Origin of the sequence: Hymenobacter metallilatus (assembly GCF_003944705.1) — a bacterium.
Lineage (GTDB): Bacteria > Bacteroidota > Bacteroidia > Cytophagales > Hymenobacteraceae > Hymenobacter > Hymenobacter metallilatus.
This window is the reverse complement of sequence record NZ_RWIS01000004.1, coordinates 172,356-230,026: the sequence shown is the minus strand read 5'-3', so window position 1 is coordinate 230,026 and position 57,671 is coordinate 172,356. Positions and strand designations below refer to the sequence as shown.

At 59.4% G+C, this 57,671-nt stretch carries 46 protein-coding genes (2 of these 46 cut by a window edge); 27 read left to right on the top strand and 19 right to left on the bottom strand.

The window, feature by feature from the left end:
* On the bottom strand, window positions 1-1,644 hold the 5' portion of the coding sequence (topA, locus tag EI290_RS08410; protein ID WP_125428642.1) for a type I DNA topoisomerase. The gene continues 846 nt to the left of window position 1, outside the view; the window shows 1,644 of its 2,490 coding nt (coding positions 1-1,644); its start codon is at window positions 1,642-1,644; the stop codon falls past the left edge of the window.
* A gap of 331 nt (window positions 1,645-1,975) precedes the next feature.
* On the opposite strand from topA, the gene EI290_RS08405 reads away from it, so the two are divergent.
* The 8 genes from EI290_RS08405 (at window position 1,976) to EI290_RS08370 (ending at window position 12,569) form a co-directional block, all read left to right on the top strand.
* Complete coding sequence (locus tag EI290_RS08405; RefSeq protein ID WP_125428640.1) at window positions 1,976-6,316, top strand: methyl-accepting chemotaxis protein; 4,341 nt, start codon at window positions 1,976-1,978, stop codon at window positions 6,314-6,316.
* A 72-nt stretch (window positions 6,317-6,388) separates the two neighbouring features.
* Window positions 6,389-6,916: a chemotaxis protein CheW gene (locus EI290_RS08400; RefSeq protein WP_125428638.1), complete on the top strand. Its 528-nt coding sequence runs from the start codon at window positions 6,389-6,391 to the stop codon at window positions 6,914-6,916.
* A 50-nt stretch (window positions 6,917-6,966) separates the two neighbouring features.
* Entirely contained in the window at window positions 6,967-7,350 is a 384-nt protein-coding gene (locus tag EI290_RS08395) for a response regulator (protein ID WP_125428636.1), read from the top strand.
* Window positions 7,351-7,434: 84 nt separating this feature from the next.
* Window positions 7,435-8,487: a chemotaxis protein CheB gene (locus EI290_RS08390; RefSeq protein ID WP_221766242.1), complete on the top strand. Its 1,053-nt coding sequence runs from the start codon at window positions 7,435-7,437 to the stop codon at window positions 8,485-8,487.
* Window positions 8,484-10,118, top strand: coding sequence for a chemotaxis protein CheA (locus EI290_RS08385; RefSeq protein WP_125428632.1), 1,635 nt, complete (start codon window positions 8,484-8,486; stop codon window positions 10,116-10,118). The genes EI290_RS08390 and EI290_RS08385 overlap by 4 nt, the downstream gene beginning before the upstream one ends.
* A 40-nt stretch (window positions 10,119-10,158) precedes the next feature.
* Window positions 10,159-10,818, top strand: a complete 660-nt coding sequence (locus EI290_RS08380) for a chemotaxis protein CheC (RefSeq protein ID WP_246008894.1) — start codon at window positions 10,159-10,161, stop codon at window positions 10,816-10,818.
* Window positions 10,819-10,972: 154 nt separating this feature from the next.
* Window positions 10,973-12,064: an agmatinase family protein gene (locus tag EI290_RS08375; protein WP_125428630.1), complete on the top strand. Its 1,092-nt coding sequence runs from the start codon at window positions 10,973-10,975 to the stop codon at window positions 12,062-12,064.
* Between the two features lie 169 nt (window positions 12,065-12,233).
* Entirely contained in the window at window positions 12,234-12,569 is a 336-nt protein-coding gene (locus EI290_RS08370) for a phage holin family protein (protein ID WP_125428629.1), read from the top strand.
* A 104-nt stretch (window positions 12,570-12,673) separates the two neighbouring features.
* Here the strand turns inward: EI290_RS08370 and EI290_RS08365 are convergent, their stop codons facing one another.
* A complete protein-coding gene (locus EI290_RS08365) occupies window positions 12,674-13,435 on the bottom strand; it encodes a DUF4349 domain-containing protein (RefSeq protein WP_125428627.1) in 762 nt (253 codons plus the stop codon).
* A gap of 156 nt (window positions 13,436-13,591) precedes the next feature.
* On the opposite strand from EI290_RS08365, the gene EI290_RS08360 reads away from it, so the two are divergent.
* Window positions 13,592-14,176 carry a GAF domain-containing protein gene (locus EI290_RS08360; RefSeq protein WP_125428625.1) on the top strand — a complete coding sequence of 195 codons (585 nt, stop codon included), beginning with the start codon at window positions 13,592-13,594 and terminating at the stop codon, window positions 14,174-14,176.
* On the opposite strand, the gene EI290_RS08355 is transcribed toward EI290_RS08360, so the two are convergent.
* The 6 genes from EI290_RS08355 to EI290_RS08330 form a co-directional block, all read right to left on the bottom strand.
* Window positions 14,129-15,031: a DUF4349 domain-containing protein gene (locus EI290_RS08355; RefSeq protein WP_125428623.1), complete on the bottom strand. Its 903-nt coding sequence runs from the start codon at window positions 15,029-15,031 to the stop codon at window positions 14,129-14,131. The genes EI290_RS08360 and EI290_RS08355 overlap by 48 nt on opposite strands.
* A 170-nt stretch (window positions 15,032-15,201) precedes the next feature.
* Entirely contained in the window at window positions 15,202-16,506 is a 1,305-nt protein-coding gene (gene murA, locus EI290_RS08350) for a UDP-N-acetylglucosamine 1-carboxyvinyltransferase (RefSeq protein WP_125428621.1), read from the bottom strand.
* Window positions 16,507-16,624: 118 nt separating this feature from the next.
* Window positions 16,625-17,341 carry a DUF4290 domain-containing protein gene (locus tag EI290_RS08345; protein WP_125428619.1) on the bottom strand — a complete coding sequence of 239 codons (717 nt, stop codon included), beginning with the start codon at window positions 17,339-17,341 and terminating at the stop codon, window positions 16,625-16,627.
* 117 nt (window positions 17,342-17,458) lie between these two features.
* Window positions 17,459-17,818 (bottom strand): hypothetical protein, encoded by a 360-nt coding sequence (locus tag EI290_RS08340; RefSeq protein ID WP_125428617.1) that lies wholly within the window; start codon window positions 17,816-17,818, stop codon window positions 17,459-17,461.
* Window positions 17,811-18,056, bottom strand: a complete 246-nt coding sequence (locus EI290_RS08335; RefSeq protein ID WP_125428615.1) for a hypothetical protein — start codon at window positions 18,054-18,056, stop codon at window positions 17,811-17,813. The genes EI290_RS08340 and EI290_RS08335 overlap by 8 nt, the downstream gene beginning before the upstream one ends.
* Before the next feature lie 27 nt (window positions 18,057-18,083).
* Window positions 18,084-20,348, bottom strand: coding sequence for an ATP-dependent helicase (locus EI290_RS08330; protein ID WP_125428613.1), 2,265 nt, complete (start codon window positions 20,346-20,348; stop codon window positions 18,084-18,086).
* A 282-nt stretch (window positions 20,349-20,630) separates the two neighbouring features.
* Between EI290_RS08330 and EI290_RS08325 the strand changes: the two genes are divergently transcribed.
* Window positions 20,631-21,785 (top strand): glycosyltransferase family 4 protein, encoded by a 1,155-nt coding sequence (locus EI290_RS08325; RefSeq protein ID WP_125428611.1) that lies wholly within the window; start codon window positions 20,631-20,633, stop codon window positions 21,783-21,785.
* Between the two features lie 120 nt (window positions 21,786-21,905).
* Window positions 21,906-22,484 (top strand): DUF3109 family protein, encoded by a 579-nt coding sequence (locus EI290_RS08320; protein WP_125428609.1) that lies wholly within the window; start codon window positions 21,906-21,908, stop codon window positions 22,482-22,484.
* 102 nt (window positions 22,485-22,586) lie between these two features.
* Here the strand turns inward: EI290_RS08320 and EI290_RS08315 are convergent, their stop codons facing one another.
* The 11 genes from EI290_RS08315 to EI290_RS08265 all read right to left on the bottom strand — a co-directional run bounded on the left by EI290_RS08315 (window position 22,587) and on the right by EI290_RS08265 (window position 33,767).
* On the bottom strand, window positions 22,587-24,392 hold the full coding sequence (locus tag EI290_RS08315) for an alpha-amylase (RefSeq protein ID WP_125428607.1): 1,806 nt from the start codon (window positions 24,390-24,392) through the stop codon (window positions 22,587-22,589).
* 309 nt (window positions 24,393-24,701) lie between these two features.
* Window positions 24,702-26,048, bottom strand: a complete 1,347-nt coding sequence (gene accC, locus EI290_RS08310; protein ID WP_125428605.1) for an acetyl-CoA carboxylase biotin carboxylase subunit — start codon at window positions 26,046-26,048, stop codon at window positions 24,702-24,704.
* A gap of 111 nt (window positions 26,049-26,159) precedes the next feature.
* Window positions 26,160-26,651 (bottom strand): acetyl-CoA carboxylase biotin carboxyl carrier protein, encoded by a 492-nt coding sequence (accB, locus tag EI290_RS08305; RefSeq protein WP_125428772.1) that lies wholly within the window; start codon window positions 26,649-26,651, stop codon window positions 26,160-26,162.
* A gap of 28 nt (window positions 26,652-26,679) precedes the next feature.
* Complete coding sequence (gene efp / locus EI290_RS08300) at window positions 26,680-27,243, bottom strand: elongation factor P (protein ID WP_125428603.1); 564 nt, start codon at window positions 27,241-27,243, stop codon at window positions 26,680-26,682.
* A 213-nt stretch (window positions 27,244-27,456) separates the two neighbouring features.
* Window positions 27,457-28,470, bottom strand: a complete 1,014-nt coding sequence (locus EI290_RS08295; RefSeq protein ID WP_125428601.1) for a beta-ketoacyl-ACP synthase III — start codon at window positions 28,468-28,470, stop codon at window positions 27,457-27,459.
* A 71-nt stretch (window positions 28,471-28,541) separates the two neighbouring features.
* The gene (gene plsX, locus EI290_RS08290) at window positions 28,542-29,483 is read right to left on the bottom strand and encodes a phosphate acyltransferase PlsX (RefSeq protein WP_125428599.1); all 942 of its coding nucleotides are present in this window, start codon (window positions 29,481-29,483) and stop codon (window positions 28,542-28,544) included.
* 141 nt (window positions 29,484-29,624) lie between these two features.
* Window positions 29,625-29,849 (bottom strand): 50S ribosomal protein L32, encoded by a 225-nt coding sequence (gene rpmF, locus EI290_RS08285; RefSeq protein ID WP_125428597.1) that lies wholly within the window; start codon window positions 29,847-29,849, stop codon window positions 29,625-29,627.
* Window positions 29,850-29,906: 57 nt separating this feature from the next.
* The gene (locus EI290_RS08280) at window positions 29,907-30,443 is read right to left on the bottom strand and encodes a YceD family protein (RefSeq protein ID WP_125428595.1); all 537 of its coding nucleotides are present in this window, start codon (window positions 30,441-30,443) and stop codon (window positions 29,907-29,909) included.
* A 74-nt stretch (window positions 30,444-30,517) separates the two neighbouring features.
* Window positions 30,518-30,886 (bottom strand): helix-turn-helix domain-containing protein, encoded by a 369-nt coding sequence (locus EI290_RS08275; RefSeq protein ID WP_125428593.1) that lies wholly within the window; start codon window positions 30,884-30,886, stop codon window positions 30,518-30,520.
* Window positions 30,887-31,107: 221 nt separating this feature from the next.
* Window positions 31,108-32,160: a 4-hydroxythreonine-4-phosphate dehydrogenase PdxA gene (pdxA, locus tag EI290_RS08270; RefSeq protein WP_125428590.1), complete on the bottom strand. Its 1,053-nt coding sequence runs from the start codon at window positions 32,158-32,160 to the stop codon at window positions 31,108-31,110.
* Window positions 32,161-32,318: 158 nt separating this feature from the next.
* Window positions 32,319-33,767, bottom strand: a complete 1,449-nt coding sequence (locus EI290_RS08265) for a leucyl aminopeptidase family protein (protein ID WP_125428588.1) — start codon at window positions 33,765-33,767, stop codon at window positions 32,319-32,321.
* Between the two features lie 246 nt (window positions 33,768-34,013).
* On the opposite strand from EI290_RS08265, the gene rsmA reads away from it, so the two are divergent.
* The 16 genes from rsmA to EI290_RS08185 form a co-directional block, all read left to right on the top strand.
* Window positions 34,014-34,808, top strand: coding sequence for a 16S rRNA (adenine(1518)-N(6)/adenine(1519)-N(6))-dimethyltransferase RsmA (gene rsmA, locus EI290_RS08260; RefSeq protein ID WP_125428586.1), 795 nt, complete (start codon window positions 34,014-34,016; stop codon window positions 34,806-34,808).
* Window positions 34,809-34,951: 143 nt separating this feature from the next.
* Entirely contained in the window at window positions 34,952-35,224 is a 273-nt protein-coding gene (locus EI290_RS08255) for a hypothetical protein (protein ID WP_125428584.1), read from the top strand.
* A 21-nt stretch (window positions 35,225-35,245) separates the two neighbouring features.
* Window positions 35,246-36,202, top strand: coding sequence for an NAD(P)-dependent oxidoreductase (locus EI290_RS08250; RefSeq protein WP_246008893.1), 957 nt, complete (start codon window positions 35,246-35,248; stop codon window positions 36,200-36,202).
* Between the two features lie 277 nt (window positions 36,203-36,479).
* Window positions 36,480-36,953, top strand: a complete 474-nt coding sequence (greA, locus tag EI290_RS08245) for a transcription elongation factor GreA (RefSeq protein WP_125428583.1) — start codon at window positions 36,480-36,482, stop codon at window positions 36,951-36,953.
* A gap of 155 nt (window positions 36,954-37,108) precedes the next feature.
* Window positions 37,109-38,011, top strand: coding sequence for a nuclease A inhibitor family protein (locus EI290_RS22930; RefSeq protein WP_125428581.1), 903 nt, complete (start codon window positions 37,109-37,111; stop codon window positions 38,009-38,011).
* 721 nt (window positions 38,012-38,732) lie between these two features.
* Entirely contained in the window at window positions 38,733-41,900 is a 3,168-nt protein-coding gene (locus EI290_RS08235; RefSeq protein WP_125428579.1) for a SusC/RagA family TonB-linked outer membrane protein, read from the top strand.
* A gap of 39 nt (window positions 41,901-41,939) precedes the next feature.
* Window positions 41,940-43,472, top strand: a complete 1,533-nt coding sequence (locus tag EI290_RS08230) for a RagB/SusD family nutrient uptake outer membrane protein (protein ID WP_125428577.1) — start codon at window positions 41,940-41,942, stop codon at window positions 43,470-43,472.
* A gap of 93 nt (window positions 43,473-43,565) precedes the next feature.
* Complete coding sequence (locus EI290_RS08225; protein WP_125428575.1) at window positions 43,566-44,639, top strand: glycoside hydrolase family 43 protein; 1,074 nt, start codon at window positions 43,566-43,568, stop codon at window positions 44,637-44,639.
* A gap of 46 nt (window positions 44,640-44,685) precedes the next feature.
* Window positions 44,686-46,398, top strand: a complete 1,713-nt coding sequence (locus tag EI290_RS08220) for a family 43 glycosylhydrolase (protein WP_125428573.1) — start codon at window positions 44,686-44,688, stop codon at window positions 46,396-46,398.
* A gap of 392 nt (window positions 46,399-46,790) precedes the next feature.
* Window positions 46,791-47,867 (top strand): aldose epimerase family protein, encoded by a 1,077-nt coding sequence (locus tag EI290_RS08215; protein ID WP_185816901.1) that lies wholly within the window; start codon window positions 46,791-46,793, stop codon window positions 47,865-47,867.
* 102 nt (window positions 47,868-47,969) lie between these two features.
* Entirely contained in the window at window positions 47,970-49,670 is a 1,701-nt protein-coding gene (locus EI290_RS08210; RefSeq protein WP_221766241.1) for a ribulokinase, read from the top strand.
* A complete protein-coding gene (locus EI290_RS08205; protein WP_125428567.1) occupies window positions 49,667-50,368 on the top strand; it encodes an L-ribulose-5-phosphate 4-epimerase in 702 nt (233 codons plus the stop codon). The genes EI290_RS08210 and EI290_RS08205 overlap by 4 nt, the downstream gene beginning before the upstream one ends.
* 139 nt (window positions 50,369-50,507) lie before the next feature.
* A complete protein-coding gene (gene araA, locus EI290_RS08200; RefSeq protein ID WP_125428565.1) occupies window positions 50,508-51,998 on the top strand; it encodes an L-arabinose isomerase in 1,491 nt (496 codons plus the stop codon).
* A gap of 310 nt (window positions 51,999-52,308) precedes the next feature.
* Window positions 52,309-54,009, top strand: a complete 1,701-nt coding sequence (locus EI290_RS08195; RefSeq protein WP_125428563.1) for a sodium:solute symporter family transporter — start codon at window positions 52,309-52,311, stop codon at window positions 54,007-54,009.
* Between the two features lie 179 nt (window positions 54,010-54,188).
* Complete coding sequence (locus EI290_RS08190; protein ID WP_125428561.1) at window positions 54,189-55,940, top strand: family 43 glycosylhydrolase; 1,752 nt, start codon at window positions 54,189-54,191, stop codon at window positions 55,938-55,940.
* Between the two features lie 88 nt (window positions 55,941-56,028).
* Window positions 56,029-57,671: the 5' portion of an NPCBM/NEW2 domain-containing protein gene (locus EI290_RS08185; protein ID WP_125428559.1), read on the top strand. The gene runs 211 nt beyond the window's last position; 1,643 of the gene's 1,854 nt are visible here — the first part of the coding sequence; its start codon is at window positions 56,029-56,031; its stop codon lies beyond the right edge, outside the window.

Genomic DNA, 57,671 nt, shown 5'->3' with positions numbered 1-57,671 from the left:
CGTGAACTGGTAGTCCACAATAACGGGGAAATGTTCCACCAAAAAGTCGTTGACCACCATGGCCGTGTCCGTCGGAAACAGCTTGGCTTTGTCGGCCCCGTAGGTTTCAGTCTTAATTTCGGTTTTCACCACGTCTCCATCCAGCGTCAGCACGTGGAATTTACGCTCCTTGCCCTCCCGGGTATCCTTCTCCACGTAGCCCCGCTTCTGAATGGTGCTGATGGTGGGCGCGTAGGTGGAAGGCCGCCCAATACCCATTTCCTCCAGCTTCTTTACCAGGGAGGCTTCCGTGTAGCGGGCAGCCGGCGAGGCGTACCGCTCGGTGGCCCGGAGCTGCTGCAGGGGCAGCTGCTGGCCTACGCTCAGCGGCGGCAGCCCCCGCGAAAACGACGATTCAGCGCTGTCGTCCTGCTCGTCCTCGTCCTTGCTTTCGGCGTAGGCTTTCAGAAAGCCCTCAAACGTAATAACCTCGCCGGTAGCCGTAAGCATAGTGCCGGGCTGGGTGCTGATGCCGATGGTAGCCACCGTGCGCTCAATCACCGCGTCGGCCATTTGTGAGGCCAGGGCCCGCTTCCGGATCAGGTCGTAGAGACGCTGCTCCTGCGAGTCCTCGCCGGCTTTTACCAGCGCAAAATCGGTGGGCCGAATGGCTTCGTGAGCTTCCTGGGCCGAGGCGGCTTTGGTTTTGAACTGACGGGTATGGGCATATTCGGCTCCGTATGCGGCCGTAATAGCGTGCCGGGCCGCTTCCAGGGCATCCTGTGAGAGGTTCACCGAGTCGGTCCGCATGTAGCTGATGCGGCCGGCTTCGTAGAGCTTCTGGGCCACGCTCATGGTCTGGGCTACCGAAAAGCCCAGCTTACGCGAGGCTTCCTGCTGCAAAGTAGAGGTGGTAAACGGCGGCGCGGGGCTGCGCTTACCGGGTTTTTTCTCCAGGTTTTCGATGCGGTAGCTGGCTCCCACGCACCGACTCAGGAAAGCCTCAGCTTCCTCGCGGGTTTTAAAGCGAGTAGGCAGCTCGGCTTCCAGCACCGCGCCCCGGCCCGCGTCGAAACGCGCTACCACGCGGTAGGCCGAAGAGGTTTTGAACTGACTGATTTCCCGTTCCCGCTCTACCACCAGCCGCACGGCCACACTTTGTACCCGTCCCGCCGAGAGGCCGGCCTTCACCTTCTTCCACAGCACCGGGCTCAGCTCGAAACCCACCAGGCGGTCGAGCACCCGGCGGGCCTGCTGGGCGTTTACCAGGTTCAGGTCAATTTCCCGGGGGTTATCAATGGCCGTGAGGATGGCGTTTTTGGTGATTTCACGGAACACAATCCGGCGCGTTTTGTCGCCGCCGCTCAGGTTCAGGGTTTCGGCCAGGTGCCAGCTGATGGCCTCTCCCTCCCGGTCATCGTCACTGGCCAGCCATACGGTTTCGGCTTCCTTGGCCAGCTTCTTCAACTGGCTGATAATATCCCGCTTGTCGGCCGAAACAACGTAGGTAGGCTTGAAGCCATTGGCAATATCAATGGCATTATTATCCTTGGGCAGGTCGCGCACGTGCCCGAACGACGACTTCACCACGAAGTCCTTACCGAGGTAACCTTCGATGGTTTTGGCTTTGGCCGGGGATTCGACGATGACTAGATTCTTGACCATAGGGGGTGGGAGTACACAAGGCGGTTTCGATAGGAAACGGGCACCGCAGTGTAAAAGTTGAATTTTGCCGCAAAGATGCTGGAATAATCCGGCCTTGTTGCGGCAGCCCATAAATATCGGTCCCTTACACCTTTAGTATATAGGACACGAAGCAACGCCAATCAGGGGCAAGCCGTTCAGTATCCGGGAGTTATTCAAGTTCTATAAGATTTTGCGCTTGATAGTAGCGGAATGGGCATATCTGCTACCTTTGTCTGTTCCGGAACCGTATTCCCAACGGCCCGTTTGAGCATCGCCTTCTTCTCGCAGGCCCCGCCACCTTTCCTTGTGTATGGCTTCAGCTAAGACGCCCAAAACCACCAGCCCGGCTTCCCCCGCGGCCCCTTCTGCTCCTGCTAGTGCTGTTGCAAAAAGCAACGCAACTGCTTCGGCTCCCTCCAATGGCAACCACACGCGCAAACGTGGGGAAGCCAACGGAAAATATGCTGCCCAGGACCCTGACTACATCAACGACCAGCTGAATCGGGTGCTGTATGCCCTCGACGCCTTTAAAAAAGGCGACGTGTCGGTGCGCCTGACCAAGCAGAACGATGACATCTTTGCCGAAATAGCCGAGGCCTACAACTCCATGGTGGAGATGATTGGCGGGGTAGGAGGCGAAGTGTCGCGCATCTCCAAAGTGGCCGGAGTAGAGGGTAACCTCAAAGCTCGGGCTTCCGGCGAAAATGCGGCGGGCTTCTGGCGCGACATGATCAATAATATCAACGGCCTGGTTGATAGCATTGCCGTGCCGGTGTTGGAAGTGGGCAAGGTGCTCAAGAACATCAGCAAAGGCAATCTGGACGAAACTTTCCAGATTCCGGTGTCAGGCGACTTTAAGGTGATGGCCGAAACCATCAACAAGACCATTGACAACCTCAACCTGTTCGCCGGCGAAGTAACCCGCGTGGCCCAGGAAGTAGGCACTGAGGGGAAACTCGGTGGTCAGGCTAGTGTGCCCAACGTCGGCGGTATCTGGAAGGACCTCACCGACAACGTAAACTATATGGCCTCGAACCTGACTTCTCAGGTACGGGACATTGCCAACGTGGCCACGGCCGTAGCCAAAGGCGACCTGACGCAGAAGATTACCGTGGACGTGAAGGGCGAGCTGCTGCAACTCAAGCAGAACCTGAACCAGATGGTGGACTCGCTCAACCTGTTCGCCGGCGAGGTAACCCGCGTGGCCCAGGAAGTGGGCACCGAGGGGAAACTGGGCGGCCAGGCTTCGGTACCCAATGTAGGTGGCGTGTGGAAGCAGTTGACGGATAACGTAAACACGATGGCCTCGAACCTGACCTTGCAGGTGCGGGACATTGCCAACGTGGCCACGGCCGTAGCCAAAGGCGACCTGACGCAGAAGATTACCGTGGACGTGAAGGGCGAGCTGCTGCAACTCAAGCAGAACCTGAACCAGATGGTGGACTCGCTCAACCTGTTCGCCGGCGAGGTAACCCGCGTGGCCCAGGAAGTAGGCACCGAAGGCCGCCTCGGCGGCCAGGCCGTCGTGCCGAACGTGGCCGGCGTGTGGAAAGAGCTGACCGACAACGTAAACTACATGGCCTCGAACCTGACTTTGCAGGTGCGGGACATTGCTAACGTAGCCACGGCCGTAGCTAAAGGCGACCTGAGCCAGAAGATTACCGTTGATGTAAAGGGCGAGCTGCTGCAACTTAAGCAGAACCTGAACCAGATGGTGGACTCGCTCAACCTGTTTGCCGGCGAAGTAACCCGCGTGGCCCTGGAAGTAGGTACCGACGGTAAGTTGGGCGGTCAGGCTTCGGTACCCAATGTGGCTGGTGTGTGGAAAGAGCTGACCGACAACGTAAATAACATGGCCTCGAACCTGACCTTGCAGGTACGAGACATTGCCAACGTGGCCACGGCCGTAGCCCGCGGCGACCTGAGCCAGAAAATGACGGTAGATGTGAAAGGAGAAATCCTGGAGCTGAAGAACATCCTCAACCAGATGGTGGACTCGCTCAACATCTTCGGCGACGAGGTAACCCGCGTGGCCCGCGAGGTAGGCACCGAAGGCCGCCTCGGCGGCCAAGCCTCCGTACCTCGCGTTGGTGGCACCTGGAAGGAGCTGACGGATAACGTAAACACGATGGCCTCGAACCTGACCTCTCAGGTACGGGACATTGCCAACGTGGCCACCGCCGTAGCCAAAGGCGACCTGACGCAGAAAATGACCGTGGATGTAAAAGGCGAGATTCTCGACCTGAAAAACATCCTCAACCAGATGGTGGACTCGCTCAATATCTTCGCCGGCGAAGTAACCCGCGTAGCCCGCGAGGTAGGTACCGAAGGTATTCTGGGTGGTCAGGCCAACGTGCCCAGCGTGTCGGGTACCTGGAAAGACCTCACGGATAACGTAAATACCATGGCCTCGAACCTGACCTCTCAGGTGCGGGACATTGCCAACGTAGCCACGGCCGTAGCCCGCGGCGACCTGAGCCAGAAGGTAACGGTAAATGTGCGCGGGGAGCTGTTGCAGCTCAAGGAAAACCTCAACCAGATGGTGGACTCGCTGAACACGTTCGGCGACGAAGTGACCCGCGTGGCCCGCGAAGTAGGCACCGAAGGCCGCCTCGGCGGCCAGGCCGTGGTACCCAACGTGCGCGGTACTTGGAAGGACCTCACCGACAACGTAAACTTCATGGCTGCCTCGCTCACCAGCCAGGTGCGCGACATTGCCAACGTAACCTCCGCCGTAGCCCGCGGCGACCTGAGCCAGAAAGTATCCGTTGATGTGAAAGGCGAGTTGCTCGACCTGAAGGACAACATCAACCAGATGGTGGACTCGCTGAACGTATTTGCCGGTGAGGTAACCCGCGTGGCCCTCGAAGTAGGTACCGAAGGTCGCCTCGGCGGCCAGGCCAACGTGCCCAATGTGAGCGGAGTGTGGAAGGACCTGACCGACAACGTAAACACCATGGCCGCCAACCTCACCACCCAGGTGCGGGGCCTGGTGAAGGTAGTAACCGCCGTGTCGCAGGGTGACTTGACCCAGAAGCTGACCCTGGAGGCCAAAGGCGAAGTAGCCGACCTGGCCGACACCATCAACCGCATGGTGGACGACCTGAACCGTCTGGCTTCGGAAGTAAGCCGCGTGGCCCGCGTAGCCGGGGGCGAAGGCAAACTGACGGAGCGTGCCACGGTAACCGACGTGTCGGGCTCCTGGAAAGAACTGGTGGATACGCTCAATGCTCTCATCGAAAGCATTGCCTCGCCGGTGCTGGAAGTGAGCCGCGTAGTACGGGCTATTTCGGAGGGCGACCTGCAGCAGCAGGTGGAAATCGAAACCACCGGCGACATCCGCGCCATGGCCGATGCCCTGAACCTGGCCGTGGATAACCTCAACGAATTACTGGGTGAAATCAACGAGTCCTCGCAGATTGTAGGGGAATCCTCGGAGGAAATGGTGGTGAAAGGGCAGGAGATGAGCCGGGTAACTGTTGACGTAGCACTGGCTATGCAACAGATGGCCGAAGGCGCCCAGAACCAGGCCCTCAAGACCGACCAGGCCTTTAAGCTGATTGAAGAAATCATGCAGGCCACTAAGGAAACTGCCGGTAAGGCCGATGTGGGCATTAAGGCGGCCATTCTGGGGGAACAAACCTCCCAGCTTGGTTTGAAAACGGTGGCCGAGGTGGTAAAAAACATGGAGGAAATCAGCAACGCCGCTGCCCAGACCTCCAAGACCATCGAAGTACTGAGTACCCGGTCCGGGGAAATCAGTAAGTCGCTGGGCGTAATCACCGACATTGCCGCCCAGACCAACCTGCTGGCCCTGAACGCCGCCATTGAGGCCGCCCGCGCCGGGGAAGCCGGCCGTGGTTTCGCCGTAGTAGCCGAAGAAATCCGCAAGCTGGCCGAAGGCTCCCGCAAATCGGCCGGCGAAATTGCCACGCTGGTAGAGGATGTAAAGAAGGATACCACTTCCGCCGCTTCCGCTATCAGCACCATGGAAGGCCGGGTACTGAAGGGTAAGAATGCTACTTTCGAGGCCAGCTCGGCCTTTAAGAACATTGCTACCTCCTCGGGCGAAACCCTGCGTACTTCCCGCGACATTCTTACGGCCACCGAGGTGCAGAAAACCTCCATTGGCGACGTAGTGAAATACGTGGAAGAGGTGGTAGCCATTGCCGAGCAAACCGCCTCGGGCACCCAGCAGGTAGCCAGCACCGCCAAGCAGCTCTCCACGAGTATGCAGGAACTGACTACCAGCAGCCAGAAGCTCACCGACATTGCCGACGACCTCCAGCTGGGCCTTTCGGCCTTCCAGCTGATGGAAGACCTGGAGCCCGAACCCGAGCCCGAGCCGGAGCCTATTCGGCGCCGGGCACTGGGCAACCGTACTACTGCCCGGCCAACGGCCGCAGCCGCTACGCCCGCCCGCCGTCGGCCGGCGGCGGCTCAAGCGCCGGAAGCGCCGGCTGCTCCAGCCAAAAAGCGGGTTTCCCGGCGCAGCCCGGAGGTAGCCCTGCCTACACCGGAAACTACTCCCTCCGAAGGAAAGGAGGCTCGTCCTACAGCAAAAGCCCGGCGTGCACCCAAAACCGCTCCCGAACCGGTGGTAGAAGCACCCGCTTCCGCAACTCGTACTGCCAAGCGGAAAGCCAAATAAGGTAGTTCATTCTTCGTCTTTCCGGTCCGTTAGCTATGCCTAACGGGCCGGAAGCATGTTATTTCCTCAGGAATGCCTGACTCTGAAAAAAGCGTCAAACAAGACCCTATCATCCAGCTGATTGTGTTCCGGCTGGGCGAGGAGGAATACGGGATTCGCATTGAGCAAGTGAAGGAGGTAACTATTACTCCGGAAATTGCCCGTATGCCCAAAACGCCGCCCTTCGTGAAAGGTATTGCCAACCTGCGCGGCGACATCATTGCGGTAATTGATCTGGAAGAGCGTTTTCGCCTGCGCTCAGCTGGCCAGGAAATGCCAGCTGTGTCCTACACCATGGCTATTGAAGCCAAGGAATACACCATCGGTATCATGGTGCGGGAAGTACCCCAGCCACTATCGATTCAGCAGTCCATTATCGAAAAAGCGCCGGAGTTTATCCAGGACATCAACATCCACGACAAATACATCGAGGGCATTGCCAAAATTGAGGACCGCATTATTGTGGTGCTCGATATGCTGAAGCTGCTGACCCCGTCCGAAATCATGCAGCTGCAGCCGAAAACGGAATCTTCCGGGTCCGGCAGCCGTACTACAGCATAAATAGCTGAACGATTCAGCCCTTTTTCCTCATTCCGCATTTTGCCCTTCTCATGAAAAACCGCATCCTCATCGTCGACGACTCTTTTTACATGCGCACGATGCTTAAGAACATGCTCACCGACGCTGGCTATGAGGTAGTAGGCGAGGCGGCCAACGGCCAGCAGGCCCTGGAAATGGCCACCGATACCAAGCCTGACCTGATTACCCTTGATGTAATTCTGCCCGACAATACGGGCCTGGATGTGCTCAAGGGTATCCGGCAGGAGCAACCCGACGTGAAGGTGGTTATGTGCTCGGCCGTTGGGCAGGAAGTTATTGTGAACGAGGCACTGGAAAGCGGTGCCACCGCGTATATCGTGAAGCCTTTCTCGGAAGAGAAAGTGCTGGAGATTGTGGGCAGCGCCCTGCAGGAATCTGACTCAGATCAAGCCTAACGATGTTGTGTAAGCATCTGTGCTAAGCTGATGCTACTTGTGTGTTTGCATTTCCCTGTGTCTTTTTCACCTACTCCTTTTTCCTTGCTACTCGGTCAGCTGCCTACCTTCGTGCGGGCAGCGCTAACCCGGTTATTATCTGCTACGTCCGGCCTGGAGGTAGTAGGTACGGCCGGGTCGGCTACGGAGCTGCCCGTACTGGCCCGGCGCCTGCGGCCAGGAATGGTAGTAGTAACCGAAGCAGAGCTTTTCGGCCTGGAGCAGCTGCAACGCCAGTTTCCGGTGCCCGTGCTGTTGTATTGTGCCAGTACTCCGTTGCCCGGTATGCTGCGGGAAGCTGCCCGTTTAGGCGTTTACGATTACTTTACCGCAGCTCCCGCAACGGCGCCCGAGCTAACCGAGTGGAACTTCCAGCTGCGGCGTAAGCTGCTAGCGGCTCAACCCCGCCCGGTGGCGGCTCCGGCTCTTGCCTCCAGCCGCTCCCGCCCGATTCCATTACCTCCGCGAGGCATTGTGCTGATTGGTGGCTCGACGGGTGGAGCACCGGCAGTAGAAGCCATTCTACGGGCCATTCCAGAAACGTTTCCCTGGGCCATTGTAGTGGCTGTTCATTTGCCGGCCCATTTTACCGATACTCTGGTGGAGCGCCTGCGGCGTACTACTGCCCTGCCGGTAGAAGCGGCTGCCAGTGGCAGCCGTTTAGCGGCAGGACGGGTGTTGGTGGCCCCCGGAGGCCATAACTTGGTAGTGCAGCCCATAACCAACAGCCCTTGGCTGGGCTGGCAAACAAATTTTGTGAGTGAGGCCAGCCTGGATGTGCCCAGTGTGGATATTCTGATGCAGTCGGCGGCACGGCTGGCGGGCCGCCAGGTGATTGGCGTGGTGCTTACTGGTCTGGGCCAGGATGGTACCGCCGGGGCCCGCGCAATTCGGGCCGCCGGGGGCACAGTTCTGGTGCAGGATGAAGCATCCTCCGCCGTATTTGGGATGCCCAAATCCGTTATTGAGGCTGGTCTGGCCTCGGAAATACACCCACTCATGGACATTGCGGCAGCCCTGGTAAAACAGGTGCAGCCGCGCCCGACAAGTCCCGGCCCTCGTCCTATCTCCCGCTTTCAAGCCGTAGCCGCACGATGAAGTCACGGGAGCAGGAGTACCGGGAAATTTTTATGGCCGAGGCGTTGGAGTACTACAACGCTATGAGTCGCCACATCAGTGAGCTGGAGCGTAACCCCACCGACGAGCCGTCCCTGAACGAGCTGTTCCGGCTGATGCACAACCTGAAGTCCAATTCCCGGGCTATGGGCTACAACTCCATTGGTGAGCTGGCTCATCACATGGAAACTATCTTCGGGCTGATTCGCAGCAAGGAAAAGACCTTTACGGGCTCGGTTGTGCCAGTGCTATTCACCGGCATTGATACAATTGGGGAAATGATCCGGGCCGTAGGGGCCAACGAGGACATGCCCACGGTAGAACGCCTCCTGGACAATCTGGACCGGTTGGTGCGCGGCGAGGAGCCCATCCTGGAGGAAGAAGAGGACGACACCGACGAGGATGCCAACCGCAAGCTGGAACTATCCGACCTAGTTTATATCCAGATCAAGAAGCTCGACCACCTGATGAACCTGGTGGGAGAATTGATTATTGACCGGGACCGGGTGCTTACTCTTAGTCAGGAAATTGGCAATCCAGCTCTTCTGATGGCTGCTACCCACCTGTCCCGCATTGCCGATGAGCTGCAGTACAGCGTAATGGATGCCCGCCTGGTAGGGGTTGGCTCGCTGTTCAGTAAGTTTCCGCGGGTGGTGCGCGACGTGGCCACGGCCGAAAAGAAGGATGTGGAACTGACCATGGTAGGCGAGGATATCCAGATTGACCGCAACATCCTCCAGATTATCACCGACTCGCTGCTGCATCTGGTACGCAATGCCATTGGCCACGGCCTCGAAACGCCCCAGGAGCGGGTGGCGGCCGGCAAACCGGCACAGGGCCACCTGACGCTTTCGGCCCAGACGGAACGGGACGATGTGCTGATTCAGGTGCAGGATGATGGCCGGGGAATTGACGTGGAGAGCGTGCGGCGCAAGGCGGTGGAGCGGGGGCTGGTAGCAGCCAACGTAGCCGCCACGCTGGACGCCGACGCGGTACGGGCATTTCTGTTTGAGCCGGGCTTTTCCATGGCCAAGGAAGTAACCGAAATTTCGGGCCGCGGCGTGGGGCTGGACGTGGTGAAGCTGGCCATCGACTCGCTGGGTGGGCAGCTGCGCGTGGAGTCGGTGCTGGGCCAGGGCACCACCTTCACGCTGGTGCTACCCACGTCCATTGCCGTAAAGGGGGCCCTGCTGTTCCAGCTGGATCAGCGCAATTATGCCATTCCGCTCATGCACACTGATTCGGTGGTGTCGTTGCAGCCGGAAAATTTCAACGTGGTAGGCGGGGTGCTGCTCACCCGGCTCCAGGACGAAAACGTACCGGTGGTGTCGTTGCGCCGCCTTTTGCACAACGGCGACGGGCCGCTGCCGCCTGCGGTGAAAGCCGAAGTGGAAGGCCGTCAGGACATCATCATTGTGAAATACAACAACCGCCGGCTCGGCCTCATCGTCGACCGGTTTTTACGCCAGCAGGATATCGTGGTCAAACCCATGAGCAAACCGCTGGATACCATTGATCTGTTTGGCGGCGTTACGCTGTTGGGAAGCGGGCAGGTATGCCTGGTGCTCGATGTGCCCGCGTTAACTCGACTGTTTTTAGCCAAACGACCATAATTCTCGTAATTGCAGACCTTAGGCAACCGGCTCCGGCCGAATGCCTCTTCAACTGACTCCTATGGATTTGCACATGACGGAACTGGAGCGGGATATTATCCGCGAAATCCTGAATATCGGGCTGGCTCGGGCCGCCGATTCATTCGCGGTTATCGCCCAGGAAAAGGTGCTGCTGGAAGTGCCCAATCTGGATATCGTCTCGGGTAAAAGTGTACTGGAAAAGGTAGGTGACCTGCAAACGGGACACGTTGTTATTCAGTCCGATATCCGGGGTGATTTCAATGGCACTACCCTGATGTTCTTTTCCGGGCAGCACGTACAGCGCCTCTCTCGGGTCTGCCTGCGCATGAGCACGTCCGACTCCATCCACATTGATGAAATGCAGGAGTCGTTGCTGCTAGAAATCAGCAACATTATCACCGGGGCCTTGGTCACGCAGCTGGCCAACATTCTGAAGGCCCACATTTACGGGGCCCCGCCGGCTCACCCCCGCGGCGACATGGCTGCTGCCCTGCGGAGCCTGCTCGTGGACCGGCCCATGGTGCAGCCCCTCATATTTTCGGTAGTTACCCAGTTCTCCGATAAGGAAAATTCGGTGGAGTTGCCGCTGATGATTTTCTTCGACCGGGACACCTTTGAAAAGATTCTTGATATAATTCGTACCTACGACTTTATGGGCGGGCAACAGGCCGGCTCGTAAATTTGGGGTGCTGGCCGTATTGGGCCCGCCTCCGCGCCGTGGCCCCCGATGCCGGAAACGTAGCCCTGCGGTGGGCGGCGTAACCTGGGCACGGGGGCCGCTGCCGTTTTTTACACCTCATCTTTGCTTTCACTTACCCCCTCACCTCATTTCTATGGCTGATTCCTCATCTGCTCTGGAACGTAAATTAGCCAGCTTCGACCCCAACGCCCTGGGCGACACGGCTGGCGGTATTTTTGGTCTGCCCTTCACCCCGGAAGAAGCCCGGGTAGTGGTAGTACCCGTGCCCTGGGAAGTAACCGTATCCTACCGCGGCGGCACGGCCGAGGGCCCGGAGGCCATGCGCCAGGCCTCTTTGCAGGTTGACCTCTACGACCCTGACCTGCCCGACGCCTGGCGTATGGGCCTGGCCATGGAAGCGCAGGAGGAGAAAATTGCGGAGGAAAGCCGCACGCTACGTCCCCTGGCCGAAGAGTACATTGGCTGGCTGGAAGACGGAGAGCCGGAAGAAACCCACGACTCCTTCGTGGAAGTGCCCACCCGCATTGGGCAGCGTGGGCAGGCTCTGCTGGAATGGCTGAAAGCCAAAACCGGCGCCCTGCTCGATGCCGGCAAAGCAGTGATGGTGCTGGGCGGCGACCATAGCACTCCGTTGGGCTACCTGCATGCGCTGGCCGAGCGCCACGAGGAATACGGCATTCTGCAGATTGACGCCCACTGCGACCTGCGGCCGGCCTACGAGGGCTTTGAGTTTTCGCACGCCTCCATCATGTACAATGCCCTCAAGCTACCCCAGGTGAAAAAGCTGGTGCAGGTGGGCATCCGGGACTACTGCCAGCAGGAGGCCGAGTACGTCGACCAGAGCAATGGCCGGGTGGTGATGTTCACCGACCGGTTTTTGCAGGCCGAAATGCTGGGCGGCAAGTCGTGGAAGAAGGAGTGCAAGAAGATTGTGGCCCAGCTGCCCGCCAAAGTCTACCTGAGCTTCGATATTGACGGCCTTGACCCCAAGCTCTGCCCTGGTACCGGCACGCCCGTGCCCGGCGGCCTGGAGTTCGAGCAGGCCCTGTACCTGATTCGTATGGTGGTGCGCTCGGGCCGCACCATCATCGGCTGCGACCTGAACGAGGTGGCCCCCGGCGACACTGAGTGGAACGCCATTGTGGGTGCCCGCCTGCTCTACCACATGGCCAACTGGATGGGCGTGTCGCAGGGCTTGCTTAAGGCCCGGGCCGTAGAGAAATAAGTGATGCGAGCTGAGAGATAAGTTAAAAGAAATAAAATGTGCGGAGAGCCCAACGCATCTCTCTTAACTTATCTCTCAGCTCGCATCACTCATAACTCATCCGGAGGTAGTACGTACTGTATGCAGCTCCCCGAATACTGTACTTCTCTAACCCTTTTCTACTCTCCTCATGGGCTTTATTCTTAAATTTCTGCTCTCGGCCATTATCACGTATGTGCTGGCCAAGTTTCTGCCCGGCTCTCACATTGGGGGCTTCACCGACGCCGTAATTCTGGTTATTGTGCTGGCTATTCTGAATGCGGTGGTCAAGCCCATTCTGAAGATTGTTGGCTTCCCAATTACCGTGCTTACTCTGGGCCTGTTCCTGTTTGTCATCAATGCCCTGATTGTGATGCTGGCCAGCTACCTGCTGTCGGGCTTTGAAGTTGATGGTTTCTTCTCGGCCCTGGTGTTTAGTATAGTACTGTCGTTGGTAACTTCGGTGGTCGATATGATTGTGGATTAGCTCCTTGCTTCACCTAACAAAAGCGCCCCGTTTGCCTGGCAGACGGGGCGCTTTCGTTGGGCGCAACCTGGTGGCGGTGCGGCCGACTTCGGGCGCTGGATTACCTACGCAGCAGTGCCGGAAGCTCTGTTGATTTGCCGCCACCGGTACAGGCCCCAGGCTCCCAGTGCCACTACCAGGGGCCAGAGGTAGGCCAGGCCCACCAGCACCAAGCCCACCAGCCGCCAACCAAACCACAGCCCCGCCCGTACCTGCGGCGAAATAGCCTGGGCCGGCGAGGTATCGGTGAGCGGACGAGGCTGGTAGTACGTCAGGTGCAAAGTGGCCAGGGTGGCCTGCTCGGTCAGGAGCTGGACTTCGGCCGTGGCGGCCCGGCTGGCGGTGGTATCGGGGCGGCGGGCGGCTGCCTGATGCTGAGCCAACTCGGTGGCTATGTCGCGGGAGGTAAGCTCCTTGCGGTGTACAATGCCGAGGCGGGCCAGGTCGGCCGTGAGGACCAAAAACCGAGCCGAGGGCACCCGGATGGTAAGCACCTGCTGGTGCCGCTCGGTGTCGGTAGTTTCGTTGGCCGTAGTCAGGTAAGCGCCGCGCTGGGTAAGCACTGTATCGAGGCGGGCCGAAGCGGCCGTGAAGTCCGGTACTTCCAGCTCCATGCTGCCCTGGTAAATAACCGGATGCCCGGCGGCCCGCCACAGGCGGGCCAGCGGTACCTCTGGGGCGGCCGGTTCTGCTGGAGTGGGCGCGGCCGGAGCGGTAGTTTCGAAAGCAGCCGGCTCACTCGCCACAGCTTCTTTGTAGTCAGCCGACTGGGCACACCCAGCCAGCATCAGCCCCAGCAGCGGGAGCAGACGCGCATTGTTTTTCATCAGGCAGGAAGTAAAAGGAGGGAAGATGAAAAGCTGCGCAGCTTCGGCTGGTTTATACTGCTTACCCCTCAGACGTAACCCACAGGCCTACCAACCGGACTGGTTCAGCTACGTACATCCAACCAGTTTCGCTCGGGCTTGTACCAACTGCTCTCTATGACTGCTTCCCTATTGTCCACTGTGCAGGCCGCCCTGGCCCAGGCTACTTCCGATGAAGCGGGTATTGCCGAGGTGCTGCGGCTGGTGGGCGAGTACCTGCGTGCCGACCGATGCTTCCTGTACGTGCGCGACCCGGCCCTGGGGCGGGGCCGCATTGCATTCAGCTGGCGCCGGACGGCGGCCGTCTCGGACCCGCGCCACGACTGGCAGGATGACACCACCGACCTGCCCCGGCAGGACCCGCTCTTCCGGGCGGCCCTGGCAGCCCGGCCCTCGGTGTACGTGCAGGACGTGGAAACCGCGCCGCCTACCGTGCTCAACCGGGCCTTCGAGCACGAGACTTTTGGCCACCGCGCGCTTATTCACGCGCACATCACCCACAACGGCCAGCTCTGGGGCATTCTGCAGCCCTGCGTGTTCGGGCATCCCCGCACCTGGACGCCCACTGAGCAAGCGGCCGTGGAAAGCGTGCTGCCGGAGTTGGTACCCATTATACGGCGCTACATGCGGGCCGGAGCCGGGCAGGCCGCCGCCTCAGGCCGCGCGCCGGGCCCGGCGACGTTGCCACCACCAGCGCAATAGTCCAACCCCACCAGCTAGCCCCAGTAGCAGTGGCCAGATGGTTATCAGCCCCAGCAACAAATCAATCAGCAGCTGCCAGCCGTTGTAAAACGACTCCACCAAGCGGCTCCCGAACGACAGCACCGGCCGGTCGGGGGTAGGTAGGGTGAGGGGCTGGTAATATTCCAGGGTGACGGTAGAAAAGCCCACTTCATCGTTCAGGGCCAGCAGGCGGCTTTCGGTAGCCTCGATATTCTCCCGGATTTCTCCCATGTTTTCCTCGATTTCGAGGATGTCGGACACTTTCGTGGCCTTGCCCAGCAAAGCCAGGTAGCGCTGCTCAAGGGCGCGCTTGGAGCGCAGCCGCGCCGATATGTCGGCGTGCTGGGCTGTTACATCGTCGGTAGTCAGCTCCTGCTGCTCCACGGTGCCTAAGCGGCCCAGCCCCCGCAGCAACGCCTGAAACCGGCCCGGCGTCACCCGGATTTTCATGCGGTGCTGCCACACTGCATCTTCCCGGTTTTCGGCTACCTCCTGCACGTAGGCGCCCAGGGCCCGCGTGAGACTGTCCATGCGCGCGTTGGTGCGGGGCAGGTCGGCCACCTTCATCTTCACCTCGGCGTGGTACACCAGCTTACGGCTGGCTGGGGGCTGAGCGGTGGCTGGGTCGGCAGTGCCAGCTGACGCATCACCCGGGCCGGGGGCTTGTAGAGGGGGCGGTGGGGCCATGAGTGCCTTATCAGATATTTCTTCTGCTGCCGACTCAGTTGCCTCTGTTTCAGAAATCAGCAGCCGGCTTTCCTTGGCTTCCTGCTGCCGGTTGCAGGAAAGCAATCCGGTCAGCAAGAAAAGGCCGACAAATGGCAGGGTACGCATGCGTCGAGAAAGTAAAAAGTGACCCAATTCACCCCGCCCAGCCACACGACAACTCAACGATGCGCCTATTCAGGAAAGTATACCATCCGGGGCAGCGGCCCGAATAAACGAAAACAGCCCGGCCGTCGGGTACGACAGCCGGGCTGTTTAGCTGGCAGAAATGGCGCTAATTACAGCCGCCGGATCTGCGCGCCCAGGGCCGTGAGGCGCTTGTCGATGTTCTGGTAACCCCGGTCAATCTGCTCTACGTTTTCAATCACGCTGCGGCCGTCGGCCGAGAGGGCGGCAATGAGCAGGGCCACCCCGGCCCGGATGTCGGGCGAGGTCATGGTGATGCCGCGCAGGCGGGTGCGCTGGTCGAGGCCGATAACGGTAGCGCGGTGTGGGTCGCAGAGTATCACCTGAGCGCCCATATCGATGAGCTTATCCACGAAAAACAGCCGCGACTCAAACATCTTCTGGTGAATGAGCACCGTGCCCTTGGCCTGAGTAGCCACCACCAGCACAATACTCAGCAGATCAGGTGTGAAGCCGGGCCAGGTATGGTCGGAGATGGTGAGGATGGAGCCGTCGAGGTAGGTGGCAATTTCGTAGTGCTCCTGAGCCGGAATGTGAATATCGTCGCCCCGGAACTCCAGCTGAATGCCCAGCTTGCGGAAGGTATCAGGGATGATGCCCAACTCCGGAATCTGGCAGTCCTTGATGGTGATTTCCGAGCCCGTCATGGCTGCCAGCCCGATGAAGGAGCCGATTTCAATCATGTCCGGGAGCATCCGGTGCTCGGTGCCGCCCAGGCGCTCCACGCCTTCAATGGTGAGCAGGTTGGAGCCAATGCCGTTGATACGGGCGCCCATGCGCACCAGCATCTTGCACAGCTGCTGCAAATATGGCTCGCAGGCGGCATTATAAATGGTGGTGGTGCCCTTGGCAAATACGGCGGCCATCACAATGTTAGCAGTGCCCGTCACCGAGGCTTCATCCAGCATCATGTAAGTGCCGGTAAGGCCATTATCGGCCTTGATGCGGTAGAAGTCGGTGCCTTCCAGCGTGAGCTTGCCGCCCAGCTTCTCCAGGCCCAGGAAGTGCGTATCCATGGGCCGGCGGCCAATTTTGTCGCCGCCCGGCTTTGGCAGCTGGCAGCGGCCAAACCGGCCCAGCATGGGCCCCAGAATCATGACGGAGCCTCGCAGAGCGCCAGCCTGGGCAATAAACTCGGGCGTATCCAGGTAGTCGAGGTGTACGGCATCGGCCTGGAACCGGTACGTATCGGACGAGAGTTTGCCCACCTTCACGCCCATGTCGCGCAGCAGCTCAATGAGCTTGTTCACATCCCGGATGTCGGGGATATTGGAAATCGTGACGGGCTCATCGGTGGCCAGCACGGCGCACAGAATCTGGAGAGCTTCGTTTTTAGCGCCCTGAGGCACGATTTCACCTTTCAGCGGCTTGCCGCCAATTACTTCAAAAGAGGCCATTCTAGTGTTGAGAGGTGAGACGGTGAGACATGAGAAGTGAGACTATGTTCAAAGGCAAAAAATGCCAGAACGTAGTCTCATTTCTCATATCTCACCGTCTCAGGTCTAAATAAAAAACTTACTGCGGCGGTTGCTGGGGTTCCTGGCGGTTTTTTTTGCCCCCCCGGCGCTGCTTGTCGCGGCGGTTGTTGTTGCCGCCCCGGCGGTCGGAGCGGCCCTCTCGCTCCTGCCGGGGCTGGGGTACAATAAACGGCGCGGGGCGGCCACCAGTGGCTGCCTGAGTCGAAAACTCAAACAGATTCTGAGCATCTACCTGAGCCGGATCCAGGGTCAGCTGCCCACCGGAAAGCTCCTTCAGATGCTTGAGAATGGTGACGTCCTTGGCGTTTTCCTTGTTGTGGGAGCGGTACAGGAACTTCATGGTGCGGCCAATAACCACGGTAGCCTGCTCCCGCTCGGTGGGGTCGGTCAGGGTCAGGGCCTGCTCCACCAGCTGCTCCACGGCCCGGCCGTAGGCCCGAAACTTGGGGCCTTTGCTGGGGTAGGCCACGCGGGCCGGGGCTTTCAGGTGGGCCTGGGCCACCAGCGGGAACGGCGCATCCACGTCCAGTTCGCCATCGGCCATTTCGTAGAGGTGGTTCCACACTTTCTGCTGGCCGTCGGGCTGGTCGCGCAGGCTGGGCTGAATGCGGAAAATCATCTGTACAATCTGCTGGGCGCGGCGGGTGCGCTCGGCGCGGTCTTCCACCTCGCGTAGCTGTTGCACCAGCTGGAAAGTGCTCTGGCCGTATTCGCGCTGGAGCAGTTCGTGTTTATGAAGAGAGGGTAAGGTCATGTGGGGATTAGTAATCTGAGAGGGGAGACAAGAGGGGTGAGACCCAGCCCGCAGTGGGTAAACAAAGGCCTCTTCTACTCTACATCAATTCTCTATGAAGAAAAAGAGCCGGCCGTTCTAACCAGCATGGTTGATTTCGGCCAGCAAAGCCCGCAGGCGGGTATCAGAAATAGTATCCTGTTCCGACTTATCGTAAATCGAGGCTAAATATACGGTAGTTGCGCCAGTAGCCTCCTGCCGCAGCTGCACGACCACGTAGGTAATTATGCGCATTCCGCCGCTTTTGCCGCCGCCCTTGCTGCGTACCGTCAGCCGGATTTTGTAACAGCCCCGGCCCAGTGGCGTGCCGAGTTGGGGATTTTCCCGGAGCTGTTCACCTAATGCCCGAAGTTCATGGGCTAGGGAAGCAAATTTTTTGCGTAGCGTCTTGGCCTCCCGCTGGAAGGTTGGACCGGGAATAAGTACTACCTCACTCATGCAGGGTAGCTTCCTCCTGGTCCAACTCGTCCAGAAATTGCTCGAACGTCATCTTCGGCGTGCGGCCGGCTTCCATATCGGCAATGTCGCGGAAGGCTTCGGTGAGGCGGGCACGCATGGCCGCCTCCTGCCGCACCGTTTCCAGTTCCTTTTGCAGCGCCTGCCACTGCGCGTACGGAATCTGGACGGCTTTGCGCCGGCCTTTGTCATCCGTGAGGTAGGTGATGGAAATGGTCATCAGCTCAAAAGTAACGCGGGGCCGGCATCAGCCCAGCACCCGCAATTTCGCAAAACTTAGCAACAAAGTCTTTTCGCCCACTTCCTCAAACTGGATAATGGCCTTGGTGGAGCCCTGCACGGTTTCGAGCTTGCTCACAATGCCAAACCCAAACTTGGGGTGCTCCACCCGCTGGCCCTCCTGCAGGTTGCTGGTGTCGGAGGGTTTAAAGTCGGCGGGAGCTACGTATTTGGTGGCCACAGTTTTACGCGGGGCCGGGGGAACCAGGTTGCTGCGGCGCTCAAATACGTGCCCAAACGGCGACTCGCCCGGACCGGCGCGGTCGGGCCCGGGGCCGGCGGAGTATTTGAAATCCACGAACTGCGGGTCAATTTCATCCAGAAAGCGGCTTTTCTCGCAGCTGCGCAGATTACCCCACTGGTAGCGGGAGGTAGCGTAACTCAGGGTCAGCTTCTTCTCGGCGCGGGTAATAGCCACGTAAAACAGCCGGCGCTCCTCCTCCAGGTCGGCCCGGGAGGTAATCATCATCTGGCTCGGAAACAGGTTTTCTTCCAGGCCCACAATGTACACGTTGCGGAACTCCAGGCCCTTGGCCGAGTGAATGGTCATCAGGGTCACCTGCTCGCCGTCCTGCTGCCCGTCTTTGGTGTCAGCGTCCGTTACCAGGGCAATGTCTTGCAAAAAGGCCCCGAGGCTTTTCTCGTCCCGCTCCGGGTCCTCCACGAAGGCCTTGATGCCGTTGAGCAGTTCCTGAATGTTCTCGTAGCGCGAAAGGCCCTCGATGCTCTTGTCGGCATACAGCTCTTCAATCATGCCCGAGTTCTTGGCAATGAACTTGGCCGCCTCAAAGGCATCCTCTTTGGCTGCCACGGCGGTGTAGGCCTTGATTTTCTCGGCGAAGTCGACAATCGGGTTGGCCGTGCGGGTGGGCAGAAACTTATCGGCGTTGCTCACTACCTCCCAGATGGTGTGGTTGGTTTCCTCGGCCGAAGACAGCAGCTTGCCCAGCGTCGTGTCGCCGATGCCGCGCTTGGGGTAGTTAATCACGCGGCGCAGGGCCTGCTCGTCGTTGGGGTTGACGGTGAGGCGCAGGTAAGCCACCAAATCCTTAATTTCCTTGCGCTGGTAGAAGCTCAGCCCGCCTACAATCTTGTACTTGATGTTGAGCTTGCGCAGTGCCTCCTCCATAGCCCGGCTCTGGGCATTGGTGCGGTACAGAATGGCAAAATCATCGTAGGACAAGTGCTGGTTCATCTTGTCCTCGTAGATGCTGTTGGCCACCAGCTTGCCCTCCTCGTTGTCGGAAGCGGCCTTGAACACCTCAATCAGCGGGCCTTCCTCGTTGTCGGAGAAAACGTCCTTGCGCAGCTGGGCCTGGTTGTTTTTGATGACGGAGTTGGCCGCCTTCACAATGGTTTTGGTGGAGCGGTAGTTCTGCTCCAGCTTAAACACCTGCAACTCGGGGTAGTCCTTCTCGAAGTTGAGGATGTTCTGAATATCCGCCCCCCGGAAGGCATAGATACTTTGGGCATCGTCGCCCACCACGCAGATGTTGCGGTCCTTGGCGGCCAGCTTGCGGGCAATCAGGTACTGGGAGTAGTTGGTGTCCTGATACTCGTCCACCATCACGTAGCGGAACACGTGCTGGTACTTGTTCAGCACATCGGGGTGGTCCTTGAACAGTACGTTGGTCTGGTAGAGCAAATCGTCGAAGTCCATGGCCCCGGCCTTGAAGCAGCGGTTGGCGTACTGCTGGTAAATCACGCCCAGCTTGGGCCGCAGCGCCGCCTCATCGTCCTGCCGGATTACGGGGTCATTGAGATACTGCTGCACCGAAATCAGCTTATTCTTGGCCGCCGAAATCCGCCCCAGCACCATATTGGGCTTGTAGAGCTTATCATCCAGCTCCAATTCCTTCAAAATCTGCCCGATGAGGGTTTTGGAATCCTGGGTATCATAGATGGTGAAGGAGCGAGGGAAGCCGATTTTGTCCGCCTCGGAGCGCAGGATACGGGCGAAAATGCTGTGGAACGTGCCCATCCACAGGTTTTTGGCGTTCGGGCCGACTACCTTCTCAATGCGGGCGCGCATTTCGCGGGCGGCCTTGTTGGTGAAGGTGAGGGCCAGAATGTGGTGCGGGTCCACGCCTTTTTCCAGCAGGTGGGCAATGCGGTAAGTGAGCACCCGGGTTTTGCCCGAGCCCGCACCGGCTATAATCATGCAGGGGCCTTCCGTGTGGAGCACGGCTGCCGCCTGCGAGGGGTTCAACAGCGAATGATAATCGAGTCCCATAGGGTCAGTCAGAATCGGAAACTAAGCTTTTTGGCTTGTTAGCAAAGGTAGGGCTTTCGGGTGGGGGATGGAAATGCAGAAGGGTTGCAGAGGCGCGCCACTTTGCATCTCCTGCCTGAACAGCATCGTTAGCAGGTACCGTTCAACGCGGAGACGCGAAGTGGCGCGCCTTCGCGACTGTCTGCCAACTCAGAAACAATTGTGTTTGCCTGTTGAGGCGGCCTCAGCGGGCGAAGCCTACTGGTTTCAGGCTGTAAGGAGGCCCGCCCGTATCTTCGCTCTATGAACCCCGCTACGCTGCCCGCTGCCCCGTTTCCGCTGTCCATTCTTTGCCTCTCGGATAGCTGGGGCGGGTTGGAGCTGAACACGGCCCGGTTTGCGGGCTGGATGCGGGAGCGGGGCTGGCCGGTGCAGCTGGTAGTGCGGCCCAATTCTCCGCTGGCCCGGCGGGCCCAGGAAATGAGTCTGTCGGTAGTACTCTTCGAGAACCGCTGGAAAGCCCTGGACGTGCCCGCCGCTCGCCGCTTAGCGCGGGTGTGGGCGCAGTTTGGCACCCGCGCCGTGCTCATCACCCGCAACGCTGATTTGGGCGTGGCCGTGCTGGCCAAACGGTTGTTCAGCCCCGGTATGGCGCTGGTGTATCAGCAGCATATGCAGCTGGGCCTGGCTAAGCGGGGGGTGGTGCATACGCTGCGCTACAATGCCCTTGCGGCTTGGCTCTCGCCTTTGCCCGGCCTGGCCCGGCAGGTGCTGGAAAAAACCCGGCTGGCCCCCGAAAAGCTGCACGTCGTGCCCTTGGGCGTGGACCTGGCCAAGTTCACGGATGCGCGGCTGACCACCGCCGAAGCCCGCCGCCGCCTGCAGCTGGAGCTGCCCGCCGGAGCCGTGCTGCTGGGCCTCATCGGGCGGTTTGATGACGGTAAGGGCCAGGATTTCGTGGTAGAGGCCCTGGCTCGGCTGCGGCCCCGGTTCCCGCAGCTGCACCTGCTGCTGGTGGGCGAGCCTACCCGCAACGAAGGCACCGCCTACTACGACGCCCTGCAGGGCCGCATCCGGGAGCTGGGCCTGACCAACGCGGTGCACCTGCGCGGCTTCACCCCGGAGCCCGAAGTAGCCTACCGCGCCCTGGATATTTCCGTCACGGCCTCCGTCAACGAGACTTACGGCATGGTCACCATTGAGGCCCTGGCGGCGGGCCGGCCGGTGGTGGGGGCGGCGGCCGGGGGCACCCGGGAATTGCTGGCCGACAACCGAACCGGCCTGCTGTTTGGGCTGCGTGATGTTGATTCGTTTGCCGCCTGCATCGAGCGGCTGCTCACTGAGCCGGGCCTGGCCGAGCGGTTAGGCGCGGCAGGTCAGGCCGAGGCGCTGGCTACGTATTCGCACACCCGCCAGTGCGAGCTAACGGAGCAGGTGCTGCGGGCGGTGGCGGGGTAATTCGGTATCTTTGTGGATAAATTCTACGCAGTGTTTCGCAGTAGCAGGCGCAGTGGTTGGCAGTGAACGGCCACCGCGAACCACTGCGCCTGCCACTGCGAAACACTGCGCGCAAATCCCATGATTCAGATCCAGCATACTATCATTTCCGACGACGTTCGGGATAATTTCTTTGTTTGTAACCTCGAAGCCTGCAAGGGCGCCTGCTGCGTGGAGGGCGACCTGGGCGCGCCGTTGGAAGAGGAGGAACTGCACATCCTGCAGAACGAATATGAGGCCATCAAGCCCTTCCTCACCGAAGCCGGCCGCCAGGCTATAGCCCAGCAGGGCCTCTACATCAAAGACTGGGAAGGCGACTACAGCACCACCACCATCAACGACCGGGAGTGCGCCTACGCCCTCTACGACGAGAAAGGCATCCTGAAATGCGGTATTGAAGATGCTTGGCGCGCTGGGGCCACATCGTTTAAAAAGCCCATCAGCTGCCACCTGTACCCCATCCGGGTAACCAAGTACGACGGCTTCGAGGCCCTGAACTACGACCGGTGGAGCATTTGCTCACCCGCCTGTTCCTTCGGGGCTAACCTGGGTGTGCGGGTGTACCAGTTCCTGAAAGACCCTCTCATCCGCAAATACGGCGAAGCGTGGTACCAAGAGCTGGTGACGGAAATTGAGCAGGGCGGGGAGGAAGCAAAGTAGCCTAGTATCGACGGCTCACTGCCAGTACATCCTTCACAAAGAAGGGCCGACCAACTGGCCGGCCCCTTTTCGGGATTCACTCACATGTGAAAGTGTTGGCGGTTAGTTCTGCCAGGTTTCGGTGCGCGTCTGGCTGGCGCCGCTGGGCGTAAAGGTGCGGTTGGCGCCGCCCTCGTAGAGCACGTTGCCGGCCGCATCCTTGCGGATATACTTGTACTGCACGCTGGTGCCGCTGGTCAGGTTGATAGTGCCTTTCCACACGGGGAAAGAAGCGCCGCTGAGCTTGATAGCATTGGCCGTATTCCAGGCCCCCAGCTGCGCGGTGCTGCCCAGCACGTACACATCCTGCCCCGATACCGTGCCGCTGTACGTCACATTGAACGATACGGCCGTGGTGCCGCCGGTGGGGGGAGGAGTAGTAGTAGTGCCGCCGGGTACCCATACGGCGTAGCTGCGGCTGTTTACCGGAAATACGCCGGTACCATTGGCGTCGGTGGTTACCGTACCGCTGGTATTACCGGTTTTGTCGGTGAGCGTGGCGCTCCTGAAGGGCGTGGTGATGGTTTTCGAGCGGCTCGAGCCCCCGTCATTCAGCAGCAGCAGCAGGCCTTTATGGGTGGCGTCGCCGGCACGGGAGTAGGCATATACATCGGCGTCGTTTACGCTGGTATACTCGGCGGCAGCCCCGTAGGCATTGGCCTGGCGAATGCCGGTCAGGGTTTTGATCTGGTTGCCCAGGCCGTAGTTGTAGTAGTCTTTGTAAAACACGCAGGGGTAGCCGTTGGCGCGGGTCAGAATGTAGGCGTAAGCCAGCATTTTGAGGTTGGTAACCGGCGAGTACAGCGCGCCGGGGTGGTCGGTGTCGTGGTTATCCACGAAGCTTACCGACAATGTGGGATTCGACTCAGTGAAGCCCGCAAACTGCAGGCCGCGCATATCCCAGGCTCCGTTGCCGTTGCTCATGTCCTGGAACGTGTAGTGCAGCGGCACGTCGAACAGACTGGTGCGGCCCCCGGTAGCGGCGGCATAGTTCTTCAGGTCCTGCAGGTTGCGGAACCAGGCCTCGCTCACGGCAAAGCGGCCGTTGGTTTTCACCGCGTCCAGCCACTGGTTTACGTAGGGCGTATAAATGTGCTTGGTGGCATCGAGGCGGTAGCCGTCGAGGCTCATTTTGGCCGTAATCCAGTTGCCCCAGTTGATGGTCTCGGTTTGGTTGGCCGCGTTGTTGTTGTACTGGATTTCTGAGCCCAGCAGGTTATCGTAGGCGTCGTTGTTGGCATAGGGCTGAAAGTCCCAGCTCTTCCACTGGTACCAACCGTTGTTGGGAGCCTGCTGCGTACCGGTGAAGTTGTTGAAGCCCCACTTGTAGGCGCTGTAAGTGGTGCCTCGACCAGGGAAGTTAAACTTGGTATATACCAGGTTGCCGTTCACATTCTCCTGTGCGTCGGCCCAGGCCATGTGGTTCATCACAATGTCCTCATACACTTGCAGGCCCTGGCCCTTGAAGGCGGTAATAGCCGACTGCAACTGTCCAACGGTGCCGTAGCGGGTGGCTACGGTACCCTTCTGGTTGAATTCGCCCAGGTCGTAGCGGTCATACACGCCGTAACCCACGTCGCTCTGGCTACCACCTTTATAGGCCGGGGGGAGCCAGAGGGCCGTAATACCAGCCGCCTTCAACTCGGCGGCCCGGGAGCCCAGCACCTGCCACCAGGTGCCCTGGGCATTACTGATTGGTACGTCCCAGTAAAAGGCCTGCATCATCACGCCATTGGTCACCACGGCCTGTTGGGTGCTGGTTTGGGCAGCGGGTGTGGCCGGCCCTGTCAGTTCTTCTTTGGAGCAGGACGACAATACGCTACCTGCCGCCAGCAGCCCTGCCAGGGCGGCCGTCAGTTTGTTGATCATAGACTTGTGGGTGTTTTGGTGGGTAAGAAAGAACGGTGCAAGTATAGGGGTTACACACCCGGATTATGCAATATGAGGCATTGATTTAGTGAGTGCTCACTAACCTGTTTTTGCCCTTAATTATGAATGTTAATGATGCTGTCTTATCCAAAGTTGTCCAATTCAAGTAAAGCAGATTCTTTGTAATGTTCTATTTGCAATTTATAATGCCTGGTTGATGCAGCAGCACTAACAAGATTTTGGCCTAACAGCAACGGCCCGGCTCCTTCGAAGGAACCGGGCCGCGTATAACGGACTAACCTGTGTAGCCTACAGACTCGAGAAATCGAAGGATGTTTCCAGGAACTTAGTCGTGAAATTGCCGGATTTGAAATCTGGGTTATCCATCAGCTTCAGATGGAAGGGGATGGTTGTTTTCACGCCTTCTACCACAAACTCACTCAGTGCCCGCTTCATCTTTACGATGCACTCTTCCCGGGTTTGGGCCACGGTGATGAGTTTGGCAATCATGGAGTCGTAATTGGGCGGAATCTGGTAGCCGGCATACACGTGCGTATCTACGCGCACCCCGTGGCCGCCCGGAATGTGCAGCACCGTAATTTTGCCCGGCGACGGACGGAAATCCTTCGAAGGGTCTTCGGCATTGATGCGGCACTCCATGGCGTGCATCTTGGGCGAGTAGTTGTTGCCGGTAATGGGAATGCCAGCTGCTACCTTGATCTGCTCCTTGATCAGGTCGTAATTGATAACTTCCTCTGTTACGGGATGCTCCACCTGAATGCGGGTATTCATCTCCATAAAGTAGAAGTTCCGGTCCTTATCTACCAGAAACTCAATGGTGCCCACTCCCTCGTAACCAATGGCCGCCGCGCCGGCAATGGCTGCCTGCCCCATTCGCTCCCGTAAGTCGTCGGTCATGAAGGGGGAGGGAGCTTCCTCCACCAGCTTCTGGTGGCGGCGCTGAATGCTGCAGTCCCGCTCCGAGAGGTGGCACACGTGCCCGTACTGGTCGCCGCACACCTGAATCTCGATGTGGCGGGGCTCTACCACAAACTTCTCCAGGTACATACCGTCGTTGCCGAATGCCGCCTTCGACTCCGTACGGGCATCATTCCAGGCTTTCTCAAACTCGTCCTCGGCATTGATGATGCGCATACCGCGCCCACCGCCGCCGGCCGTAGCTTTCAGAATAACGGGGTACTTGATTTTGGCAGCAATTTTCTTGCCCTGCTCCACCGAGTCCAGTAGGCCCACGGACCCCGGAATACAGGGTACGCCGGCTTCAATCATGGTAGCCTTGGCCGAGGCCTTGTCGCCCATGCGGTTAATCATATCGGGCGAGGCTCCGATAAATTTGATGCCGTTTTCCTGGCACACCCGCGAAAATTCGGCGTTTTCGCTCAGGAAGCCGTACCCCGGGTGGATGGCATCGGCATTGGTGATTTCGGCGGCGGCAATCAGCGTCGGAATGCTCAGGTAGCTCTGCGAGGAAGCCGCCGGACCAATGCACACGGCCTCATCGGCAAAGCGCACGTGCAGGCTTTCCTTGTCGGCCGTCGAGTATACGGCTACCGTTTTAATGCCCATTTCCTTGCAGGTCCGAATCACGCGCAACGCAATTTCGCCCCGGTTGGCAATCAGTATTTTTTTGAACACAGTTTCTTGAATTATGAGTTATGAGTTATGAGTTATGAAATGAGAAATCAGGATGGTTGTAAACCAGCGGCGAATTCATCATTCATCATTCATCATTCATAATTCCAAAAATTACATTGGCTCAATCAGGAACAGCGGCTGGTCATACTCCACGGGGGAGGCGTTTTCCACCATTGCTTTCACCACGCGGCCTGAGTGTTCGGCCTCGATTTCGTTGAACAGCTTCATCGCCTCAATAATGCAGATGACCTGACCTTTCTCTACTAAGTCGCCTACCTGCACGAAGGCCGGCGAATCGGGGCTGTTGCTGCGGTAGAAGGTGCCAATCATGGGCGACTTCAGGGCTACGTGGCTGGCGCTGGCGGCTTCGGCGGCGGGGGCAGCAGGAGCCACGGCCGGGGCCGGGGCGGCGGGAGCAGTAGCGGGAGCCGGGGCAGCGGCGGGAGCAGGAGCGGCGGCCGGCATAGCAACCCCGGAGGTTACCACTTTGGTGTTGGGCTCGCGCTGTACCGAAATCTTAAACTCTTCGGTTTCGATGTTGACTTTGTTCAGACCCGACTTGGCAATGAAGTCGATCAGGTCCTGGAGCTCTTTGGCTTTCATGGCAACTAGGGAGGGCTTGGTGGGCTGCTTATTTGACTCTTTCGACATAGGAGTAGTCGCTCGTCTTGATGCGGATTTTGGTGTCGGTATCAATGAACAGCGGCACCTGAATCCGGGCCCCCGTTTCCACAATGGCTGGCTTGAGGGTGTTGGTTGCCGTGTCGCCCTTGAGGCCGGGCTCGGTATAGGTTACTACCAGCTCTACCGTAGTAGGAAGTTCGGCCGTAAGGGGCTGTTCGGTTTCGGCATGGAACAGAATGGTCACCACCTGGCCCTCCTTCATGATATCAGCAAACGGTACCATGGCCTCAGGCAGGACTACCTGCTCGAACGACTCGTTATCCATGAACGTATACCCGTAGTCGTCTTTGTACAGGTACTGGTGGGGGCGCTGCTCCACGCGGGCCGTTTCCACTTTCACCCCGGCGTTGAAAGTGTTGTCGATAACGCGGCCGGTCTTGATGTTGCGCAGCTTGGTACGTACAAAAGCCGGGCCTTTGCCGGGCTTCACGTGTTGGAATTCGGTGATGACGTGCAACTCGCCGTTGTAGTTCAGAACGAGCCCGTTGCGGAAATCTGCAGTGGTGGCCATGGAAAAGAATTAAAAATTAGGAATTAAAAATCAAGAAGCGTAAAACCATGAACTGGCCAGGAAACAGCCTACGTAGGGGCGGATGACGAGCCAATTCTTAATTTTTAATTCTCAATTTTTAATTAAAAAAAAACGTGCCATCCCGAGAAACTGGCGGGGCGGCACGTCGGGAGTGCAAGTATAGGAGGTTTTCCGTATTCGCGCCGCTGGGGGTTAGGCTGTACGCGGGTCGGGAGTAGGGTCGTAGGCCCATTTCAGGTACAGGGAGCCCCAGGTGAAGCCCCCGCCGAAGGCGGCAATAATCAGGTTGTCGCCCTTGTGCAGTTGCTGCTCATAGTCGGCAAGGCAAAGCGGAATGGTGCCGTTGGTGGTATTGCCGTACTTATGAATATTCAGCATTACCTTCTCCGGACCAATACCCACGCGGTTGGCTGTAGCGTCGATAATGCGCTTGTTTGCCTGATGCGGCACTAGCCAATCAATGGTATCAGCGTTGAGGCCGTTGCGCTCCGCTACCTGAGCGGCCACGTCGGCCATGTTTTTTACGGCAAACTTGAACACGGCTGAGCCTTCCTGATACACGTAATGCTCCCGGTTAGCTACGGTTTCGGAGGAAGGCGGCCGGCGCGAGCCACCGGCCTTCTGGTGCAGGTACTGCTCCCCGTTGCCATCAGAGTGCAACTCCTGGTCGAGCAGGCCCAGACCTTCAGTATTCGGTTCGAGCAGCACAGCCCCGGCCCCATCCCCAAAAATAATGCAGGTAGAGCGGTCCGTGTAATCGATAATGCTCGACATCTTATCGGCTCCTACCACCACTACTTTTCTGTAGGTGCCGGTGGCAATGAACTGGGAGCCGGTTGCCAGCGCATACATAAAGCCCGAGCAGGCCGCCTGCATATCGAAGCTGAAGGCTTTGGTAGCACCCACAGCCGCCGAAATGATATTGGCCGTAGCCGGAAATACCAAGTCGGGAGTCGTCGTGGCGCAAATCAGGAGGTCAATATCTTCGGCTTTGTTACCGGTTTTGGCCAGCAGCTGCTCCACGGCCTTAATGCCCATTACGGAGGTACCCTGATTTTCGCCTTTTAGGATATGACGCTCCTGAATTCCGGTTCGGCTCAGTATCCACTCGTTGGTGGTATCCACCAGGGTTTCGAGCTCTTGGTTGGTAAGCACGTAATCGGGCACATAGGAGCCGACTCCGGTAATGGCAGCGGTAATCTTCATCAGCAAAATGAGGGAACAGCAGATGCGGTAAAGGAAAAGTCCGGCGCGGCGGCCGGACTTACAGTCGCTCTTTAGGACTTAAACGTGTTTTTTATCTGGTCGGCAATGCCTGAGCTGGCCATCTGGTAGCCCTGCAGCAGCATGTTGCAAATGGCAGTAGGCGTACTTACGCCGTGGCCAATGATGGCATTGTCGTTGATGCCCAGGATAGGGGAGCCCCCCACTGCTTCGTAGTTGAACTTGTCGAGGAAGGGGTCATGGATGTTTTTCTCGGCAATAACATCGTACACCGATTCCGCCATTTTCAGCACCACGTTGCCCGTAAACCCGTCGCACACAATTACGTCGGCCTTGTCGTTAAACAAGTCACGGCCTTCGATATTGCCAATGAAATGAATATGGGGGTTCACTTTCAGCAGCTGATGCGCAGCCTGGGTAATAGCCGTGCCTTTGCCTTCCTCCTCACCCAGGTTCATGAGGCCTACTTTGGGCTTCTCAATGCCCAGCACGTACTGGGCATACAAGGAGCCAAGCTCGCCGAATTGCTCCAGCATTTCGGGCTTACACTCGGCGTTGGCTCCTACATCCAGCATAATCCCCATACCCCCGTGCACTTTGGGGACAAAGTTGGCAATGGCCGGGCGCAGCACACCGGGTACGGCCTTCACACTAAACATAGCCCCCACCAGCATAGCACCCGTGTTACCGGCTGAGCAGAACGCTTCCACCTCCCCGGTTGCCAGTAGCTTATATCCAATGGCAATACTGGAATCCTGCTTTTGCTGGTAGGCTTTGGCCGGATGCTCCCCCATCTCAATAATCTGGGAGGCAGGTACGAGAGAAAGGTCGGCGGCAGCCGCCCCATGCTGTTGTAGCAACGGGCGTACGGCATCTTCCTGGCCGATAAGCACTATCTGGGCCTTGCCGGCCAGCGCTTGGGCGGCCAGAACGGCCCCATCGACGGCGGCCTGAGGAGCAAAGTCGCCCCCCATTGCGTCCAGGGCTATCTTCATGAATGGAGAATCAAAGAGGTCCGGGAGAGAAACCTCGGGCCGCACCGCACCGCCCGGCCTAGCCCTGACCAAGTCAGCGGGCTACACCCGGGCGGTGGTAATGGCTGCGGAGCCGCGAGGCAATAAGCAGCTAACGTGCGACTATTCTTCGTCGTTGTCGGGAGCAGCCGGGGCGGCTACGGGAGCATAATCTTTGATGGCAACTTTACCATTCAGGTACAGGTCACCGTCTACCACGTAGGCTTTGTGACGCAGGTGAAGCTCACCCGTGGTGGAGCACACCGATACTGCTTTAGGAGTCAGTTTGTAGTGGCTACGACGCTTATCACGGGTAGCGGAGGAGGTCCGGCGCTTAGGATGTGCCATTTCAGAGAAAAATTAAAAATGAAAAAGTAAACAGAGAAGAATTACGCGGGCCAGGGCCTAATTCAGGTTTTTGAGCGCATTCCAGCGCGGGTCAATGGTATCGTCATCGTCCGAGTCATCGTCGCCCTCCTGGCGGGTGGTGAAGATGAGCTTGGCGTCGGCGTCGGGGTTTTCGTCGGGCTCATTCTGGAAGCGGGGGTGCAGCTTCTTCATGGGCAGAGCCAGCCCAATGTAATCGAACAGGTGCTGGGCGAGGGGCAGGGTTTGCGTATCCGGGGTAATCTGCAGCACGTTGTCATCCAGCTCCTGGTTATGGTCGCCGAACCGGACCAACAGCTGTTCCTGCGCCTCAATTTCCTGGTCATACTCATCCAGGCTCCGGTCGCAGATCTGGCGCACGGTGCCGTGCAGGTCGAAATCCACCGTAATGAGCCGGTCGGTTTTGGTAAGGGTTACTTCGGCGTGCACGCGGCCATCCGGAATCAGCTCCTGGTCGAACTGCTCGAAGAAGGAGCGGTCCAGGTCGAACGCAAAATGGTGCGTTTTATCGGCCAGCCGGGCAATGTTGATGTCGTATTGCGAGTCCTTCTTCACGGGTATTCAGTTGCAAGGGGGCAAAAGTAGGAAGTTTCCCCCGGTTGGTAAATGCAGCAGCGGATGGTAGTGCCTCAGGCGTTCTTCAGAATAAAGTCGGAAGGAATGCCCAGCCGCTCGTACAGGCGCTTGGCCAAATCAAGCGTTACACGCCGCTTCCCGCTCAGAATCTGCGAGAGGCGGCCGGCCGGTACTTCCAGCAACTCGGCCAGCTCTTTCTGTTTCAACCGCATCTGCTGGCGCTTCAACTCAATCATTTCAGCCAGCGAGGTCGGCAGATTGGGAATCGGCAGCAGGCCCAGCTTACTCTCGTAGGCATCCAGGGCCGTAATCAGCTCCCGGAACTCAGTCTCAAGCGTGCTGTTACCTTCCACACCCGCCGCCACCAGCGCATCCAAGCGGCGCAGGGCAGTACGGTAATCAGATGGAGTGGTGAGCGTCATGAAACAGATGAAAAAGCAAAACGGAACCGTAATGGCTCCGTTGATTACGGCTGCAAACTTACAACTGAATTTTAATTCAGCAAAGTAAATTTCATTTTTGGAAAGAAAGTTATCGAAATGTATACAGGAGCAACGGGTGCCCCAAGCTGTGCTTCGGTCCGTGCCGGAGAGTAATGGCCCTCCTACGCGAGCCGAAGCACAGCTCCAGGATACCCATTCTGCTACTCGTGGCGGCTGCTGCGCGGAGCTGGCCCCGGAACCAAGGGCTTGATTTCCGCTTCTGACTTGCGGTAGCGCACCAGTTCACAGGCCATGTACAAGGCTTCGCGGAACGACGTTTCATCTGCCTGGAATTTGCCGGCCAAGCCATAGGCTGTGCCGTGGTCGGGGGAGGTGCGGATGACGGGCAGGCCGGCCGTAAAATTTACACCCCGCTCAAAGGCTAGCGTTTTAAACGGAATCAGGCCCTGGTCGTGGTAAAGCGACAGAGTAGCATCAAACTGCTTGAACTGGCGGGTGCCAAAATAGCCGTCGGCCGGGAAGGGGCCGTAGGCCAGGTGGCCTTCTGCCTGCAGCTGCTGCAATACAGGGGTTACTACGCTTGCTTCCTCGGTGCCGAGCAGGCCGTTTTCGCCGGCGTGCGGGTTAAGCCCCAGTACGGCCACGCGGGGCTTGGCAATGCCAAAGTCGTTTTTGAGCGAGTGTAGCAGGATGCGGAGCTTAGTGGCCAGCAACTCCTTGGTCAGGCGGGTGGGTACGTCCTTCAGCGGAATATGGCCCGTTACGGTGGCCACACGCAGGTCGTCGGCGGCTAGCAGCATCAGGCTTTCCCTGGCCTCGAAAAAGCTGGTCAGAAACTCCGTGTGGCCGGGGAAGCGGAAGTCATCGGCCTGGGTATTCTCCTTGCTGATCGGGGCGGTTACCAGGGCATCGAGCAGACCGGCTTTCAGGTCGCGGGCGGCGGCCAGCAGACTCAGGCGGGCCGCCGCGCCGCTGGCCTGGCTGGGCTGGCCAGGAGTGAGGTGGTAATCCTCCTCCCAGCAGGTAACGGCGTTATGCTTGCCGGGGGCAATATCGGCCGCTTCCCGCACCTGCCGGAAAGTTAGGGGCTCCTGGTCGGGGTTCTGGGGAAAATCGTCGAAGAGGACGGCCGCCGTACCGTATACTACTGGCGTGCAAAACTTGAGCAGGCGCTTATCCAGGAAGGTTTTATAGATGATTTCCGGGCCAATACCGGCCAGGTCGCCGACGGAAATACCAATACGTGGGAGCATTCTGGGAGGTAATGTGGTGATGAAGTAAGAAGGAGGTGATGAAGGGTGTGACAGGTCATCATTTCGAGCGAAGTCGAGGAATCTTGCGTGCTGATGTCAGAGTTACCATTGCAACGTCAGCACGCGAGATTCCTCGCTCCGCTCGGAAGGACGTGCATTTACTTCAAACCCTTCAGAAATGCATAAGTGGAGCGGATGGCCGTGCCGGTGCCGCCCTTGCCGCGGTAGGAGTCGGGGGCGGTGAGGAAGGCAGGGCCGGCAATATCGAAGTGCACCCAGGGGTAGCCCTCGGTGAAGCGCTCCAGAAACTTGCCAGCCGAAATGGCGCCGGCTTCGGCTTTGCCCAGGTTGCTGATGTCGGCAATGGGGCTCTTGATGTGGTCGGCGTACTCATCCCAGAGCGGAAATTCCACTAGCCGCTCGTGGGTGGCGTCACCCGCTTTCTTGAGGGCCAGCATGGTGTCTTCATCGGCGGTGCCCATGTATACGGTACCCTCCGTGCCGATGGCCCGCACGGCCGAGCCCGTGAGCGTGGCGTAATCGAGTACCAATTGGGGTTCGTATTTTTTGGCAAACGCCAAGGCATCGGCCAGAATCAGGCGGCCTTCGGCGTCGGTGTTCATTACTTCCACCGTAAGGCCGCTGTACATGGTAATCACGTCGCCGGGGGCCAGGGCGGGGCCGCCGGGGCGGTTGTCGGTGGCGGGCACCAGTCCGATGACGTGCAGGGGCACCTTGTTGCTGGCCAGGGCCGTGAGCACACCCACTACCACGGCCGCACCGGCCATGTCGCACTTCATCAAATCCATGCTGTTGGGCGTGGGCTTGAGGCTGAGCCCGCCGGTATCGTACACTACACCCTTGCCCACCAGCACAATAGGCTTGGCGTTGGTAGCCCCATCGGGCTTGTACTCCATAATGGTGAAGGTGGGCGGCTCGGGGCTGCCCTGGTTTACGGCCAGCAAACCGCCCATGCGCAGGGCTTCAATACGCACCAGGTCCAGCACTTCTACGTGAAAGCCGGCCTGCTCTCCGGCCTGCTCGAACTGTTGGGCCAACTGGGTGGCGTTGAGATGGGAGTAGGGCATGTTTACCAGGTCGCGGGCCAGGTACACGCCCTGCAGTACGCCATCCAGCTCCTGCACCTGCTCCGCCGTCAGTCCGGGGCCCACCAGCGTCAGCTGCTGGAGCGTGGCGAGCTTCTTCGATTTCTCGTCGGTTTTGTAGCCCTCGAACTGGTAGGCGGTAAGAGCCAGGCCCTCGGCGAGCGGCAGGGCGCCGGTATGCGTCAGGTCGCAGATATAGAGCTCGACAATTTTATCGGCCTTCAGATGAGCGTGCAACTGGTGGCCCGCTTTGCGCAGTGCTTCCGCCGACAGCGCGGGCGTTTTCTTCTCCTCCGCTACTATATAATACAGGTGGTGGGTGTACTGATTGATGCTAATCAGTTTATCGTCAGCTGCCAGGCGGGTGGCTACGTGGCGACGGGCCGCTTCGGGCAGGTCGGCGGCGGCATTGACGGGTAGCTCCTGCGTGCCGGCCGGCAGAATAAAAACGGCGTCGGCAATGGCAGGGAAATCGGTGGCGTAGGAGAGGGCTAGGGGCATGGCGAAAGGCAGATGAGGAATAAGGCACCAGCCTGCTTTGGCTCCAAACAGGATGAAACAGCAGCCACTGGCGTATCTTTAGGCCGTGAAGGTAATAGGTAGTGAGTAGTTGGTAGCAGGTCGTTGGAGGAAAGGTAACTCCACTGTAGTTCAGGCACTGGATACGTCCTTGTGAACTTCCCGCTTCCTGCTGCCATTTTGTCCCGACTATCCTACCACTCACTACCCACTACCTACTTCCACCTCATGGATTCCGTCAAAGCCAAAAAGCACCTCGGGCAGCACTTCCTCAACGACCCCAATATTGCCCGCAACATTGTGGAGGCCCTGCGCCTGCCCGACGGAGTGAAGGAGGTGCTGGAAATCGGGCCGGGCATGGGCGTGCTGACCCAGACGCTGTTGCAACACCCCGAGTACCGCACCTCGGTGGTGGAAATTGACCGGGAATCGGTGGAGTACCTGGGTCGGCACTACCCGGCGCTGGAAGGCCGCATCTACTCCCAGGATTTCCTGAAAATGGACCTGGGCAAGCTCTACGACGGCCAACCCCTGACCATCATCGGCAACTTCCCCTACAACATCAGCTCCCAGATTTACTTTCAGGTGCTGGCCCACCGCCAGCAGGTGCGCGAGTGTGTGGGGATGATTCAGAAGGAAGTAGCCGACCGCCTGGCCGAAGGTCCCGGCTCCAAAACCTACGGCATCCTGAGCGTGCTGCTCCAGGCATTCTACCATATCGAGTACCTGTTTACGGTGCCCCCGCACGTATTCAGCCCCCCGCCCAAGGTGCAGTCGGCGGTTATCCGCCTCACCCGCAACGCTACGGAGCAGCTGGCCTGTGATGAAAAGCTATTCTTCAAAGTGGTGAAGCAAGCCTTTTCTACCCGCCGCAAAACCCTGCGCAACGCCCTCAAGCCGCTCGGTATGCCGCCCGAAGCCACCACTGACCCCATCTTCGACAAGCGCGCCGAGCAGCTCAGCGTGGCCGATTTTGTGGGCCTCACGCAGCATGTAGAGCATCAATTAAATATGAAAAGGTAAAAATGGGACCGTTCGGTCGAGTTGTTGCAGTTGGACTTGTAGTGCTGTGTATAGGTTTGCTTGGCGGTTGCCGGTGGCTAGTGAGTTTGCTCCCCGATGAAGACCGGATAACGCATGTAGCTGATAACTACTACACGGCCGCAATGGACAATACCGGCACAGCACTGCACTGGTATCCGGAGGATGGGGGCTATGGTACGGAGCCTTTATTGTGGGCTGTGTATGACACGCAACTCTGTGGTAGTCAGCTTGTGGTGCGGGCCGGTACAGGTCTTTATGTGGTGTACCCCGTGCAGGTGCAATCCTTGGAAGAAGCGCGGCTGAAGCAGCAAGGACCTTTCGAACGAAAAGAATTGATGGACACGTTACTGCGCCTCACCGGCGACACTGCGCTTCATCAGGTCGGACCCTTTTAATTTTTAATTCTCAATTTTTAATTGAAAACCTCCCTCTGCCTCGTCATCGACGAAATGCACCCCAGCCTCCCGGAGTACCTGGAGCCTTTGGGCGTGACGCTGCACTACCGCCCCGATCTGAAGGCGGCCGAAGTGCCCGCTGCCCTGGCCGCGCACCCCTACGATGGCCTGGTGGTGCGCTCCAAGCTGCGCGTGACGCGGGAGCTGCTGGCCCACGGCCCGCACCTGCGCTACGTGTGCCGGGCCGGAGCCGGGGTCGACAACATTGACGAAGCGGCTCTGGCCAAAGCCGGCGTAACGCTGCTCAACGCCCCCGAGGGCAACCGGGACGCGGTGGGCGAGTACGCCGTGGGGTTGCTGCTGGCCCTGTTTCGCAACATTGCCCGTGCCGACCAGGAGGTACGCAACGGCCAGTGGCGGCGCGAGGCCAACCGGGGCGAAGAAATCGGGGGCAAGATAATCGGGCTGCTGGGCTACGGGCACATGGGCCGGGCGTTTGCCCGGCGCCTCCAGGCCTTCGGCTGCACTGTGCTGGCCCATGACCATGACCCTGCAATAGAGCCTGATTACCACGCCACATTGGTGTCGTTGGCGGAGCTGCAGGAGCGGGCCGAGGTACTGAGCCTGCACATTCCGTATTCGGCGGCCAACCACCACTTCGTAAATGAGAACTTTCTGGCCGGCTTCCGCAACCCCCTGTGGCTGCTGAATACCGCCCGGGGCGAAGTGCTGGACCACGCCGCCGTGGTGCAGCGCCTGCAAACCGGCCAGTTGCGCGGCGCGGCGCTGGATGTGCTGGAAAACGAAAAGCTCGGCACCCTCACGCCCGAACAGCAAAACCGGTTTGAGCACCTGCGCACGGCTCCCAACGTGGTGCTCTCGCCGCATATCGGTGGCTGGAGTTTCCAGAGCTATGAGCGCATTAATAAGGTGCTGGCCGAAAAGCTAGGGGTGTTTTTGGGTGGGGTTAGAAGGTAAGCTCTGTCATCCTGAGCATTCCGCGCATCAAGCGGCGACGAAGGACCTTATTATGTTAGCACTATAATCGTACACAGCGACTTGTTCATGCGTTATAAGGTCCTTCGTCGCCGCTTGATGCGCGGAATGCTCAGGATGACAAGCTTCCTCACCATTCCCCGCCTCGCTTCCACACCCATTTCCCCAACGTTTCGTATATTTGCCTAAACCTGTTCCGGGGAGAACGGCCAGCCGCGCTGGCCGTTCTCCTTGTTTTTTGAGCTTACATCACCCCACCATGGCTACCGTCAACTATTATACTCCCGAAGGTCTTCAGAAGCTGAAAGATGAGCTCCAGGACCTCAAAATCCGCGGCCGGGCTAAAGCCGCCGACGACCTGCGTGAAGCCCGTGATAAAGGCGACCTGAGCGAAAACGCCGAGTACGACGCGGCGAAGGAAGCACAGGGCCTGCTGGAGCTGAAAATTGCCAAGCTGGAAGAAGTAGTCGGTAACGCCCGCCTGCTCGATGAGACCAACCTGGACCTGACCAAGGTACTCATTATGAGCAAGGTAAAACTGAAAAACCTGAAGAATAACATGGTGCTCGACTACACGCTGGTAGCCGAGGAAGAGGCCAACCTGGCCGCCGGCAAAATCTCCGTGAAGTCGCCCATCGGTAAAGGTCTGCTGGGAAAATCGGCCGGCGACACCGCCGAAATTACCGTACCTGCCGGCAAGCTGCAGTTCCAGATCCTGGAAATCAGCCGCTAGTCGGCAGCCCAGGCTAAACGGCATAAGAGGTAAGACCTTAGCGGGTCTTGCCTCTTTTTATTTAGTGGCCGTACTATCTTGCCGTCCTGCCCAACGGCCAACCCAACTGACCGGGGCGACAGAACATAGTTTCGTGTTTCACTTCTCACTGTCTCATGTCCAACACCTCTATTTTCTCCCGCATTGTAGCCGGCGAGCTACCGGCCTACAAAGTTGCCGAAGACGAGCATCACCTGGCTTTCCTGGATATTACGCCGTTAGTGGAGGGCCATACGCTGGTAATTCCGAAACGGGAGGTGGACTACATTTTTGATTTGCCCCCGGCGGAGCTGGCGGCCTTACACCTGTTTGCTCAGCGTGTAGCCCGGGGCGTAAAAGCGGCGGTACCGTGCAAGCGGGTAGGAGTGGCTGTAATTGGACTGGAAGTGCCCCACGCCCACATTCATCTGATTCCGATGAACAACGTATCGGATATGAACTTTGCCAATCCTAAAATTAAGGTAGACGAGCGGCGCATGAATGAGCTGGCCGCTGCCATTGGAGCCCAGGTACCGGCTCTGGTATCTGGTACGCCGGCGCTGCCGCCTGACCCGCGCGACACTAAAGGCGGACGCGAAACTGTGGAGGAAACCGAGCCGCAGGCCAAAGCCGGCCAACCTACCCCCGACGACCCAACGCTGGCTACTCTGCGCGACCTGACTACCGGCTTGGTGTACATGAGTGAAGGCGACGCTCCGCTGCAGCCGGTAAGCTTTCCGGCTCCCAAAAGCGGCCTCACCGATGCGGCTCTAGCCAAACTGGCTGGCCTGCCCGCCGATACAAAAGTGGAAAAACAGGAACTGACCTACTTCCTACGTAACCATACCGCCGATAATGGTGTGCTAGGCAACCCGGAATTGGCTAACCGCTTTAAAGCCCTGCAAATGTACATGAAGCAGGAGCTGAACAGCACCCAGGTGTACCGGTTCGGCCACGGCCCGCAGGTGCCCGTATTGGTACTCGGCGAAGCCGAAGGTGGAAAGTTACTGGGCTTTAAAACCGTGCTGACAGAAACCTAGGACGCTGCTTTTGGCCAGCATTACGCCATACAGCCCTGAACTTCTTGCCTCTTGTATCAGGGGAAGAAGCTCAGGGCTGTTGCATTGGTCCAGGTAGGAGTGTGTAGTAGCAACGGACTGGGGTATGACAGCCGGCAGCAGCGAACTGGTTCGATTGGCAGGCCGCTGGCTTGTTGCTAATTCGGTAGTGTCCTCTTGGTGTGGCTTCACCTATATTACTATCCTTTTAGCAACTGACATAATCGATTGTGTAAAATCATTTCAACAAAAAGTAAGTGCCTGCTCACTGTTTGTTGGGCTTAAATAATAAGCATGGTGCATAGGGGTGGTATGTTTATATAGTGTATTTGTAAACGTTTGATAAATAGGGAATTAAATGGCAATGGGGCTGGTGGTTACATATAGCCTATGCTTACTGGAGGGTGAAATAATGAAGTTATAATGCATCCATTGGCTAGGTGAAAAGAGGTAGTAGTTGGGTGGCTGCTAGTCTATTTTTAAGGTAAATTAAGGTGAGTGATTTGTTACTATCTGCAATTTTAGTAAACTTACTCGCCCTAAAGTCAACTGGCTTTGCTGTTTCCCCGGGTGAGCAGACCCTTCAGAAGCTCCTTGCATAGCAAAGCCTTTTAATTCATTTCAATGCACAAACGATTGTGTTCTGATTCTAACACAATCGTTTGTGCAAAAGACTTTTCATTACTTCCCACATCCCACTCCCATGAAAAAGCCCGTACCCCGACTGCGCCGGCTGACCCTCCCGGCTTTGTTGTGCAGTTTGCCCCTGCATGCCACCGTAGCCATGAGCTACCCCCTGGCGGCCACCCCACCGTTTGCTACCCTTACCCAGGCCGATGTAACCATTAGTGGGCGGGTGCTCGATGAGAAGGGGGGGGGCTTGCCCGGGGTGAACGTAATTGTGAAAGGAACTACCACCGGCGTGCAAACTGATGCCGATGGGCGGTTCACCTTGACAGCTCCCGACAATGCCGTTCTGCTGCTTTCGTTTGTGGGCTACACCACTCAGGAAATAGCCGTTGCCGGGCGCACCAATCTGAGTATTTCCCTAGTCCCCGACAACCGGGCCCTATCAGAAGTGGTAGTGGTGGGGTATCTGGCCCAGGACCGCCAGAATGTAACCAGCTCCGTGAGCAGCCTGGATGTAAAGGAGGCCGTGAAAGCGCCGGTTGCCACTGCTACGCAGGCCTTGCAGGGCCGGCTGGCCGGGGTACAGGTGCAAGGCTCAGGTGGCCCCGGCGACGCACCGGTGGTGAATATTCGGGGCATTGGTACGCTGGGAGCCGCCGGCAGCTCGCCGCTGTACGTAATTGACGGCCTCTGGACCTTCAACATCCGGGACCTGAACCCCAACGATATCCAGAGCTTGACGGTGCTCAAGGACGCCTCATCGACGGCTATTTACGGCTCCAGTGGCGCCAATGGCGTGGTGTTGATTACCACCAAGAAAGGCCAGGCCGGCAAACCCTCTATCAGCTTCAACGGCTACCGGGGCGTGGACCAGCTTTACAAACGCTACAACCTGACCAACGCCAGTGAATGGGCCGACCGGGCAGTAGTTGCTTACCAGAACGCCGGCCTCGACCCCCTCAACAACGGCCAGAATAGCCTGGCCGGGGCCGTGAAAGGGCCGGGCGGCGCGTTCAACCCCAACATCGATACCGACTGGCAGAAGGAGTTCTTTCAGACCGGTACGCTGGAAGATTACAACCTGTCCTTCTCGGGAGGCTCTACCGGGGAGAAAAGCGCCAGTAACTTCCTGATTTCGGGTGAATATTTCCACCAGGAAGGTATTGCCAAAGGCCCCGATTTCAAGCGCTACAGCCTGCGCCTTAACTCCGGCCTGACCCGTGGCCGCGTGAAGTTTCAGGAGAATGCCCAGTTCACGCACCTGGACGTGGTGCTGCTCAACGGCGGCTCCTTTATTGATGTGCTGACGATGCTGCCCAGCATTCCGGTGTACGATGCGGCCAACGAAGGCGGATTCGGGACCGGTTCACCGGTGCTCAACACGTTTGCCACCAACCCCATTGGGGCGCAGCAGCTGCTGCGCCGCACCCAGGCCGACAACCGCCTGGCCGGCAACGTGAGTGCCGATGTGTCGATTTTTGACTTCCTCACCTACCGCATCAACGCGGCCCTCGACGGGCACATGTACAGCAACGCCGATGCCCAAAAAGTGGGTATTCTGCGGCAGAACACGCGCATCAATACCTCCTCGCTGAATGAGTTTCTGGGCTGGGACGTGTTTATGCTGGCCGAAAACACGCTGAACTTTAACAAGGCTTTCGGCGAACATCATGTGAACGTGCTGGGCGGCTACTCGCAGCAGCACTATAAGCAGCACAATGTGCAGGCCGGTACGCAGGGCTTTACCAGCTCGCCCCAGTACTACTTCGAGCTGAGCGCCGGCCCCACAAAGGGGGTAATTCAGGGCACTTCCACGGAAAACTCCAAACGTTCGTTTTTCACCCAGGCCACCTACGACTTCAACAACCGCTACCTGCTGTCGGCCAGCTTCCGGCGCGACGGCTCCTCCCGGTTTGCCCCCCAGAACCGCTGGGGCAACTTCGGGGCGGGCTCCCTGGGCTGGCGCGTGAGCGAAGAGGACTTCTTTAAAGAAGCCTTACCGCAGGTAAACAACCTGAAGCTGCGCGTGAGCTACGGCAGCAACGGCAACGATGCGCTGGCCGGCAGTTACGGGGGTAACTACCTCACTACGCCCATCATTGGTCAGAATGTGAACTACGTGATTGGCACCGACCAGCGCATCGTGAACGGCTCAACGCAGCTGGCCCTGAGCAGCCCCGACCTGCAATGGGAGGAGCGCTACACCAAGGATGCCGGCCTGGACCTGGGCCTGCTGAAAAACCGCCTCACGCTGTCGGCCGACTATTACATTTCTGAAACCCGCAAAGTGCTGGCGCCGGTGCAGGTGCCCACCTACCTGGGCCACTTCGGCGACGTGCTCTACCAGAATGCCGGTACCGTGGAAAACCGGGGCCTGGAGCTGGCCCTGGGCTACCACGATACCAAAAGCGAGTTCACCTACGGCGCCGACTTCACACTGACCACCATCAAAAACAAGATAACGCAGGTACCCGTGAAAGGGCAGGCGTTTGAGGGGGGCGAAGGCGTGACGCGCTCCGAGCTGGGCACCGGCCTGGGCGAGTTCTACCTGATTCCGTTCGATGGAATTTTCCAGTCGAAGGAAGAAGTGAACAACTACAAGAATGCGGCTGGTACCATCATCCAGCCCTACGCCTCGGCCGGCGACGTGCGCTACAAGGACTCGAACGGCGACGGGATAATTGACAACAAGGACCGGGTGTACGTGGGCAGCGCCATTCCGAAGCTGCAGATGGGCCTGAACCTGAACGCCGCCTACAAGGGCTTCGACCTGTCCATTTTCTGGCAGGCCGTAACCGGCAACAAGATTTACAACACGGCCCGCGTGGCCCTGGAAAGCTACAACGGCCCCAACAACTACAACGCCGACGTAACGCCCTGGTCCACGAGCAACCCCTCTACCACCACGCCGCGCCTGTTGCAGGGCGGGGGGCTGGGTGATTTGGCCGTGGCAGCTGCTTCCAACGCCCGTTTCAACTCCACGCGCTGGCTGGAAGACGGGGACTATCTGCGCCTGAAGAACATCCAGATTGGCTACACCATTCCGCAGGGCGTAACCAGCCGGGTGCAGGGCCTGGGCGGCGTACGGGTGTACGTGACGGCCCGCAACCTGGTGACGTTCACCAACTACACGGGCTTTGACCCGGAAATCACCGGTACGGGCTTTTATAGCCGCGGCGTGGACAACAGTGCTTACCCGAACGTGCGCAGCATTACGGGCGGCCTGCAGGTCAACTTCTAACCGCTCCGGGCTGCTGTTCACTCTCAATTCTGACTTCCCATGAAACTGCCTAAACTTCCCGCATTTCTATTGGCCGGCAGCCTGCTGCTGGCGACCAGCTGCGAAAAAGACCTGCTGGATAAAACCAACCCCAATGCACCCTCCACGGCCCAGTTCTGGAAAACCCAGGACGACGCCGTAAAGTCAGTATACGCCTGCTACTCGGGGCTGCAGCAGTTTGCCTGCTACTACCGCAGCTGGCACTTTATGGCCCACCGCTCCGACGAATCCTACAGCCAGAGCCCGTTTGTGGAGCTGGCCAACTTCACGCGCTTCGTGACGCCGGATAACAACTTCTTCATTTCGTCCTTTGCCTGGAACGACTACTACCGCACCATTTTCCGCACGAATCAGGTAACTACCCGCGTACCAGCCATTCAAATGGACGAGCCCCTGAAGCGCCGCCTCATTGCCGAGGCGAAGTTTGTGCGGGCCCTGTCGTACTTTGATCTGGTGTACTTCTTCGGCAATGTTCCGCTGATTATAGAAGAACCTGTGGTAACCACCCGCGTGGGGCAGGCCACACCCGCCCAGGTAGAGGCCCAGATAATCAACGACCTACAGGCGGCCATTGCCGATCTGCCACTCTCCTACGGGGATGCCGACAAGGGCCGGGCGACCAAAGGCTCGGCGCAGGCCCTGCTGGCTAAGGTGTACATGCAGCAGCGCAAATGGGCCGAGGCCTCGGCTCTGTTCGCCCAGATCATCAGCTCGGGACAGTACGCGCTGGTACCCAATTACCTGGACAACTTTACCGATGTAAACGAAAACAACCGGGAATCGGTGTTTGAGGTGCAGTTTACGGGCTCGGTGCTGGAGGTAGGGCAGGGGCAGGACAACGCCTCGTCCTCGGAAAGCCACGACCGGCCCAACTTCTTCGGCCCTCCCGGCGCCACCTTCGCCGACGTGCAGCCCCGCCGCTGGCTGCTGGATGCCTACACCGACTCAACCCTGAACTTTGCGCCGGGCAGTACCAAGCGCCACCTGATTGACCCCCGCCGCGACATCTGCATCATTCACTCGGGCAACCCGGACCGCTTCTATGGCAAAACCTTCGGGCAATGGGGTTGGAACCCCACCCAGCAGTACTGGCGCAAGTACCTCAACGACCGGACCCGAACCGACGAGAATTTTACTTCCGGCATCAATCACCGCGTAATCCGCTACGCCGATGTGCTGCTGATGCAGGCCGAAGCCCTGACTGAGCTGGGCCAGATGAGCACGGCGCTGCCCCTGATCAACCAGGTGCGCACCCGTCCTTCCGTTAACCTGGCACCCCTGACCGGCACCTATACCCAGACCCAACTGCGGCAGATGATCCGGATGGAGCGGGCCCGGGAGCTGGCCGGTGAAGGCACCCGCTGGTTTGATATTCTGCGCTGGGGCCTGATGGACGACCAGGCCGGCATCAACGAGCTCAGAACCCGCGACACGGACTTTACCAACTTCCGGTTGGGCGTATCGAAGCTGCTGCCCATTCCGCAGCGCGACATTGATATTGACCCCAACATCCGTCAGAATCCTGGTTATTAATCTGAACTGGCCGTCGTTTCAGGCTTTGGCCCGAAACGACGGCTTGTTTTTTACTCGTCCTGCCGCATGTCAGTGAATTTTATCCCGGGGGCTATGAAGTGGATACAACCGGCTACCGGGCGCGCGGTGGTACTCATGCTGTGGCTGGGGTTGCTGAGCTGCAAGAAATCAGCTTCCGGCTCCGACCCCGCACCCCCGGTAGGGCCGCCCGCCGGCACTACGTTTACCAACCCCCTGCTCCCTTCCGGCCCCGACCCTTGGGTGTACCAGAAGGATGGCGTGTACTACTATATGCACACCACCAATACCAACCTGCGCATCTGGAAAACCAATCGTATGTCGGAGTTGGGGCAAACCTCCAGCGTGCTGGCCTGGACGCCCCCGCCCAGTGGTCCGGCCTCGGGCAACCTGTGGGCCCCGGAGCTGTATTTTTTGGATGGCAAGTGGTACATCTACTACTCGGCCGGGCCGGAGGGTACCAATCTGGGCCAGCAGCGCACCTGGGTGCTGGAAAACCCGGCCGCCGACCCCACCACCGGTACCTGGACCGACAAAGGCCGCCTGTTCAGCCCCTCAGCCGATTTCTGGGCCATTGACGGGACGGTGCTGGAGCAGAACAACCGGCGCTATTTCATCTGGTCGGGGCATAATGGCATTGATGGGGTGCAGCGCCTGTACATTTCCGCCATGAGCAACCCCTGGACGCTGGTTGGACCCCGGGTGGAGCTTTCCCACCCCGAGTATAACTGGGAAACCGTGGGCCCGCCCTACGTGAACGAGGGACCGGAAATTCTTAAGCGCGGCACCAAAACCTTTCTGGTATACTCGGCCAGCTTCTGCGGCACCGACCAGTATGCCCTGGGTATGCTCACGGCCAGCAGCACCGCCGACCCCATGCTGCCCGCCTCCTGGACTAAATCGACCACGCCGGTTTTCGCGCAGAGCCCCGCCAACCGGGCCTACGCTACCGGCCACAACTCGTTTTTCCGCTCCAAAGACGGGCAGGAAGACTGGATTCTCTACCACGCCAACTCCAACCCCAATGAAGGCTGCGTGGAAAAGCGCAACCCGCGTATGCAGCGCTTCAGCTGGAACCCCGATGGTACCCCCAACTTTGGGGTGCCGGCCGCCATCAACACCCCGCTGCCCAAACCCGGCGGCGAGTAAACAGCCTTGCTGTTAACACTTTCCTACATCAGCCATTCTTACTCGTATGCTACTACGTTTCCGCACTGCGTTGGCCCCGGGCTTCAGGGGTTGCCGCTTGGTTGCACTCACGGCTTTTCTGCTCCTGGGCGGACTGCTGCCCCGGGCCTATGCCCTGCAGGGCCTGATAGGGGTGCATGACCCTTCCACTATTGTGAAGGAGGGCAATAAGTACTGGATTTTTGCCACCGGGCAGGGCATCTATAGCCTGTACTCCACCGACCTGGTAAACTGGACGCCGGGCCCCCGGGCGGTGTTCGTGAATAATGCCTATCCGAGCTGGATTAACACCAAGGTGGCCGGTTTTCAGGGTAACTTCTGGGCCCCGGAGTGCATCTACATGAACGGCAAGTATTACCTCTACTACTCCTGCTCCACGTTTGGCTCCAAGGTGTCGGCCATTGGGCTGGCTACCAACGTTACGCTGGACCCAGCCAGTCCTAACTACCGCTGGGTAGATGAGGGCGAAGTACTATCGTCGACGGCCAGCAGCCAGGCCAACGCCATCGACCCGGCCGTGTTCAAGGACGCCAACGGCGACGTATGGTTCTCATACGGTTCTTTTTTCGGGGGCCTGCGGATAGTGCAGCTCAATCCTACCACCGGTAAGCTGCTTAATGGGGCCGGTACGCAGCAATACGCCGTAGCCAATGGGAACGTAGAAGCTGCCTACCTGAGTAAGCGGGGGAGTTTCTACTACCTGTTTGTGAACCGGGGCAGCTGCTGCCAGGGCGTGAATAGTACCTACCAGGTGCAGGTGGGCCGCTCAGCTTCGCCCACGGGCCCTTTTCTTGACCAGAATGGGGTAGACCTGAACCAGAACGGCGGCACGGTGCTGCTAAGCTCCAGCGGCCGGTACATCGGCCCCGGGCACACCGGTATTTACGAGGAAAGCGGCATCAGCTATTTTTCCCATCATTTTTATGACGGGGAAGACAACGGCGCCCCCAAGCTCAGTATTGCCCGGCTTAGCTGGACGGCCGCCGGCTGGCCCACGGTAAGCCGCGACTGGGTGGCCTCGGGCCGCTACGAAATCAGGAACCAGAATAGCAATCTGATCTGGGATGCCTGGGGCTGCACCGGGGTGGCGGGCCAGCAGATTGCCCAGGGCACTCCGGCCGGCCTCGACTGCCAGCGCTGGGACCTAACGGCCCTGGGCAACGGCGAGTACAAGATTACAAATGCCCTGGGCGGGCTAGCTGCCGATGTGGCCGGTTGTTCCCCCGATGCCGGGGCCAAGCTGCAGCTGTTTGCCTACAACGGGCTGCCTTGCCAACGCTTCCGGCTGGAGCGCGCCAACGATGGTACGCTGGTAATGGCCTCCGCCAATGGCAACCGGGTAGTAGAAGTGCCATTTGCCTCTACTACGGCCGGGCAGCAGCTCGGCCTCTGGGACTACAACGGCTGTGCCTGCCAGCGCTGGACGCTGACGGCCGTGGGCACCACTACCGCTACGGCCTCCGGTAAGCAACTGCAAGGCATCAGTGTGTATCCGGTGCCGGCTTCGGGCGAGGGATTCAGCATCGACCTGGGCGGTCTGGCCAGGGCGGAAGCCACGGACGTGGCCGTGTATAACCAGCAAGGCCAGCGGGTATACCAGCAGCAGTTCGCGCCGGCCCAACGCAGGCTGGAGGTGAAGGCCTCCCTGGCAGCAGGGATTTATCTGGTGAAGATTAGCCGCTCAAGCGGGTGGTTTACACAAAAAGTCAGGGTGTTGTGAAAGTAGAATATCCGGGAGCAGGAGGTCAGAATACGACTTTCTCTCCCATTTATTTTCTCTTGATTACACAAACGATTGTGTGAATACAAAACCTTTTTTTACTTTACACTTCCCTTAGTGGAGTCACCCGATTTAGCCGAATTTCGGCAACGGTCTGTGACCCTCACTCGGGAGACTACCAAAACGTCCAGCCCACGCCTTGCCCCGGATCAGGTTGCAGGCTGTTTCCACGTTCTTCCCATCCATCCCACCTCTTCTGTTCACTGTTCATGAAACACTCCCTAAGGGCCGCTGTGGCTACCGGAAACACTGCACTGCTGGCAGGGCTGCTACTGGCTACAAGCTGTAACCCATCGGCCTCAACTGAACAGAACTCCGGCTCATCTCCTACCATGACTGATTCAACCCAAACCGTTGCGGCAGCACCGGGGGCCGCGTCTTTCGGCAAAACCCAGGACGGCACCGAGGTACAGCTCTATACCCTCAGCAATGCCCACGGCCTGAAGGTAAGCATCACCAATTACGGCGGCACCATCACCAGCCTGCTGGTACCCGACAAAGCGGGCAAGCCGGGCGAAGTGGTGCTGGGCTTCAATAGCGTGAGTGGCTACCAGAGCCCCGAGTTTCTGAAGTCGGGACCCTACTTCGGGGCCCTGATTGGGCGCTACGGCAACCGCATTGCCCGGGGTAAGTTCACCCTGGATGGTAAGGAGTACACCTTGGCCAAAAACAACGGCGAAAATACCCTGCACGGCGGCAAAAAAGGCTTTGATAAGGTGGTATGGCAGGCCGAGCCCGGCACTTCCGCCGAGGGCCAGACCCTGAAGCTCACCTACCTCAGCAAGGATGGGGAAGAAGGCTACCCCGGCAACCTGCGCGTGACGGTGGTATACACCCTCACGGCCGACGATGCCCTGAAAATCGACTACTCGGCCACTACTGACAAGGCCACGCCTGTTAACCTCACCAACCACGCCTACTTCAACCTCAGTGGGGGCAAAGACGTGCTGGGCCACGAGGTAACCATTGCCGCCGACCGCTACAACGTGGTGGATGCGGGCCTGATTCCGACCGGGGAGCTGCGCCCCGTGAAAGGCACGCCTTTCGACTTCACCACGCCCCATACCATTGGGGAGCGGATTGCCCAGGTGCCCGGCGGCTACGACCACAACTGGCTGCTCAACCAGACTACCGGCCTGCACCCGGCCGCTACCGTATACGAGCCCACCACCGGCCGCACCATGGAGGTAACCACCACCGAGCCCGGCCTGCAGTTCTACACCGGCAACTTCCTGGATGGTACCCTGAAAGGTGCCAACAACCAGACCTACGGCAAACACGCCGGCTTCTGCATGGAAACCCAGCACTTCCCCGACTCGCCCAACCAGCCCACGTTCCCGAGCACCATTCTCAAGCCCGGCCAGACCCTGCAATCCAGCACCGTCTACAAGTTCGGCGTGCGCCAATAGGTGAAGTTGTGAATTTGTGAAGTTGTGAAACGCCGAATCCAAGGCCTACAGCTTCACAACCTCACAACCTCACAACCTCACAACCTCACAACTTCACCCTTGATGAAATACGTCATTGGTATCGACTACGGTTCCGACTCCGTGCGGGCCGTACTGGTAAATGCCCATACCGGCCAGGAAATAGCCCAGGCGGTGCATTTGTATGCCCGCTGGAAAGAGCAGCGCTACTGCAACGCCACCCAAAACCAGTTCCGCCAGCATCCGCTGGATCATATGGAAGGGCTGGAGGCCACCGTGCGCCGCGTGGCCCAAAACGTGCCCGCCGAGCAGATTGTGGGCCTGGCGGTAGATACCACCGGCTCCACGCCCGGCCCCGTGGACGAGCACGGCGTGGCTCTGGCCCTCAAGCCCGGCTTTGAGGATAACCCTAACGCCATGTTTGTGCTCTGGAAAGACCACACGGCCCTGCCCGAAGCCGCCGAAATCAACCACCTGGCCAAAACCTGGGGCGGGGAGGATTTCACCCAATTCGAGGGCGGTATCTACTCTTCGGAGTGGTTCTGGGCCAAAATTACCCACGTGCTGCGCGAAGATGAGGCCGTAGCCCGGGCCGCCTATTCCTGGATGGAGCACTGCGACTGGCTGACGCTGCTGCTCACCGGCGGCGAGCTAAGCACGTTCAAGCGCAGCCGCTGCGCCGCCGGCCACAAAGCCATGTGGCACGAAAGCTGGGGCGGCCTGCCCTCCGAGGAGTTTCTGACCTTGCTGGAGCCAAAGCTGGGCGGCCTGCGCGAGCGGCTGTTCGAGCAAACCTACACCGCCGACGAAGTAGCCGGCCACCTCTCTGAGGAATGGGCGCAGCGCCTGGGCCTCACCACGAATACGGTAGTGGCCGTGGGCTCCTTTGATGCCCACGCCGGGGCCGTGGCGGGCGAAATTGAGGCCTACTCGATGGTGAAAGTAATGGGTACCTCCACCTGCGACATTGTGGTGGCGCCCATGCACGAAGTAGGAGAGAAGCTGGTGCCCGGTATCTGCGGGCAGGTAGATGGCTCCGTAATTCCCGGCATGCTGGGTCTGGAAGCCGGCCAGTCGGCCGTGGGCGATTTGCTGGCCTGGTTCCGGGGCGTGCTGGAGTGGCCCCTGCGCACCTTGCTGCCGCAGTCGGCGGTACTGACGGCGGAGCAGCAGCAGGCACTGCACCAGGAGCTCAGCGACAAGATGATGGCTGAGCTAAACGTGGCCGCCGCCGCCGTGCACCCCGACGACTCGCAGGTGCTGGCCCTGGACTGGGTAAATGGCCGCCGCACGCCCGATGCCAACCAGGCCCTGAAAGGCGCCCTGATGAACCTGACCATGGGCACCTCGGCCCCCCAGATTTTCCGGGCCCTGGTGGAGTCCATCTGCTACGGCTCCCGGCAGATTGTGGAGCGCTTCGAGCAGGAAGGTATTCCCATCAAGCAGGTGATTGGGCTGGGTGGCGTGGCCAAGAAATCGGGCTTTATGATGCAAACCCTGGCCGACGTGCTCAACCGCCCCATCAAAGTAGCCGAGTCGGACCAGGCACCCGCCCTGGGTTCGGCCATGTACGCGGCCGTGGCGGCCGGTATTCACCCCGATGTGGTAACGGCCCAGAAGGCCATGGGCAACGGCTTTGCGGAAACCTACACCCCCAACCCGGCCCGCGTGGCCGACTACCAGCGCCGCTACGAGCAGTACCAGGCCTTCGGGCAGTTTGTGGAGCAGAGCACGCCGGCCATGACCAGCGAAGTAGCCGCCACCGTAACCGCCCAGCACGCATGAGCCAGTACCAGCAACTGAAACAGGCCTGCTACGAGGCCAACATGCAGCTGCCGGCTCTGGGGCTGGTGCTCTTCACCTTCGGCAACGCCAGCGTAGTGGACCGGGAGCGGCGGGTGTTTGCCATTAAGCCCAGCGGCGTGCCCTACGCCACGCTCAAAGCCGAAGATATTGTGGTGCTCGACTTCGCCAATAACGTGGTGGAAGGCAGCAAGCGGCCTTCTTCGGACACTAAAACCCACGCCGTGCTGTATAGCCACTGGGAGCATATCGGGGGCATTGTGCACACGCACAGCACCTACGCCACGGCCTGGGCCCAGGCCCAGCTGGACATTCCGATTCTGGGCACCACTCACGCCGACCACCTTACGGTGGACATTCCCTGCGCCCCGCCCATGGATGACCAGATGATTGCCGGCGACTACGAGCACCAGACTGGCTGGCAGATCATCAACGAGTTTCAGCGGCGCGGCTTCTCGCCCGAGGAGGTGGAAATGGTGCTGCTCAGCAACCACGCGCCCTTCACCTGGGGCAAAACGGTGGAAAAAGCCGTGTACCACAGCGCCGTGCTGGAAGAGGTGGCTCGCATGGCCTACCTCAGTCGCACCCTCCGTCCCGACGTGCCCCGCCTGAAAGAAGCCCTGATTCAGAAGCACTACGAGCGCAAGCACGGCGTACATTCTTATTACGGCCAAAGCTAAAACCGGCCGCGGCGGCTTGCTGCAACGGGCTGCTGCGCCATTTCTTCTCCGAAAACATTCTTCAACGCTTACCACCCCGCCGGACTGCTGCACTGTAAACATTATCGTTTGTGTTAGCTGAAACCGGCTTCTTTCACCCATGCTAGACATTTCCCACTACGAAGCCTGGTTTATTACCGGCAGCCAGCACCTCTACGGCCCCGAAACTTTGGAGCAGGTGGCTCAGCACTCCCAGCAGATTGCCGAAGCTCTGGGCTCGGCGCTGCCCATTAAAGTGGTGTACAAGCCCGTACTGACGGGACCAGCCGAGATATACAAGCTGATTCAGGAAGCCAACACCACCCCGAACTGCGTGGGCCTGATTGCCTGGATGCATACCTTCTCGCCTGCCAAAATGTGGATCAATGGCCTGAAGATTCTGCAGAAGCCCCTGGCCCACTTGCACACCCAGTTCAACCGGGATATTCCGTGGTCGGATATCGACATGGACTTCATGAACACCAACCAATCGGCGCACGGCGACCGGGAGTTTGGCTTCATCACGTCGCGCATGCGGGTGAAGCGCAAGGTGGTGGTGGGCCACTGGCAGAGCGCCGACACGCAGGAGCGCCTGAGCATCTGGGCCCGCGCAGCCTGCGCCTGGGCCGACTGGCAGGGTGGCCGCATCGTCCGCTTCGGCGACAACATGCGCTACGTGGCCGTAACCGAGGGCGACAAGGTGGAAGCCGAGTTTAAGTTTGGCTACGAGGTGAACACTTACGGCATTGGCGATTTGGTGGCCGTGATAAACGAGGTGAGCGAGGAGCAGGTAAACGCGCTGCTGGCCACCTACGAGCAGGAATACGAGCTGGGCGACTCGCTGCGGGAGGGCGGCAGCCAGCGCGACGGTCTGCGCGATGCGGCCCGCATTGAGGCCGGGATGCGCCGGTTCCTGCAAGAGAAGAAGGCCATCGGCTTCACCGATACTTTCGAGGATTTGCACGGCATGGTGCAGCTGCCCGGCATTGCCACCCAGCGCCTGATGGCCGAGGGCTACGGCTTTGGGGGGGAAGGCGACTGGAAAACGGCGGCCCTGGTGCGCGCCATGAAGGTGATGGGCGCGGGCCTGCCCGGCGGCAACTCCTTTATGGAAGACTACACCTACCACTTCCAGCCCGGCAACGAGCTGGTACTGGGCTCCCACATGCTGGAAATTTGCCCCACCATCTCGGAGGGTAAGGTGAAAGTGCAGGTACACCCGCTGGGCATTGGCGGCAAGGCTGATCCGGCCCGCCTGGTGTTCAACTGCCCCGCCGGCCCCGCCCTCAACGCCACCATCGTGGATCTGGGCCACCGCTTCCGCCTGATTGTGAATGAGGTGGAAGCCGTAGCGCCCGAGCAGGACCTACCCAAGCTGCCCGTGGCCCGCGTGCTCTGGAAGGTGAAGCCCGACCTGAAAACCGGCGTAGCCGCCTGGATTCACGCCGGCGGCGCCCACCACACCGGGTACAGCCAGAACCTCACCGCCGAGTACCTCGAAGACTTCGCTGAAATGGCCGGTATCGAGTACCTCATCATCGACGAGGAAACCAAGCTGCGCACCTTCAAAAACGAGCTTCGCTACAACGACGTGGCTTTCAGTCAGCGGTAAAATCAGAACGTCATGCCAACCAGAACGTCATGCTGAGCGAAGCGGAGCGTAGCCGAAGCATCTCGCGTGCTGATGATGCCGAGGTAACCAGCCGTACAGCCGTAGCCACTCCATAGCCCAGGGTTTAAACCCTGGGCTAGTGAAACGCCCGAACGAAGCGGTAGAGATGCTTCGGCTGCGCTCAGCATGACATTCTTTTTCAACAACATCAGTACGCGAGATTCCTCGGCTTCGCTCGGAATGACGTTCCGGGACCACCAGAATATTCCCCATTCCCACACTTCAACCGCCTGCCTTCCCACCAACTTCCATGCGTAATAACCTGACTACGCTTGACCTGATTGTCTTTTTTGTGTACCTGATTGGGGTTTCGGCCTACGGGTTCTACATCTACAAAAGCAAGCAGAAAGCCGAGCAAAGCACCAAAGACTACTTTCTGGCCGAAGGCTCGCTCACGTGGTGGGCCATCGGGGCGAGTATGATTGCCTCCAACATCTCGGCCGAGCAGTTCATTGGCATGAGCGGGAGCGGGTTTAAGGTGGGCGTGGCCGTAGCGGCCTACGAGTGGGTGGCGGCCGTGGTGCTCATCATCGTGGCCGTGTTCTTTATGCCGGTGTACCTGAAGAACAAAATCTTCACGATGCCGCAGTTTCTGGAGCAGCGCTACAACTCCACGCTCAGCCTGATTATGAGTATTTTCTGGCTGTTCCTGTACGTGCTGGTCAACCTTACCTCCATTCTCTACCTCGGGGCGCTGGCCCTGAGCAACCTGGTGGGCGGCGACAGTTTCCACGTTATCATCGTGCTGCTGGCCCTGTTCTCCCTGCTGATTTCCTTGGGCGGGATGAAGGTGGTAGGCTACACCGACGTGGTGCAGGTGGTGGTGCTGGTGGTAGGCGGTCTGGTGACCACCTACATTGCCCTCTCGCTGGTGAGTACCAAGTTTGGGTTGGGCGGCGGCGCTTTCTCCGGCTTCAATGCCCTTATGGAAAAGGCCCCCGACCACTTCAAGATGATTTTCGACAAGCCTACGGCGGCCACGCCCCAGGTGGAAATCGATAAGTACCTGGCCCTGCCTGGCATTGCCATGTACTTTGCCGGCCAGTGGATTGTGAACTTGAACTACTGGGGCTGCAACCAGTACATTACCCAGCGCGCCCTCGGGGCCGATTTGCACACGGCCCGCACCGGCATCCTGTTCGCCGGAATTCTGAAGCTGATGATGCCCGTAATTGTGATGCTGCCCGGCATTGCCGCCTACGTGCTTTACCGGAACGGCTCCCTGCAGGCCGAAATGGCTTCTACCGGCGCATTCAACTCCGACAACGCCTACTCGGCCATCCTCACCTTCCTGCCCAACGGCCTGAAGGGGCTGAGCATGGCGGCCCTCACGGCGGCCATTGTGGCCTCGCTGGCGGGCAAGGTCAACTCCATTTCCACCATCTTCACCCTCGACATCTACAAGCGCTACCTGAACCAGGACGCCACCGAGAAAAAGCAGGTGTGGGTGGGCCGCCTCACCATTTTGGCGGCGGTGGTGCTAAGCGTGGCCATGACCTGGAAAGACCTGCTGGGCATCGGCGGCGAGGGTGGCTTCCAGTTTATCCAGAAATACACCGGCTTCATCTCGCCCGGTATTCTGGCGGTGTTCCTACTGGGTATGTTCTGGAAGCGCACCACGGCCACGGCCGGTATTGTGGGCATTCTGGCCGGCTTTGCGCTGTCGGTGTTCTTCAACAACTACGCCCCGGCGGTGCTGGGTCCCGAAACCCTGCTCTACACGGCCTTCCCCAATGCGCAGGGCGTGTACGAAATACCCTTCCTGATTTGCATGGGCCTGTCGTTTGCCATGACCATGGTGTTGATGGTGGGCGTGAGCCTGGCCGGTCCGGTGGTGAACCCCCGCGCCATTCACCTGGACGCTGGCATGTTCCGGGTGAGCACCCAAACCATGTCGCTGATTGTGGTGACCATGCTGCTGCTTACGGCCCTGTACGTGAAGTTCTGGTAGCCTTTGGCCAGCTTTCGGGCCATTGTTCCTTTTCTCTGAGCTGCTGAAAAGCAGTTGGTGCTGGTGGCCTTTAGGCCCCGGCCGGTTCCACCAAAACGGGGGCGTGATACAAATTCACGCCCCCGTTTGGCTTCCTGTAGTATTCGCTCCTATGTTTTTCCAACCCAATTTCCACAACCATGAACTGCACTTTTACCGCCACCCCGGCCGGCCCACAACGAAGCCGCCCTCATACCTTCAGCCTGTTGGCTTTCCTATTGGTTCTGCTGACCGGTCTTAGCTTCCCGGCCCGGGCCTTACAGGGCAACGACAACTGCCACGACCCTTCCAGCATTGTGAAGGACGGCAGCAAGTACTGGATTTTCACCACTGGCACGGGCATCTACGGTATGTACTCCACCGATTTGGTGACCTGGCAGTCGGGCAGCCGGCCGGTATTTACCAGCACCGAATATCCCAGCTGGATCAAGAGCAAAGTGCCCGGCTTCTCCGGCGACTTCTGGGCCCCGGAGTGCGTGTACCGCAACGGCAAGTTCTACCTCTACTACTCGGTTTCCACCTTTGGCTCCAGCGTATCCACCATCGGCCTGGCCACCAACGTCACGCTGGATCCGGCCAGCCCCAGCTACCAGTGGGTGGATCAGGGCGAGGTGGTGTCCAGCGGCTCCGGCAGTGCCATCAACGCCATTGACCCCGCTATTACCGCCGATGCCAGTGGTGCGCTGTGGATGAGCTACGGCTCGTTTTTCAAAGGCATCGGGTTGATTAAGCTGGATGGCAGCACCGGCAAACGCTCCGGCACCAGCTTCTACTGGCTGGCCGGCAACGTGGCAGCCGACAACGTGACGCGCAACAACAGCGGCAGCGAAGCGCCCTACATCGTGCGCAACGGCAGCTACTACTACCTGTTCATCAACAAGGGCGCCTGCTGCCAGGGCGCCAGCAGCACCTACTACATTCAGGTAGGCCGCTCTGCCAGCATCACCGGGCCCTACCTGGACAAAAACGGCGTGGACCTGAACCGGAACGGCGGCACTACGCTTATTGCCACCAGCGGCAACTACGTGGGGCCGGGCCACGTGGGCCTGTTTCAGGAAGGTGGGGCCAACTACCTCACCCATCACTACTACGACAGCAACCAGAACGGCCGCGCCCGCCTGAGCGTGGGAAACCTGGGCTGGGACGCCGCCGCCTGGCCCTTTATCACCCGCGACTGGGTGGCGGCCGGCCGCTACACCCTCACCAACCAGAACAGCGGCAAGGTGTGGGATGCCTGGGGCTGCACCGGGGCCCAGGGCCAGATAATTGCCCAGGGCACTCCGGCCGGCCTCAACTGCCAGCAGTGGAACCTGACGCCCGTGGGCAACGGCGAGTATAAAATCACCTCCACGGTAGGGGCCGGGCTGGCTGCCGATGTGGCTGGCAACAACTCGGCTAATGGGGCCAGGCTCAACCTGTACCCCTACAGCGGCGCGGCCAACCAGCGCTTCAAGATTGAGCGGGCCAGCGGCGGCACCTACGTGCTGGCCTCGGTGAACGGCAACCGGGCGGTGGAGGTGCCGGCCTGCTCCTCCACCGCCGGCGTGCAGCTGACCCTCTATGATTACCTGGGCAACAACTGCCAGAAATGGGCCATTGCACCCGCCACGGCCGCCCGCGTGCTGGCGTCGGCAGCTTCGGCTCCGGCCGCGCAGTTCAGTGTGTACCCCAACCCCAGTGAGCGGGGCCGCTTCACGGTGCTGCTCGATGCCGGGCTGGCAGCCGGTCCGGTTACTGTAACCCTGACCGATATGCAGGGCCGGGCGGTGTTCAGCTGCCGCAGTGCGGGGCAGGGCACGGTGCCGGTGAAGGCCGACGTGCCGGCCGGCCTGTACCTGCTGCAGGTCAGCGGCGCGCAGGGCACTACCACCCAGAAAGTGGTGGTGCATTGAGGCTGACCACTATCTGACCGTACTGCCGGACGGCGTGCGGGCCCCAACGGCGGCCCGCGCGCCGTCCGGCACCCCGGAAACTATTCCCATGAGTCAATATCCCTTTGCGCGCTTCCTGACCGGTTTAGTAGTGGCTACTGCCGCCGCAGTCCTACCCGTGGCCGCTCAGCAAGCCCCGCCCAAATCTGACTTCCACCAGTGGGCTCCCACGCCACCTATGGGCTGGAACAGCTGGGACTGTTACGGTCCCACCGTGACGGAAGCTGAGGTGAAAGCCAACGCCGACTACATGGCCCGCAACCTGAAAAGCAGCGGCTGGGAGTACGTGGTGGTGGATATCCGCTGGTACGTGGGCAACGACACGGCCCACGGCTACAACGAGAAGGGCCCCGCCTGGAACATTGATGCGTACGGCCGCTTTGTGCCCGCGCCCAACCGGTTTCCCTCGGCGGCCGGGGGGCGGGGCTTTAAGCCGTTGGCCGATTACCTGCACGCCAGGGGGCTGAAGTTTGGCATTCACATCATGCGCGGGGTGCCGGTGGTAGCGGTGCAGCGCCGGCTGCCCATCCTCGGCAGCAAGGCCACGGCCGCTGATATCTACTCGAAGGAAGGGCAGGCGGGCTGGCTGCGCGACATGTACACGGTGGTAGCCGGCCGGCCCGGGGCGCAGGAGTACTACAACTCCCTGTTCCAGCTCTACGCCAGCTGGGGCGTCGATTTCGTGAAGGTCGATGATCTGTCTTCGCCCTACCACAAGCCGGAAGTGGAGATGATCCGGCGGGCCATTGACCGCTCGGGCCGCCGCATCGTGCTCAGCACCTCGCCCGGCGAAACGCCCGTTGCCGAGGCCCGGCACGTAGCGGCCCATGCCAACATGTGGCGCACCGTGGGCGACTTCTGGGACTCCTGGGAGCAGCTCAAGGAGCATTTCGAGGTGTGCAACCGCTGGGCTCCGCACATCGGGGTGGGCGCGTTTCCGGATGCCGATATGCTGCCCCTGGGCCGCCTGGGCATCCGGGCCGAGCGGGGCGACGACCGGAGGACCCGCTTCACCCGCGACGAGCAGTACACCCTCATGAGTTTGTGGAGCATTTTCCGCTCCCCGCTCATGTTCGGCGGTGCCCTGCCCAGCAACGACGCGTTTACCCTGAGCCTGCTCACCAACAAAGACGTGCTGGCCGTAAACCAGCGCAGCACCCACAACCGCCAGCTGTTCCGCGAGAATAACCTGATTGCCTGGACCGCCGACGACCCCCAAACCGGCGACAAGTTCCTGGCCCTGTTCAATGCGCAGGACCAGGAGTTGGCCCCCGCTAGTGAAGCCGCCTGGGCTAGCCCCATTATCACGCGCCAGACGCCCGGCCAGAGCCTGCCCGTGGACGTGGACATCAGCGGGGCCACCACGCTCTACCTCAACGTGCGCGACGGGGGCGACGATATTGCCTGGGACCACGCCGACTGGCTCCGCCCCATGCTCAGCAACGGTACCCAAACCGTGCCGCTCAGTACCTTGCCCTGGAAAACGGCCACGGCCGGCTGGGGCCAGGTTACGGCTGGTAAAAGCGTATCGGGGGCGGAGCTGCGGGTAGGAGGGCAGCGCGCCGACGACGGCATCGGCACCCACTCCAACTCCATGATTACCTACGCGCTGCCCGCCGGCTTCACCCGCTTCCGGGCCACGGCCGGGCTGGATGCCGCCGGGGCCGCCCAGAATACCGGCGGCACGCTGCA

What these genes read in the sequence shown, in the direction of transcription:
- EI290_RS08405 (WP_125428640.1), top strand. Translation starts at nt 1,976, where the DNA reads ATGGCTTCAGCTAAGACGCCCAAAACCACCAGCCCGGCTTCCCCCGCG.
- EI290_RS08400 (WP_125428638.1), top strand. Translation starts at nt 6,389, where the DNA reads ATGCCTGACTCTGAAAAAAGCGTCAAACAAGACCCTATCATCCAGCTG.
- EI290_RS08395 (WP_125428636.1), top strand. Translation starts at nt 6,967, where the DNA reads ATGAAAAACCGCATCCTCATCGTCGACGACTCTTTTTACATGCGCACG.
- EI290_RS08385 (WP_125428632.1), top strand. Translation starts at nt 8,484, where the DNA reads ATGAAGTCACGGGAGCAGGAGTACCGGGAAATTTTTATGGCCGAGGCG.
- EI290_RS08380 (WP_246008894.1), top strand. Translation starts at nt 10,159, where the DNA reads ATGCCTCTTCAACTGACTCCTATGGATTTGCACATGACGGAACTGGAG.
- EI290_RS08375 (WP_125428630.1), top strand. Translation starts at nt 10,973, where the DNA reads ATGGCTGATTCCTCATCTGCTCTGGAACGTAAATTAGCCAGCTTCGAC.
- EI290_RS08370 (WP_125428629.1), top strand. Translation starts at nt 12,234, where the DNA reads ATGGGCTTTATTCTTAAATTTCTGCTCTCGGCCATTATCACGTATGTG.
- EI290_RS08365 (WP_125428627.1), bottom strand. Translation starts at nt 13,435, where the DNA reads ATGAAAAACAATGCGCGTCTGCTCCCGCTGCTGGGGCTGATGCTGGCT.
- EI290_RS08360 (WP_125428625.1), top strand. Translation starts at nt 13,592, where the DNA reads ATGACTGCTTCCCTATTGTCCACTGTGCAGGCCGCCCTGGCCCAGGCT.
- EI290_RS08355 (WP_125428623.1), bottom strand. Translation starts at nt 15,031, where the DNA reads ATGCGTACCCTGCCATTTGTCGGCCTTTTCTTGCTGACCGGATTGCTT.
- murA (WP_125428621.1), bottom strand. Translation starts at nt 16,506, where the DNA reads ATGGCCTCTTTTGAAGTAATTGGCGGCAAGCCGCTGAAAGGTGAAATC.
- EI290_RS08345 (WP_125428619.1), bottom strand. Translation starts at nt 17,341, where the DNA reads ATGACCTTACCCTCTCTTCATAAACACGAACTGCTCCAGCGCGAATAC.
- EI290_RS08340 (WP_125428617.1), bottom strand. Translation starts at nt 17,818, where the DNA reads ATGAGTGAGGTAGTACTTATTCCCGGTCCAACCTTCCAGCGGGAGGCC.
- EI290_RS08335 (WP_125428615.1), bottom strand. Translation starts at nt 18,056, where the DNA reads ATGACCATTTCCATCACCTACCTCACGGATGACAAAGGCCGGCGCAAA.
- EI290_RS08330 (WP_125428613.1), bottom strand. Translation starts at nt 20,348, where the DNA reads ATGGGACTCGATTATCATTCGCTGTTGAACCCCTCGCAGGCGGCAGCC.
- EI290_RS08325 (WP_125428611.1), top strand. Translation starts at nt 20,631, where the DNA reads ATGAACCCCGCTACGCTGCCCGCTGCCCCGTTTCCGCTGTCCATTCTT.
- EI290_RS08320 (WP_125428609.1), top strand. Translation starts at nt 21,906, where the DNA reads ATGATTCAGATCCAGCATACTATCATTTCCGACGACGTTCGGGATAAT.
- EI290_RS08315 (WP_125428607.1), bottom strand. Translation starts at nt 24,392, where the DNA reads ATGATCAACAAACTGACGGCCGCCCTGGCAGGGCTGCTGGCGGCAGGT.
- accB (WP_125428772.1), bottom strand. Translation starts at nt 26,651, where the DNA reads ATGAAAGCCAAAGAGCTCCAGGACCTGATCGACTTCATTGCCAAGTCG.
- efp (WP_125428603.1), bottom strand. Translation starts at nt 27,243, where the DNA reads ATGGCCACCACTGCAGATTTCCGCAACGGGCTCGTTCTGAACTACAAC.
- EI290_RS08295 (WP_125428601.1), bottom strand. Translation starts at nt 28,470, where the DNA reads ATGAAGATTACCGCTGCCATTACCGGAGTCGGCTCCTATGTGCCCGAT.
- plsX (WP_125428599.1), bottom strand. Translation starts at nt 29,483, where the DNA reads ATGAAGATAGCCCTGGACGCAATGGGGGGCGACTTTGCTCCTCAGGCC.
- rpmF (WP_125428597.1), bottom strand. Translation starts at nt 29,849, where the DNA reads ATGGCACATCCTAAGCGCCGGACCTCCTCCGCTACCCGTGATAAGCGT.
- EI290_RS08275 (WP_125428593.1), bottom strand. Translation starts at nt 30,886, where the DNA reads ATGACGCTCACCACTCCATCTGATTACCGTACTGCCCTGCGCCGCTTG.
- pdxA (WP_125428590.1), bottom strand. Translation starts at nt 32,160, where the DNA reads ATGCTCCCACGTATTGGTATTTCCGTCGGCGACCTGGCCGGTATTGGC.
- EI290_RS08265 (WP_125428588.1), bottom strand. Translation starts at nt 33,767, where the DNA reads ATGCCCCTAGCCCTCTCCTACGCCACCGATTTCCCTGCCATTGCCGAC.
- rsmA (WP_125428586.1), top strand. Translation starts at nt 34,014, where the DNA reads ATGGATTCCGTCAAAGCCAAAAAGCACCTCGGGCAGCACTTCCTCAAC.
- EI290_RS08255 (WP_125428584.1), top strand. Translation starts at nt 34,952, where the DNA reads ATGGACAATACCGGCACAGCACTGCACTGGTATCCGGAGGATGGGGGC.
- greA (WP_125428583.1), top strand. Translation starts at nt 36,480, where the DNA reads ATGGCTACCGTCAACTATTATACTCCCGAAGGTCTTCAGAAGCTGAAA.
- EI290_RS22930 (WP_125428581.1), top strand. Translation starts at nt 37,109, where the DNA reads ATGTCCAACACCTCTATTTTCTCCCGCATTGTAGCCGGCGAGCTACCG.
- EI290_RS08235 (WP_125428579.1), top strand. Translation starts at nt 38,733, where the DNA reads ATGAAAAAGCCCGTACCCCGACTGCGCCGGCTGACCCTCCCGGCTTTG.
- EI290_RS08230 (WP_125428577.1), top strand. Translation starts at nt 41,940, where the DNA reads ATGAAACTGCCTAAACTTCCCGCATTTCTATTGGCCGGCAGCCTGCTG.
- EI290_RS08225 (WP_125428575.1), top strand. Translation starts at nt 43,566, where the DNA reads ATGAAGTGGATACAACCGGCTACCGGGCGCGCGGTGGTACTCATGCTG.
- EI290_RS08220 (WP_125428573.1), top strand. Translation starts at nt 44,686, where the DNA reads ATGCTACTACGTTTCCGCACTGCGTTGGCCCCGGGCTTCAGGGGTTGC.
- EI290_RS08215 (WP_185816901.1), top strand. Translation starts at nt 46,791, where the DNA reads ATGACTGATTCAACCCAAACCGTTGCGGCAGCACCGGGGGCCGCGTCT.
- EI290_RS08210 (WP_221766241.1), top strand. Translation starts at nt 47,970, where the DNA reads ATGAAATACGTCATTGGTATCGACTACGGTTCCGACTCCGTGCGGGCC.
- EI290_RS08205 (WP_125428567.1), top strand. Translation starts at nt 49,667, where the DNA reads ATGAGCCAGTACCAGCAACTGAAACAGGCCTGCTACGAGGCCAACATG.
- araA (WP_125428565.1), top strand. Translation starts at nt 50,508, where the DNA reads ATGCTAGACATTTCCCACTACGAAGCCTGGTTTATTACCGGCAGCCAG.
- EI290_RS08195 (WP_125428563.1), top strand. Translation starts at nt 52,309, where the DNA reads ATGCGTAATAACCTGACTACGCTTGACCTGATTGTCTTTTTTGTGTAC.
- EI290_RS08190 (WP_125428561.1), top strand. Translation starts at nt 54,189, where the DNA reads ATGAACTGCACTTTTACCGCCACCCCGGCCGGCCCACAACGAAGCCGC.